Origin of the sequence: Ectopseudomonas khazarica (assembly GCF_004521985.1) — a bacterium.
Classification (GTDB): Bacteria; Pseudomonadota; Gammaproteobacteria; order Pseudomonadales; family Pseudomonadaceae; genus Aquipseudomonas; species Aquipseudomonas khazarica.
This window is the reverse complement of sequence record NZ_SBHZ01000005.1, coordinates 55,753-111,458: the sequence shown is the minus strand read 5'-3', so window position 1 is coordinate 111,458 and position 55,706 is coordinate 55,753. Positions and strand designations below refer to the sequence as shown.

Annotated in this window: 58 protein-coding genes (2 of these 58 only partly in view); 46 read left to right on the top strand and 12 right to left on the bottom strand. The window is 64.8% G+C overall.

The window, feature by feature from the left end:
- A protein-coding gene (gene mfd, locus EPK82_RS07805) for a transcription-repair coupling factor (protein WP_037048627.1) crosses the window boundary here: on the bottom strand, positions 1-1,910 show its 5' portion. 1,528 nt of this gene lie to the left of the window's left edge; the window shows 1,910 of its 3,438 coding nt (coding positions 1-1,910); it begins with the start codon at positions 1,908-1,910; its stop codon lies beyond the left edge, outside the window.
- 131 nt (positions 1,911-2,041) lie between these two features.
- On the opposite strand from mfd, the gene EPK82_RS07800 reads away from it, so the two are divergent.
- From EPK82_RS07800 to sthA, 10 genes are all read left to right on the top strand, one after another.
- Positions 2,042-3,508 carry a glyceraldehyde-3-phosphate dehydrogenase gene (locus tag EPK82_RS07800; protein WP_047589845.1) on the top strand — a complete coding sequence of 489 codons (1,467 nt, stop codon included), beginning with the start codon at positions 2,042-2,044 and terminating at the stop codon, positions 3,506-3,508.
- A gap of 381 nt (positions 3,509-3,889) precedes the next feature.
- Complete coding sequence (locus tag EPK82_RS07795; protein WP_134676237.1) at positions 3,890-5,227, top strand: Na(+)-translocating NADH-quinone reductase subunit A; 1,338 nt, start codon at positions 3,890-3,892, stop codon at positions 5,225-5,227.
- A gap of 3 nt (positions 5,228-5,230) precedes the next feature.
- On the top strand, positions 5,231-6,442 hold the full coding sequence (locus tag EPK82_RS07790) for an NADH:ubiquinone reductase (Na(+)-transporting) subunit B (protein WP_037048619.1): 1,212 nt from the start codon (positions 5,231-5,233) through the stop codon (positions 6,440-6,442).
- Positions 6,435-7,223: a Na(+)-translocating NADH-quinone reductase subunit C gene (locus tag EPK82_RS07785; RefSeq protein ID WP_047589840.1), complete on the top strand. Its 789-nt coding sequence runs from the start codon at positions 6,435-6,437 to the stop codon at positions 7,221-7,223. Before EPK82_RS07790 ends, EPK82_RS07785 begins: the two co-directional genes overlap by 8 nt.
- Positions 7,220-7,894, top strand: a complete 675-nt coding sequence (locus EPK82_RS07780; RefSeq protein WP_172979207.1) for an NADH:ubiquinone reductase (Na(+)-transporting) subunit D — start codon at positions 7,220-7,222, stop codon at positions 7,892-7,894. Before EPK82_RS07785 ends, EPK82_RS07780 begins: the two co-directional genes overlap by 4 nt.
- Positions 7,894-8,502, top strand: coding sequence for an NADH:ubiquinone reductase (Na(+)-transporting) subunit E (nqrE, locus tag EPK82_RS07775; protein WP_037048611.1), 609 nt, complete (start codon positions 7,894-7,896; stop codon positions 8,500-8,502). Before EPK82_RS07780 ends, nqrE begins: the two co-directional genes overlap by 1 nt.
- A gap of 15 nt (positions 8,503-8,517) precedes the next feature.
- On the top strand, positions 8,518-9,741 hold the full coding sequence (gene nqrF / locus EPK82_RS07770; RefSeq protein ID WP_037048607.1) for an NADH:ubiquinone reductase (Na(+)-transporting) subunit F: 1,224 nt from the start codon (positions 8,518-8,520) through the stop codon (positions 9,739-9,741).
- A gap of 104 nt (positions 9,742-9,845) precedes the next feature.
- Positions 9,846-10,769 (top strand): FAD:protein FMN transferase, encoded by a 924-nt coding sequence (locus EPK82_RS07765; RefSeq protein WP_047589838.1) that lies wholly within the window; start codon positions 9,846-9,848, stop codon positions 10,767-10,769.
- Positions 10,766-10,996, top strand: coding sequence for a (Na+)-NQR maturation NqrM (nqrM, locus tag EPK82_RS07760; RefSeq protein ID WP_037048601.1), 231 nt, complete (start codon positions 10,766-10,768; stop codon positions 10,994-10,996). Before EPK82_RS07765 ends, nqrM begins: the two co-directional genes overlap by 4 nt.
- Positions 10,997-11,093: 97 nt before the next feature.
- Positions 11,094-12,488, top strand: a complete 1,395-nt coding sequence (sthA, locus tag EPK82_RS07755) for a Si-specific NAD(P)(+) transhydrogenase (protein WP_037048600.1) — start codon at positions 11,094-11,096, stop codon at positions 12,486-12,488.
- Positions 12,489-12,657: 169 nt separating this feature from the next.
- On the opposite strand, the gene EPK82_RS07750 is transcribed toward sthA, so the two are convergent.
- Genes EPK82_RS07750 through EPK82_RS07735 form a run of 4 tightly spaced genes read right to left on the bottom strand, consistent with a single transcriptional unit; the run spans position 12,658 to position 14,781 of the window.
- Positions 12,658-13,167 (bottom strand): AAA family ATPase, encoded by a 510-nt coding sequence (locus EPK82_RS07750; protein WP_134676236.1) that lies wholly within the window; start codon positions 13,165-13,167, stop codon positions 12,658-12,660.
- A gap of 3 nt (positions 13,168-13,170) precedes the next feature.
- Positions 13,171-13,890 (bottom strand): glycerophosphodiester phosphodiesterase, encoded by a 720-nt coding sequence (locus EPK82_RS07745; RefSeq protein ID WP_134676235.1) that lies wholly within the window; start codon positions 13,888-13,890, stop codon positions 13,171-13,173.
- A complete protein-coding gene (locus tag EPK82_RS07740; protein WP_134676234.1) occupies positions 13,887-14,195 on the bottom strand; it encodes a phosphodiesterase in 309 nt (102 codons plus the stop codon). Before EPK82_RS07740 ends, EPK82_RS07745 begins: the two co-directional genes overlap by 4 nt.
- A gap of 19 nt (positions 14,196-14,214) precedes the next feature.
- Complete coding sequence (locus EPK82_RS07735; protein WP_037049118.1) at positions 14,215-14,781, bottom strand: PilZ domain-containing protein; 567 nt, start codon at positions 14,779-14,781, stop codon at positions 14,215-14,217.
- A 234-nt stretch (positions 14,782-15,015) separates the two neighbouring features.
- Here EPK82_RS07735 and EPK82_RS07730 point away from each other — a divergent pair, with 234 nt between their 5' ends.
- From EPK82_RS07730 to EPK82_RS07720, 3 genes are read left to right on the top strand one after another with little or no spacing between them, the layout of a single operon-like run.
- A complete protein-coding gene (locus EPK82_RS07730) occupies positions 15,016-16,263 on the top strand; it encodes a lipoprotein-releasing ABC transporter permease subunit (protein WP_047589830.1) in 1,248 nt (415 codons plus the stop codon).
- 19 nt (positions 16,264-16,282) lie between these two features.
- Positions 16,283-16,969, top strand: coding sequence for a lipoprotein-releasing ABC transporter ATP-binding protein LolD (gene lolD / locus EPK82_RS07725; protein ID WP_371923236.1), 687 nt, complete (start codon positions 16,283-16,285; stop codon positions 16,967-16,969).
- Entirely contained in the window at positions 16,969-18,213 is a 1,245-nt protein-coding gene (locus EPK82_RS07720) for a lipoprotein-releasing ABC transporter permease subunit (protein WP_047589828.1), read from the top strand. The genes lolD and EPK82_RS07720 overlap by 1 nt, the downstream gene beginning before the upstream one ends.
- Before the next feature lie 7 nt (positions 18,214-18,220).
- On the opposite strand, the gene EPK82_RS07715 is transcribed toward EPK82_RS07720, so the two are convergent.
- The 3 genes from EPK82_RS07715 to EPK82_RS07705 all read right to left on the bottom strand — a co-directional run bounded on the left by EPK82_RS07715 (position 18,221) and on the right by EPK82_RS07705 (position 20,335).
- Positions 18,221-18,829, bottom strand: coding sequence for a LysE family translocator (locus EPK82_RS07715; RefSeq protein WP_134676233.1), 609 nt, complete (start codon positions 18,827-18,829; stop codon positions 18,221-18,223).
- A gap of 131 nt (positions 18,830-18,960) precedes the next feature.
- Entirely contained in the window at positions 18,961-19,770 is an 810-nt protein-coding gene (locus tag EPK82_RS07710) for an AraC family transcriptional regulator (protein WP_051800541.1), read from the bottom strand.
- 40 nt (positions 19,771-19,810) lie between these two features.
- Positions 19,811-20,335, bottom strand: a complete 525-nt coding sequence (locus EPK82_RS07705) for a DUF2062 domain-containing protein (RefSeq protein ID WP_037048586.1) — start codon at positions 20,333-20,335, stop codon at positions 19,811-19,813.
- Positions 20,336-20,473: 138 nt separating this feature from the next.
- On the opposite strand from EPK82_RS07705, the gene EPK82_RS07700 reads away from it, so the two are divergent.
- The 8 genes from EPK82_RS07700 to murB all read left to right on the top strand — a co-directional run bounded on the left by EPK82_RS07700 (position 20,474) and on the right by murB (position 27,273).
- On the top strand, positions 20,474-22,687 hold the full coding sequence (locus EPK82_RS07700) for a DNA internalization-related competence protein ComEC/Rec2 (protein ID WP_134676353.1): 2,214 nt from the start codon (positions 20,474-20,476) through the stop codon (positions 22,685-22,687).
- A gap of 72 nt (positions 22,688-22,759) precedes the next feature.
- Positions 22,760-23,392 carry a MotA/TolQ/ExbB proton channel family protein gene (locus tag EPK82_RS07695; protein ID WP_037048580.1) on the top strand — a complete coding sequence of 211 codons (633 nt, stop codon included), beginning with the start codon at positions 22,760-22,762 and terminating at the stop codon, positions 23,390-23,392.
- Complete coding sequence (locus EPK82_RS07690; RefSeq protein WP_037048577.1) at positions 23,389-23,817, top strand: ExbD/TolR family protein; 429 nt, start codon at positions 23,389-23,391, stop codon at positions 23,815-23,817. The genes EPK82_RS07695 and EPK82_RS07690 overlap by 4 nt, the downstream gene beginning before the upstream one ends.
- Positions 23,818-24,822, top strand: a complete 1,005-nt coding sequence (gene lpxK, locus EPK82_RS07685; RefSeq protein ID WP_134676232.1) for a tetraacyldisaccharide 4'-kinase — start codon at positions 23,818-23,820, stop codon at positions 24,820-24,822.
- A gap of 20 nt (positions 24,823-24,842) precedes the next feature.
- Positions 24,843-25,028: a Trm112 family protein gene (locus tag EPK82_RS07680; RefSeq protein ID WP_003245207.1), complete on the top strand. Its 186-nt coding sequence runs from the start codon at positions 24,843-24,845 to the stop codon at positions 25,026-25,028.
- The gene (gene kdsB, locus EPK82_RS07675; RefSeq protein ID WP_134676231.1) at positions 25,029-25,793 is read left to right on the top strand and encodes a 3-deoxy-manno-octulosonate cytidylyltransferase; all 765 of its coding nucleotides are present in this window, start codon (positions 25,029-25,031) and stop codon (positions 25,791-25,793) included.
- Positions 25,793-26,257, top strand: coding sequence for a low molecular weight protein-tyrosine-phosphatase (locus tag EPK82_RS07670; RefSeq protein WP_134676230.1), 465 nt, complete (start codon positions 25,793-25,795; stop codon positions 26,255-26,257). The genes kdsB and EPK82_RS07670 overlap by 1 nt, the downstream gene beginning before the upstream one ends.
- The gene (gene murB / locus EPK82_RS07665) at positions 26,254-27,273 is read left to right on the top strand and encodes a UDP-N-acetylmuramate dehydrogenase (RefSeq protein ID WP_134676229.1); all 1,020 of its coding nucleotides are present in this window, start codon (positions 26,254-26,256) and stop codon (positions 27,271-27,273) included. Before EPK82_RS07670 ends, murB begins: the two co-directional genes overlap by 4 nt.
- A gap of 107 nt (positions 27,274-27,380) precedes the next feature.
- Here murB and rne read toward each other — a convergent pair whose 3' ends face one another.
- Positions 27,381-30,419 carry a ribonuclease E gene (gene rne, locus EPK82_RS07660; protein WP_134676228.1) on the bottom strand — a complete coding sequence of 1,013 codons (3,039 nt, stop codon included), beginning with the start codon at positions 30,417-30,419 and terminating at the stop codon, positions 27,381-27,383.
- A gap of 578 nt (positions 30,420-30,997) precedes the next feature.
- Here rne and rluC point away from each other — a divergent pair.
- From rluC to sppA, 3 genes are read left to right on the top strand one after another with little or no spacing between them, the layout of a single operon-like run.
- Complete coding sequence (gene rluC / locus EPK82_RS07655; protein ID WP_037048561.1) at positions 30,998-31,951, top strand: 23S rRNA pseudouridine(955/2504/2580) synthase RluC; 954 nt, start codon at positions 30,998-31,000, stop codon at positions 31,949-31,951.
- A complete protein-coding gene (locus EPK82_RS07650; RefSeq protein WP_134676227.1) occupies positions 31,944-32,639 on the top strand; it encodes an HAD-IA family hydrolase in 696 nt (231 codons plus the stop codon). Before rluC ends, EPK82_RS07650 begins: the two co-directional genes overlap by 8 nt.
- Positions 32,629-33,606, top strand: a complete 978-nt coding sequence (gene sppA / locus EPK82_RS07645) for a signal peptide peptidase SppA (protein WP_037048549.1) — start codon at positions 32,629-32,631, stop codon at positions 33,604-33,606. The genes EPK82_RS07650 and sppA overlap by 11 nt, the downstream gene beginning before the upstream one ends.
- A 59-nt stretch (positions 33,607-33,665) precedes the next feature.
- On the opposite strand, the gene EPK82_RS07640 is transcribed toward sppA, so the two are convergent.
- Positions 33,666-34,247 carry a Maf family protein gene (locus EPK82_RS07640; RefSeq protein ID WP_134676226.1) on the bottom strand — a complete coding sequence of 194 codons (582 nt, stop codon included), beginning with the start codon at positions 34,245-34,247 and terminating at the stop codon, positions 33,666-33,668.
- A 109-nt stretch (positions 34,248-34,356) separates the two neighbouring features.
- On the opposite strand from EPK82_RS07640, the gene EPK82_RS07635 reads away from it, so the two are divergent.
- The 13 genes from EPK82_RS07635 (at position 34,357) to EPK82_RS07575 (ending at position 44,566) form a co-directional block, all read left to right on the top strand.
- Positions 34,357-34,884 (top strand): YceD family protein, encoded by a 528-nt coding sequence (locus tag EPK82_RS07635; protein ID WP_037048544.1) that lies wholly within the window; start codon positions 34,357-34,359, stop codon positions 34,882-34,884.
- Positions 34,885-34,897: 13 nt separating this feature from the next.
- Positions 34,898-35,080: a 50S ribosomal protein L32 gene (gene rpmF / locus EPK82_RS07630; protein WP_037048542.1), complete on the top strand. Its 183-nt coding sequence runs from the start codon at positions 34,898-34,900 to the stop codon at positions 35,078-35,080.
- 3 nt (positions 35,081-35,083) lie between these two features.
- Complete coding sequence (plsX, locus tag EPK82_RS07625; protein WP_134676225.1) at positions 35,084-36,094, top strand: phosphate acyltransferase PlsX; 1,011 nt, start codon at positions 35,084-35,086, stop codon at positions 36,092-36,094.
- Between the two features lie 125 nt (positions 36,095-36,219).
- Positions 36,220-37,158 carry an ACP S-malonyltransferase gene (fabD, locus tag EPK82_RS07620; RefSeq protein WP_134676224.1) on the top strand — a complete coding sequence of 313 codons (939 nt, stop codon included), beginning with the start codon at positions 36,220-36,222 and terminating at the stop codon, positions 37,156-37,158.
- Between the two features lie 24 nt (positions 37,159-37,182).
- Positions 37,183-37,926, top strand: coding sequence for a 3-oxoacyl-ACP reductase FabG (fabG, locus tag EPK82_RS07615; RefSeq protein ID WP_037048534.1), 744 nt, complete (start codon positions 37,183-37,185; stop codon positions 37,924-37,926).
- A gap of 196 nt (positions 37,927-38,122) precedes the next feature.
- Positions 38,123-38,359, top strand: a complete 237-nt coding sequence (gene acpP / locus EPK82_RS07610; RefSeq protein ID WP_003245177.1) for an acyl carrier protein — start codon at positions 38,123-38,125, stop codon at positions 38,357-38,359.
- A 111-nt stretch (positions 38,360-38,470) separates the two neighbouring features.
- Positions 38,471-39,715, top strand: coding sequence for a beta-ketoacyl-ACP synthase II (fabF, locus tag EPK82_RS07605; RefSeq protein WP_037048531.1), 1,245 nt, complete (start codon positions 38,471-38,473; stop codon positions 39,713-39,715).
- Positions 39,715-40,530: an aminodeoxychorismate lyase gene (pabC, locus tag EPK82_RS07600; RefSeq protein WP_134676223.1), complete on the top strand. Its 816-nt coding sequence runs from the start codon at positions 39,715-39,717 to the stop codon at positions 40,528-40,530. Before fabF ends, pabC begins: the two co-directional genes overlap by 1 nt.
- Before the next feature lie 3 nt (positions 40,531-40,533).
- Positions 40,534-41,589, top strand: coding sequence for an endolytic transglycosylase MltG (gene mltG, locus EPK82_RS07595; RefSeq protein ID WP_134676222.1), 1,056 nt, complete (start codon positions 40,534-40,536; stop codon positions 41,587-41,589).
- Positions 41,590-41,598: 9 nt separating this feature from the next.
- A complete protein-coding gene (gene tmk, locus EPK82_RS07590; protein WP_037048525.1) occupies positions 41,599-42,231 on the top strand; it encodes a dTMP kinase in 633 nt (210 codons plus the stop codon).
- The gene (locus EPK82_RS07585) at positions 42,224-43,216 is read left to right on the top strand and encodes a DNA polymerase III subunit delta' (protein ID WP_134676221.1); all 993 of its coding nucleotides are present in this window, start codon (positions 42,224-42,226) and stop codon (positions 43,214-43,216) included. Before tmk ends, EPK82_RS07585 begins: the two co-directional genes overlap by 8 nt.
- Positions 43,217-43,341: 125 nt before the next feature.
- Positions 43,342-43,698, top strand: a complete 357-nt coding sequence (locus EPK82_RS07580; protein WP_003245164.1) for a PilZ domain-containing protein — start codon at positions 43,342-43,344, stop codon at positions 43,696-43,698.
- A gap of 85 nt (positions 43,699-43,783) precedes the next feature.
- Positions 43,784-44,566, top strand: coding sequence for a TatD family hydrolase (locus tag EPK82_RS07575; protein WP_134676220.1), 783 nt, complete (start codon positions 43,784-43,786; stop codon positions 44,564-44,566).
- Between the two features lie 256 nt (positions 44,567-44,822).
- Here EPK82_RS07575 and EPK82_RS07570 read toward each other — a convergent pair whose 3' ends face one another.
- Positions 44,823-45,956, bottom strand: coding sequence for an aminotransferase class V-fold PLP-dependent enzyme (locus tag EPK82_RS07570; RefSeq protein ID WP_134676219.1), 1,134 nt, complete (start codon positions 45,954-45,956; stop codon positions 44,823-44,825).
- Between the two features lie 75 nt (positions 45,957-46,031).
- On the opposite strand from EPK82_RS07570, the gene EPK82_RS07565 reads away from it, so the two are divergent.
- The 8 genes from EPK82_RS07565 to EPK82_RS07530 all read left to right on the top strand — a co-directional run bounded on the left by EPK82_RS07565 (position 46,032) and on the right by EPK82_RS07530 (position 52,153).
- On the top strand, positions 46,032-46,655 hold the full coding sequence (locus EPK82_RS07565) for a TetR/AcrR family transcriptional regulator (protein ID WP_037048515.1): 624 nt from the start codon (positions 46,032-46,034) through the stop codon (positions 46,653-46,655).
- Positions 46,656-46,734: 79 nt separating this feature from the next.
- Positions 46,735-47,703: a GTP 3',8-cyclase MoaA gene (locus EPK82_RS07560; protein WP_047591247.1), complete on the top strand. Its 969-nt coding sequence runs from the start codon at positions 46,735-46,737 to the stop codon at positions 47,701-47,703.
- Between the two features lie 98 nt (positions 47,704-47,801).
- A complete protein-coding gene (locus tag EPK82_RS07555) occupies positions 47,802-48,695 on the top strand; it encodes a radical SAM protein (protein WP_134676218.1) in 894 nt (297 codons plus the stop codon).
- A 73-nt stretch (positions 48,696-48,768) separates the two neighbouring features.
- Positions 48,769-49,371 carry a DUF4823 domain-containing protein gene (locus EPK82_RS07550; protein ID WP_047591245.1) on the top strand — a complete coding sequence of 201 codons (603 nt, stop codon included), beginning with the start codon at positions 48,769-48,771 and terminating at the stop codon, positions 49,369-49,371.
- A 112-nt stretch (positions 49,372-49,483) separates the two neighbouring features.
- Positions 49,484-50,053 (top strand): DUF1285 domain-containing protein, encoded by a 570-nt coding sequence (locus tag EPK82_RS07545; RefSeq protein ID WP_134676217.1) that lies wholly within the window; start codon positions 49,484-49,486, stop codon positions 50,051-50,053.
- A gap of 22 nt (positions 50,054-50,075) precedes the next feature.
- Complete coding sequence (locus EPK82_RS07540) at positions 50,076-50,606, top strand: GNAT family N-acetyltransferase (protein ID WP_134676216.1); 531 nt, start codon at positions 50,076-50,078, stop codon at positions 50,604-50,606.
- Positions 50,603-50,926 (top strand): low molecular weight protein tyrosine phosphatase family protein, encoded by a 324-nt coding sequence (locus EPK82_RS07535; protein ID WP_134676215.1) that lies wholly within the window; start codon positions 50,603-50,605, stop codon positions 50,924-50,926. Before EPK82_RS07540 ends, EPK82_RS07535 begins: the two co-directional genes overlap by 4 nt.
- A gap of 72 nt (positions 50,927-50,998) precedes the next feature.
- Positions 50,999-52,153: a DUF1624 domain-containing protein gene (locus EPK82_RS07530; protein ID WP_394346196.1), complete on the top strand. Its 1,155-nt coding sequence runs from the start codon at positions 50,999-51,001 to the stop codon at positions 52,151-52,153.
- A gap of 94 nt (positions 52,154-52,247) precedes the next feature.
- Here EPK82_RS07530 and EPK82_RS07525 read toward each other — a convergent pair whose 3' ends face one another.
- Positions 52,248-54,296 (bottom strand): TonB-dependent receptor, encoded by a 2,049-nt coding sequence (locus tag EPK82_RS07525; RefSeq protein WP_134676213.1) that lies wholly within the window; start codon positions 54,294-54,296, stop codon positions 52,248-52,250.
- Positions 54,297-54,631: 335 nt separating this feature from the next.
- Here EPK82_RS07525 and EPK82_RS07520 point away from each other — a divergent pair, with 335 nt between their 5' ends.
- Positions 54,632-55,706, top strand: partial view of a sensor domain-containing diguanylate cyclase gene (locus EPK82_RS07520; protein ID WP_134676212.1) — the 5' portion only. Its footprint extends 626 nt past the window's final position; only the first 1,075 of its 1,701 coding nucleotides appear in the window; its start codon is at positions 54,632-54,634; its stop codon lies off the right edge, out of view.

Sequence of the window (55,706 nt, the reverse complement as noted above, 5' to 3'; positions counted from 1 at the left end):
GCCACCTCGGTCTTGCCGAAGCCGACGTCGCCGCAGACCAGGCGGTCCATCGGCTTGCCGGCCAGCATGTCGCCGCGCACGGCATCGATCGCCGCCTGCTGGTCCGGGGTTTCCTCGAAGGGGAAGCCGGCGCTGAAGGTGGCGTAGTCCACCGCCGGGTCCTGGAAGGCGAAGCCTTCGCGGGCGGCGCGGCGGGCGTAGATGTCGAGCAGTTCGGCGGCGACGTCGCGTACCTGCTCGGCAGCCTTGCGCTTGGCTTTCTGCCAGGTTTCCGAACCCAGCCGGTGCAGCGGCGCCAGGGCATCGTCGCTGCCGCTGTAGCGGGCGATCAGGTGCAGGCTGGCCACCGGAACGTAGAGCTTGGCCTCGTCGGCGTACTGCAGGGCGAGGAACTCGGCGGCCTGGCCGTCGAATTCCATGGTGATCAGGCCCAGGTAGCGGCCGACGCCGTGGTCGATATGCACCACCGGCGCGCCTTCGCGCAGCTCGGTGAGGTTCTTGATCACGTTGTCGCCGCCTTCGCGGCCCTTCTCGCGGCGGCGACGCTGCATCACGCGCTGGCCGAACAGCGGGCTTTCGGCGATCAGCGCCAGGTCATCGAGCAGCAGGCCTTCGTCCAGCGGGGCAATGCAGATGTTCAGGCGTTCGCCGCTGGCGACGAAGGCCGGCCAGCCGTCGACCTCCCTGGGCTTGAGCTTGAGGCGGGCGAGCAGCTCCAGGAGCACCTCGCGACGCCCGGCCGATTCGGCGCAGAACAGCACACGGCCCTGGTACTCCTCGATGAAGCGGCGCAGCGCCGCCAGTGGCTCGCCGGCCTTGGCCTGGATCGCCAGGTCGGGCAGGGCGCGGGCGTCGAAGCGCGTGCGGCCGACACCGGGTTCGATGTCCTCGGGGTTGGCCACCACCCGTGGCCAGCTTTTCAGCTGGGCAAAGCAGTCGTCCACCGGCAGGAAGATGTCGGCGGGCGGCAGCAGCGGGCGCTCCGGATCGACGCGGCGATCCTCGTAGCGGTTGCGCGCGTCCAGCCAGAACTGCTCGGCGGCTTTCTCGATGCCCGGCAGCGAGAACACCTGGGTGTCGCCCGGCAGGTAGTCGAACAGGGTGCCGGTGGCCTCGAAGAACAGCGGCAGGTAGTACTCGATGCCTGCCGGGGTGATGCCGGAAGACAGATCCTGATAGATCGGGCAGCGGCGGAAGTCGACGTCGAAGCGTTCGCGAAAGCGCCCGCGAAAATCGCTGACGGCCTTCTTCTCCAGCGGGAACTCGCGTGCCGGCAGCAGGCGAATCGACTCGACCTTGTCCACCGAGCGCTGCGTTTCGGGGTCGAAGGTGCGCAGGGTTTCGATCTCGTCATCGAACAGGTCGATGCGGTAGGGCGTTTCGCTGCCCATCGGGTAGAGGTCGATCAGCGCACCGCGCACGGCGAACTCGCCGTGTTCGTAGACCGTGTCGACGCACCGGTAGCCGGCGGCCTCCAGGCGCGTGCGCATCTGCTCCACGTCCAGCTTCTGGCCGACATCCAGCACCAGGCTGCTGCCGAGCAGGAAGTTCTTCGGCGCCAGGCGGTGTAGGGCAGTGCTGATCGGCACTACCAGTATCCCGCGCTTCAGCTGCGGCAGCTGATACAGGGTGGCGACGCGCTGGGAGATGATGTCCTGGTGGGGCGAGAAGACGTCGTAGGGCAGGGTTTCCCAGTCGGGGAAATGCAGCACCGGCAGGCTGGGAGCGAAGAAGGCCAGTTCTTCCTGCAGGCGTTCGGCGCTCTGGCTGCCCTCGGTCAGGACCAGGGTGAAGCGCTCGGCAGTGCTGGCGGCCTCGGCAATCGCCAGGGAAAGGGCGGCGCCAGGCAGGTTGCCCCATTGCTGTTTGCCGGCACTGGCCGGCAGAGACGGAAGACGCAGTACGGACACGGGCGGCTCGCGGTCGTGACAAAAGGCCGGGAATTGTAGCGGGGCTTTGGGGTCAATGTCAGTCGCGACAGGCGCGCATTGCTCCCGCACGCGAGCGCCGTCATAATGTAGCCCCTTTTTTCAGCCCCTACATGTGGAAGGTACTGCCCGTGACTCAGAAGCCCGACCAGTGTCTCGGTGAATGGATCGATCGTGAAGCCCTCGCGGAAGCGATGATTCCGCTGATTGGTCAGCTCTATCGCAACAACAATGTGGTGACCTCGATCTATGGCCGTGGCCTGATCAACCGTTCGGTCATCGACATCCTCAAGGCTCACCGTTTCGCCCGTCACCGCCTGGCTGACGAGGCCGAACTGTCGGTACACGACACCTTCCCGATGCTCAAGGCCATGAGCGAGCTCAAGCTGGGCGCCGCTTCCGTGGACCTGGGCAAGATGGTTGCCAAGTTCAAGGCCGAAGGCGCTGGCCGCGGCGTCGAGCAGTTCGTCAAGGACGAGCTGGAAGAGGTCGTGGGCAAGCAGAACGGCGCTGCCCGTGAAGGCACCGATGTGGTGCTCTACGGCTTCGGTCGCATCGGCCGCCTGCTGGCGCGCATCCTGATCGAGAAGACCGGTGGTGGCGACGGCCTGCGTCTGCGTGCCATCGTCGTGCGCAAGGGCGCCGAGAACGACCTGGTCAAGCGCGCCAGCCTGCTGCGCCGCGACTCGGTACACGGCAAGTTCAATGGCACCATCACCATCGATGAAGCCAGCAGCACCCTGACTGCCAACGGCAACCTGATCCAGATCATCTACTCCAACGATCCGGCGTCCATCGACTACACCCAGTACGGCATCAAGAACGCCCTGCTGGTGGACAACACCGGCAAATGGCGTGATGCCGAAGGCCTCGGCCAGCACCTGAAGTGCCCGGGCGTCGACCGCGTCGTGCTGACCGCGCCGGGCAAGGGCGCGCTGAAGAACATCGTGCACGGCATCAACCACGGCGAAATCGCCGCGGACGACAAGATCATCTCCGCCGCGTCCTGCACCACCAACGCCATCGTGCCAGTGCTCAAGGCGGTCAATGACAAGTTCGGCATCGTCAACGGCCACGTCGAGACCGTTCACTCGTACACCAACGACCAGAACCTGATCGACAACTTCCACAAGGGCAGTCGTCGTGGTCGCAGTGCTGCGCTGAACATGGTGATCACCGAGACCGGCGCCGCCACCGCTGCCGCCAAGGCACTGCCGGTGCTGAAGGGCAAGCTGACCGGTAACGCCATTCGCGTACCGACGCCGAACGTGTCGATGGCCATCCTCAATCTGAACCTGGAGAAGGCCACCAGCCGCGAAGAGATCAACGAGTACCTGCGCCAGATGGCCATGCACTCGGACCTGCAGAAGCAGATCGATTTCGTCAGCTCGCAGGAAGTGGTGTCCACTGACTTCGTCGGCTCGCGTCATGCCGGTGTGGTCGATGCCGAGGCGACCATCGCCAACGATAACCGCGTCGTTCTGTACGTCTGGTACGACAACGAGTTCGGTTACAGCTGCCAGGTGGTGCGCGTGATGGAAGACATGGCCGGGGTCAACCCGCCTGCTTTCCCGCGCTAAGCGCCGGGGTGTGACAAGACGGGAGCTTCGGCTCCCGTTTTTTATGCGCGGCTGCCGCTGGCTGGTCGCTCGCGGCGCGTATTCGAGGGCGGGGCAGGTGGTGGAGCTTGGACGATGGTCGTATGTACATCGTCTGTCCGTTGCGTCTGGTTGATGCCTGGCGGCACGTGAAGTGTTGCTTGCTGTTACCGGAGGGTCAAAAAAAGCAAGCACTTGGGTGGCCAGTCCAGGGGGCCATCTTTATAATCGAGCAGATTTTTTACCCAGGACCGGCACCCTTATGCACCTCAGCGACATGCCGAGGTGGTTGATCCTATTGGGTCTGCGGGCGTTGCCCCCTGTCTTATAAAAAGCTTTCTAAATCAGTGGTTAGGCAAACCTATGATCAAACTAAAGCATGGGCTCGATTTGCCCATAACGGGTGCGCCGACACAGCGTATCGAGGCCGCAAGGCCCGTGCGCAGTGTCGCCGTCATCGGCTTCGACTATCACGGGATGAAGCCGACGATGGAAGTGCAGGTCGGTGACCGAGTCAAGCTCGGTCAGTTGCTGTTTACCGACAAGAAGACACCCGGCGTGCGTTACACCGCCCCCGCTGCTGGCGTTATCAGTGCCATTCACCGTGGCGAGAAGCGTGTCCTGCAATCGGTCGTCATCGATATCGACGGCGATGAGCAGGAAACCTTCGCCCAGTACGCTGCCGACCAGCTCGAAGCGCTGAGTGACGAGCAGGTTCGCGAGAACCTGCAGCAGTCCGGCCTGTGGACTGCGCTGCGTAGCCGTCCGTTCAGCAAGGTGCCGGCCCTGGATGCGCTGCCCAGCTCGATCTTCGTGACCGCTGTCGATACTCACCCGCTGGCCGCCGATCCTGCGGTGATCATTGGCGAATATGCCGCTGATTTCGAAAATGGCCTGAAGGTTCTCGCTAACCTGGCCAAGGTCTTCCTGTGCAAGGCCGATGGCGTCAGCCTGCCCGGCGAGAGCCTGGCCAAGGTGCAGAGCGAGGCCTTCGCCGGCCCGCACCCGGCCGGTCTGCCAGGTACCCACATTCATTTCCTCGACCCGGTCAGCGCCAGCAAGAGCGTCTGGCAGATCGGCTATCAGGACGTGATCTCCGTCGGCAAGCTGTTCACCACGGGTCAGCTGTTCGTCGAGCGCGTCGTCGCGCTGGGTGGTCCGGTCGCCGAGCAGCCGCGTCTGCTGCGTACCCGCCTGGGCGCCAGCCTGGAAGAGCTCACCGCTGGTGAACTCAAGCCCGGCTTCAACCGGGTGATTTCCGGCTCCGTGTTCGGTGGGCGTACCGCCCAGGGCGCGTTCGCCTTCCTCGGTCGCTACCACAACCAGGTGTCCTGCCTGGGCGAGGGCAATGACCGCGAGATGCTGCATTACCTGCGTGCCGGGGTGAACAAGCACTCGGTGCTGAACATCTTCGTTTCCAAGCTGGCCGGCGCCAAGCTGTTCAACTTCACCACCACCACCAATGGCAGCCCGCGCGCCATGGTACCGGTGGGCAACTACGAAGCCGTGATGCCGCTGGACATCCTGCCGACCCAGCTGCTGCGCTACCTGATCGTCGGTGATACCGAGATGGCGCAGAAGCTCGGCTGCCTCGAACTCGACGAAGAAGACCTGGCGCTGTGCACCTACGTGTGCGCCGGCAAGTATGAATATGGCCCGATCCTGCGGGACAACCTCGCCCGTATCGAGAAGGAGGGTTAATCCGTGGGTATTCGTGCATTCCTCGACAAGATCGAGCACAACTTCGAGAAGGGCGGCAAGTACGAGAAGTGGTACGCCCTCTACGAAGCCATCGACACCTTCTTCTACCGTCCTGGCAGCGTGACCAAGACCACCGCTCACGTGCGTGATGGCATCGACCTCAAGCGCATGATGATCACCGTGTGGCTGTGCACCTTCCCGGCCATGTTCTTCGGCATGTGGAACACCGGCTACCAGGCCAACCTGATCTTCGCCCAGAGCCCCGAGCTGCTGGCGGCCCAGGAAGGCTGGCGCTTCGCGCTGATCGGTTCGCTGGCCGGCTTCGATCCGGGCAGCCTGTGGGACAACTTCATCCAGGGCGCTGCCTACTTCCTGCCCGTCTACGCGGTGACCTTCATCGTCGGCGGTTTCTGGGAAGTGCTGTTCGCCTCGATCCGTCGTCACGAGGTCAACGAAGGCTTCTTCGTCACCTCCGTGCTGTTCGCCCTGATCCTGCCGCCTAGCATTCCGCTGTGGCAGGTCGCCCTGGGCATCAGCTTCGGCGTGGTGATCGGCAAGGAAGTGTTCGGCGGTACCGGCAAGAACTTCCTCAACCCGGCGCTGACCGGTCGTGCCTTCCTGTTCTTCGCCTACCCGGCGCAGATGTCGGGTGATGCGGTCTGGACCGCCGTCGACGGTTTCGCCGGCGCGACCTCGCTGAGCCTGGCGGCGTCCGGCGGCATCGAGAACGTGATCAACAACGGCATCACCTGGATGGACGCCTTCGTCGGCACCATTCACGGTTCGCTAGGCGAGACCAGCACCCTGGCCATCGCCATCGGCGGCCTGGTGCTGCTGCTGACCCGCATTGCTTCCTGGCGCATCGTCGTCGGCGTGATGCTGGGCATGATCGGTCTCAGCCTGCTGCTCAACCTGATTGGCTCGGACAGCAACCCGATGTTCGCCATGCCGTGGTACTGGCATCTGGTCGTCGGCGGCTTCGCCTTCGGCATGTTCTTCATGGCCACCGATCCGGTATCGGCGTCCATGACCAACACCGGCAAGTGGATCTTCGGTGCCCTGATCGGCGTGATGGTGGTGTTGATCCGTGTGGTCAACCCGGCCTTCCCCGAGGGCATGATGCTGGCGATCCTGTTCGCCAACCTGTTCGCACCGCTGATCGACCACTTCGTCGTTCAGGCCAATATCAAGCGGAGGCTGGCACGCAATGTCTAGTCAAAAAGAATCCACCGTCCGCACGCTGACGGTGGCCGTGCTGGTGTGCCTCGTGTGTTCGGTATTCGTTGCCGGCGCGGCCATCGCACTGAAGCCGACCCAGGTCGAGAACCGCCTGCTGGACAAGCAGCGCAGCATCCTGGCGATCGCCGGTCTGGCCCAGCCGGGCATGTCTTCGGCCCAGGTCAAGCAGGTGTTCGACGGTGCCATCACCGCCAAGCTGGTGGACCTGGAAACCGGCAAGTTCTCCGACGCCTTCGACCCGATCACCTTCGACCCGCTCAAGGCGGCCAAGGATCCCAAGCTGTCCACCGTGCTCAGCGGTAGCGAGGACATCGCCGGGATCAAGCGCCAGGAGCGTTACACCACCGTGTACATGGTGGAGAAGGATGGCCAGGTGGAAACCCTGATCCTGCCGGTGCGTGGCTACGGCCTGTGGTCGACCCTGCACGGCTTCATCGCGGTCAAGGGCGACCTCAACACCGTGGTCGGCATGGGCTTCTACCAGCACGGCGAGACGCCGGGCCTCGGTGGTGAAGTCGACAACCCGAAATGGAAAGGCCAGTGGCCGGGCAAGACCCTGTTCGACGAAGACGGCAAGCTCGCCGTGCAGGTCGTCAAGGGTGGTGTCGACCCGCAGAGCCCGCAAGCGACCCATCAGGTCGACGCGCTCGCCGGTGCCACGCTCACCAGCAACGGGGTGGATCATCTGCTGAAGTTCTGGCTCGGCCAGAACGGCTTCGGTCCGTTTATCGCTAACCTGCGCGCAGGGGAGGCCTGATCATGTCGCAGCCGACTATTAAAGAAGTCCTGCTCAACCCGATCTTCAACAACAACCCCATCGGTCTGCAGATCCTCGGGATCTGCTCGGCCCTGGCGGTCACGTCCAACCTGCAGACCGCGCTGGTGATGTCTGCCGCGCTGACCCTGGTCACGGCGTTCTCCAACCTGTTCATCTCGATGATCCGCAGCCAGATCCCCGGCTCGATCCGCATGATCGTGCAGATGGTGATCATTGCCTCCCTGGTGATCGTGGTCGATCAGGTGCTCAAGGCCTATGCCTTCAGCCTGTCCAAACAGCTGTCGGTGTTCGTCGGCCTGATCATCACCAACTGCATCGTGATGGGCCGTGCCGAAGCATTCGCCATGCAGAACCCGCCCGTGCTGTCGTTCTTCGACGGTATCGGTAACGGTCTGGGCTACAGCGCCATGCTGATCGCCCTGGGCGTGATCCGCGAGCTGTTCGGTGCCGGCAAGCTGATGGGCTACGAGATCCTTTCCGTGGTCAACGACGGTGGCTGGTATCAGCCCAACGGCATGCTGCTGCTGCCGCCTTCGGCGTTCTTCCTGATCGGCCTGTTCATCTGGGCCATTCGTAGCTGGAAGAAGGACCAGGTCGAGTCCAATGCCTACAAGATGGCGCCTCAGGTATCCAGCAAGGAGGCCTATTAATGGAACATTACATCAGCCTGTTCGTCCGTGCGGTGTTCGTCGAGAACATGGCGCTGGCGTTCTTCCTTGGCATGTGTACCTTCATCGCCATCTCCAAGAAGGTGGAAACCGCCATCGGCCTCGGCATCGCCGTGGTCGTGGTGCTGGGTATCACCATGCCGGTGAACAACCTGATCTACTCCAACATCCTCAAGGACGGTGCGCTGGCCTGGGCCGGTCTGCCTGACGTCGACCTGTCCTTCCTTGGCCTGCTGACCTTCATCGGCGTGATCGCGGCGATCGTGCAGATCCTGGAAATGACCCTGGATAAGTACGTGCCGTCGCTCTACAACGCCCTGGGGGTGTTCCTGCCGCTGATCACCGTGAACTGCGCCATCATGGGTGGCTCGCTGTTCATGGTCGAGCGTGACTACAACCTGGCCGAAAGCACCGTCTACGGTGTCGGTGCGGGCGTGTCCTGGGCGCTGGCCATCGCCGCGCTGGCGGGCATCCGCGAGAAGCTCAAGTACAGCGACGTACCGGCTGGCCTGCAGGGTCTGGGCATCACCTTCATCACCATCGGTCTGATGTCGCTGGGCTTCATGTCCTTCTCCGGCGTGCAGCTGTAAGGAAAGGATGAACAGATGAATTACGAAATCTTCCTCGCCATCGGCATGTTCACCGCCATCGTGCTCGCGCTGGTGCTGATCATCCTCGCCGCTCGCGCCAAGCTGGTGTCCAGCGGTGACGTGAGCATCGAGATCAACGGCGAAAAAACCATCGTGGTACCGGCCGGCGGCAAGCTGCTGCAGACCCTGGCCGACAACAACATCTTCCTGTCCTCCGCCTGCGGCGGCGGCGGCACCTGCGCGCAGTGCAAGTGCGTCGTCGAGTCCGGCGGCGGCGAGATGCTGTCCACCGAAGAGTCGCACTTCACCCGGCGCGAGGCCCGCGAGGGCTGGCGTCTGTCCTGCCAGACCCCGGTCAAGCAGGACATGAAGATCGAAGTCCCTGAAGAGGTCTTTGGCGTCAAGAAGTGGGAGTGCACCGTCGAGTCCAACCCCAACGTCGCCACCTTCATCAAGGAGCTGACGCTGAAACTGCCGGAAGGCGAGAACGTCGACTTCCGTGCCGGTGGTTACGTGCAGCTGGAATGCCCGCCGCACACCGTCAACTACAAGGACTTCGACATCCAGGAGGAGTACCGCGGCGACTGGGACAAGTTCAACCAGTGGAAGTACGTGTCCAAGGTCGACGAGACCGTGATCCGTGCCTATTCCATGGCCAACTACCCGGAAGAGCGCGGCCTGGTGAAGTTCAACATCCGTATCGCCTCGCCGCCCCCGGGCAAGGACGATCTGCCGCCGGGCAAGATGTCTTCCTACGTGTTCAGCCTCAAGCCGGGCGACAAGATCACCGTGTACGGACCTTTCGGTGAGTTCTTCGCCAAGGACACCGATGCCGAGATGGTCTTCATCGGTGGTGGTGCCGGCATGGCGCCGATGCGTTCGCACATCTTCGACCAGCTCAAGCGCCTGAAGTCCACGCGCAAGATCAGCTTCTGGTACGGTGCGCGCTCCATGCGCGAGTCCTTCTACAACGAAGAGTACGACCAGCTGCAGGCCGAGAACCCGAACTTCCAGTGGCACCTGGCGCTGTCCGATCCGCAGCCGGAAGACAACTGGACCGGCCTCACCGGCTTCATCCACAACGTGCTGTACGAGAACTACCTGAAGGACCACCCGGCTCCGGAAGACTGCGAGTTCTACATGTGCGGCCCACCCATGATGAACGCTGCGGTGATCAAGATGCTGACCGACCTGGGTGTCGAGCCGGAGAACATCCTCCTCGACGACTTCGGCGGCTAAGCATGAGGTCAGCTGTACTTCAGCCCGTTATCGCTGTCGCCTTGGCGGCAGCCCTAACGGGCTGCTTGCATTCTGAACGGATCGAAGAGTTCGGTGGCCCGACCATGGGCAGCACCTATTCGATCAAATACGTCCGTAGTGAAGGTGTCGCGCCACAAGCCGAACTCAAGGCCGCGACCGAGGCGATCCTCGCCGAGATCGACCTGCAGATGTCCACCTACCGTGACGACTCGCTGATCGAGCAGTTCAACCGTGCACCGGCCGGGGCCTGTCAGGCCATGCCGCAGGCTGTGCTGGACCTGGTGCGCGCTGGCGATCGCCTGCACGAAGAGAGCCAGGGCTATTTCGACCTGACCCTCGAACCGCTGCTCGACCTCTGGGGCTTCGGCCCGAGAGGGCAGGGCGAGGCCGTGCCGAGCGAGGAGAAGCTCGCCGAGGTGCGTCAGCGCGTCGGTCAGCAGCACCTGCGCATCGATGGCGAGCAGCTGTGCAAGGATGCCGACGTGCAGGTCGACTTCAACAGCATCGCCGCCGGCTATGCGGTCGAACGCATCGTCGCGCGCCTGCGCGAGCTGGGCGTCACCAGCTACCTGGTCGAAGCCACGGGTGAGCTCAAGGCGGCTGGCTTCAAGCCCGATGGCAGCCACTGGCGCATCGGCCTGGAGGCGCCGCGTGACGACAAGCGCGTGGCCCAGCGCGTGCTGCAACTCGATGGTTACGGTATCTCCACGTCGGGTGATTATCGCAACTACTTCGAGGAGAATGGGCAGCGCTACTCGCATACGCTCGATCCGCTCACCGGGCGCCCTGTCAGCCATACGCTGGCTGCGGTCACCGTGGCCGACCGATCGACCTTGCGCGCCGATGGCTTGTCTACCCTATTGATGGTGCTTGGGCCTGACGCCGGCATGGCGTTCGCCGAGCGCAACGGTATCGCGGCGTTTTTCGTGACGCGTGAGGGCGAGGGCTTCGTCACACATGGCACGGCCGCATTCGAGCAGCTATTCGCTGCAGGAGATGAGCAATGACGTTTCTGGTTGTATTTCTGACCATGGTTCTGGTCGTCGGCATGATGGCCGTCGGTGTGATCATGGGGCGCAAACCCATCGCCGGTTCCTGCGGCGGCATCGCCAACCTGGGCATCGAGAAAGAATGCTCGATCTGTGGTGGCAGCCGCGAGAAGTGCGAAGAGGTCAACCGCGACAAGGCCGATGCGCCGAACACCGACCTGGCTTACGACGCAAGCAAGCGTTGAGTCAGGCGGTATGGATTGACAGCCGGCAGCCGTTATCCACTGCCGGCCCCGCCGAGGGTGCGCCACAAGCGCTCCGGCCTGATCTGAAGGAGTAAACATGGCGGTCTACAACTACGATGTGGTGGTACTGGGCTCCGGGCCTGCGGGCGAGGGCGCGGCGATGAACGCGGCCAAGGCCGGGCGCAAGGTGGCCGTGGTGGACAACCGTCCGCTGGTCGGCGGCAACTGCACCCACCTGGGCACCATCCCGTCCAAGGCGCTGCGCCACTCGGTGCGGCAGATCATGCAGTTCAACACCAACCCGATGTTCCGCCAGATCGGTGAGCCGCGCTGGTTCTCCTTCCCTGACGTGCTGAAGAGCGCCGAGAAGGTCATCGCCAAGCAGGTCACCTCGCGCACCGGCTACTACGCACGCAACCGTATCGACACCTACTTCGGCACGGCCAGCTTCGCCGACGAGCAGACCATCGAGGTGGTATGCCTCAATGGCGTGGTGGAGAAACTGGTCGCCAAGCAGGTCGTCATCGCCACCGGGTCGCGTCCGTACCGCCCGGCGGACGTCGACTTCCGCCACCCGCGTATCTATGACAGCGACACCATCCTCAGCCTCGGGCATACCCCGCGCCGCCTGATCATCTACGGAGCCGGGGTGATCGGCTGCGAATACGCCTCGATCTTCAGTGGTCTGGGCGTGCTGGTCGACCTGATCGACAACCGCGACCAGCTGCTGAGCTTCCTCGACTCGGAAATCTCCGATGCGTTGAGCTATCACCTGCGCAACAACAACGTGCTGATTCGTCACAACGAGGAGTACGAGCGCATCGAGGGGCTGGAGAACGGCGTCATCCTGCACCTGAAGTCGGGCAAGAAGATCAAGGCCGATGCCCTGCTGTGGTGTAACGGCCGTACCGGCAATACCGATCAGCTGGGGCTGGAGAACATCGGCATCGGCGTCAACAGCCGTGGCCAGATCCAGGTCGACGAGTACTACCGCACCGAGGTGAGCAACATCTACGCCGCGGGCGACGTGATCGGCTGGCCGAGCCTGGCCAGTGCCGCCGCCGACCAGGGCCGTTCCGCCGCTGGCAGCATCGTCGACAATGGCAGCTGGCGTTTCGTCGACGACGTGCCGACCGGCATCTACACCATTCCGGAGATCAGCTCGATCGGCAAGAACGAGCGTGAACTGACCCAGGCCAAGGTGCCGTACGAAGTGGGCAAGGCCTTCTTCAAGGGCATGGCCCGTGCGCAGATCTCGGTCGAGCCGGTGGGCATGCTGAAGATTCTCTTCCACCGTGAAACCCTGGAAGTGCTGGGTGTGCACTGCTTCGGCTACCAGGCCTCGGAGATCGTCCACATCGGTCAGGCGATCATGAACCAGAAGGGTGAAGCCAACAGCATCAAGTACTTCATCAACACCACCTTCAACTACCCGACCATGGCCGAGGCCTATCGCGTCGCAGCGTTCGACGGCCTCAACCGGCTTTTTTGAGCGGCTCCGGCCGGCGGCCTGAGCCGGTCGGGGAGTCAGGCTGGGTAGTGGCTTCCGAGTGGCGCTGGCCGAATCGGGAGAGCTTCTAGCGTCTCAGGCGGCAGCAATGAAAAAACCGGCTCATGGGCCGGTTTTTTCATGTCGGTGTCGTTTGCGATACGAGCCTGCGTCACTCAGAGCAGCCGGCCAACTGTTCGACGATCAAGGCCAATGCTGCCTGAGGCGAGAGCTGGGCGGTATCGACAGTGAATGGCGAGGGTTGCCAGGGCTCATAGTCATGCTGGTCGACCGACTGCCAGGTGGGCGGCACAAGCCCCGGCACGTCGACGACTCGCGACTCTACCCGCTGGCGGTGCTGGGTTTTATCGGAGCAGACAATCTGCACGTTCAGCAAGCGGCTGCCGGCACTGGCTGCAGTTGTGCTCCAGGCCGCGCGGCTTTCCTGCACCGGATTGACGCAGTCGACGACTACCCGGCGACCACTGTTCAGATTGTCCAGGGCGATGGCATTGGCGACCGCATAGCCACTGCTGCCGATATCCGTACCCGTTGCCTGGCTGTTGCGAAGTGCCTGCTCGATACTGTCGATGCGCAGGTAAACAGCGCCCAGGCTGGCCGCCAGCGCCCTCGCGAGGGTGGTCTTGCCGGTGCCTGGAAGGCCGCTGAAAACGATCAACATCACTCAGCAGCGCAGCGTCTGTACCGCCAGTTCCGGGAAGTCGGTGATGATGCTGTCGGCGCCGAAGTCGGCGAGGCGGCGCATCAGGGCGGCTTCATTGACCGTCCACACCGACACGTGCAGGCCCTGCTTCTGCGCCTTGAGCAGGCGCTCCGGGGTGCACAGCGTCCAGTTCAGGGCCAGCAGGTGGCAGTCGTAGTGCGCCGCCACCTTGAGTGGGTCGAGCCAGGCGTACTCGGCGACAAGGCCCACCTGCAGGTGCGGAGTCAGCTCGCGAGCGGCCTTGAGCACTTCGCGCGAGCTGGAGGTGATGGTGATGCGCTCACGCAGGCCGAAGCGTTCGGCGAGTTCGGCGATGGCCAGTACGGTGCGTGCCGAGCGTACTTTCGAGGCGCTTTTCACCTCCAGCTGCCAGTGTTCGAACGGGCATTGCTCGAACAGCTCCGCCAGGCGCGGAATCGGGCAGGGGCGCACCCAGCCCGGGCCGCCCTTGCGCGCATCGTACTTCACCAGTTCGGCGGCATCGTGCTCGACCACCTTGCCGCGCAGGCCCGTGGTGCGCTTGAGGGTCGGGTCGTGGATCACCATCAGCTCGCCGTCGCGTGACAGGTGCAGATCCAGTTCGCAACGGCTGACGCCATGCTCCAGGCAGCGCTGGAAGCTGGCGAGGGTGTTTTCCGGGGCTTCGCCCTTGGCGCCGCGATGGCCGTAGATGAGAGTCACTGTTGCTCCTTGGCAGTGTCAGGGGAGCGCGGCTGGTGATGGCGCACGCTGTCGATCACGTGATCGTATTCGAAATAGACACTGAAATCGCGGTAATCCCAGCGTGTGATGGGCGGCTGGCCGACGGGCCTGTGCTCCTCGTCCGCGAGGCCGAAGCGTTCCAGTACCGAGCGCTTGGACTCGCCCAGCTTGGGCAGGTTGCGGGCGTCGATGTCGCTGCCCTGGCTGCCGACGGGAATGGCCAGGGTTTCGGCGTGAAGGGTAACGGGGGCGAGCAGGGCGATCAGCAGGGCAAAACGGTACATAGGGATTCCTTGGCGGCGTTCATTCGCGGGCCTGGCGACGTTCCAGAGCCTGTTTCTGCAGGATATGCCGAGCCAGCAACTGGCGCTGTGCGTCGGTCAACGCTTCGAACTCCGTGCCGATCTCGTACTGGCCATTGGCGCGCTGGCTGCAGTGCACGACCTGGGCCCGCAGCAACAGGCCGAGGGCCTGGGGCATCAGCACCATCTTGATCGCCAGGTGACTGCCCGGCGCGACGGCCTGGGCATGGTTGAAGCTGATGCCACCCTCGGACAACGACACCTGGCGGGGCGCGCCGATATCGCGCAGCAGGCTTTGCGCCACGGCCTGGCCGAGCAGGTCGATGCGCTTGTTGATCACCTTCAGGTAGTTGGCCAGGGTGCGGTCGCGCTCGCTGATGTGACGCAGCAGGTGCTGGGACTCGAAGTCCATCAGGTGCAGGTCGCTGAGCAGGTTGAACAGCGGCGACGGATCGTGAAGTTCGTCGCTGGCCTGGGCTTCGGCGCCTGCCAGCAGGGTGAATTCCAGTGCGATCGTATCTTCGATGCGATAGTATTCGCGGCGATCATCTACATCGTTTGTCGACATGGCGAACCCATGAAAGCAGTGGTGGTCGAAGACCCTGTTGAAAGTCTCGCGAGCTGGATGCATGCAAGGCGAGAGTCGCCGAGGTCGTGCCGTTTACCTGGGTAAACCGGCGCCCCGAGTCGACTTCAACGCAGCAGGCTCGTTGCGCAGCGGACTTTGACTTGTTTCTGAGTGTAAGGCCGCTGATCAGGCCCCGCCACAAGGACGTTTTTCTTTCTCCCGAATCTCTCCGACATGTTCAGACCTCTGTTCGTATTCATCGGTACGCGTTACACGCGGGCCAAGCGACGCAACCACTTCGTCTCCTTCATCTCCCTGACGTCCATGCTCGGCCTCACCCTCGGGGTGATGGTGATGATCCTGGTGCTGTCGGTGATGAATGGCTTCGACCACGAGATGCGCACGCGCGTACTCGGCATGATTCCTCATGCCACCATCGAGTCGGCGACGCCGGTCAGCGACTGGCAGGCCCTGGCGAGCCAGGTCAAGCAGCATCCGCGGGTCGAGGCGCTGGCGCCTTTCACCCAGATGCAGGGCCTGCTGACGCATGACGGCAAGGTGCAGAAGGTGCTGATCAATGCCATCGACCCCGAGCAGGAACGCAAGGTGTCGATCATCGACGGCTTCTTCCAGCAGGGTAGCCTGGACAGCCTGCGCCCCGGCGATTTCGCCATGGTCATCGGCGACAAGGCGGCGGCCAAGCTGGGGGTGAAGCTGGGTGACAAGATCACCTTCGTCGCGCCCGAGGTGACGGTCACGCCGGCCGGCATGTTCCCGCGCCTGAAGCGCTTCACCATCACCGGTATCTTCCATGTCGGCGCCGGCGAGATCGACGGCGCGCTGGCGCTGGCCAACATCAGTGACCTGGCCCGCCTGCACCGCTGGCAGCCCGGCCAGGTGCAGGGTCTGCGCCTGAAATTCGATGATCTGTTCCAGGCGCCACGCAGCGCCTGGGAGATCGCCCAGACCCTCGACGGCGATTTCTATGCACGCGACTGGACCCGCACCCACGGCAACCTCTACCAGGCGATCCGCATGGAGAAGACCATGATCGGCCTGTTGTTGCTGCTGATCGTCGCGGTGGCCGCGTTCAACATCATCTCCACCCTGGTGATGGTGGTGAGCGACAAGAAGGCCGACATCGCCATCCTGCGCACCCTCGGTGCCACGCCACGGCAGATCATGGCCATCTTCATGGTCCAGGGCACGGTCATCGGCGTGGTCGGCACCCTCATCGGTGCGCTGCTGGGCATCGTCGCCGCGCTGAATGTCAGCAGCCTGATCGCTGCCATCGAGAAGCTGCTGGGCATCAAGTTTCTCAATGCCGATGTCTATTTCATCGATTACCTGCCTTCGCAGCTGCAGAGCGCCGACGTGGTCATGGTCTGTGCCGCGGCGCTGCTGCTGAGTTTCTTCGCCACCCTGTATCCGGCCTGGCGCGCCGCGCGCACCCAGCCCGCCGAGGCCCTGCGTTATGAGTGAATCCATGAGTCAGAACGCCATGAAACAGCAAAATGCCGTGCTCAGCTGCCGCAACCTGAGCAAGCGCTACGACGAGGGCCCCGAGTCGGTGGTCGTGCTCGATGGTCTGGAGCTGGAACTGCTGGCCGGCGAACGCGTCGCCATCGTCGGCAGCTCCGGTTCGGGCAAGAGCACCCTGCTGAACATGCTCGGTGGCCTGGATACGCCGAGCGAGGGCAGCGTCTGGCTGGCCGGCGAGCAGCTGTCGGCATTGAGCGAGACGGCACGCGGCCTGCTGCGCAATCGCGCCCTGGGCTTTGTCTACCAGTTCCACCACCTGCTGGCGGAGTTCACCGCACTGGAGAACGCCTGCATGCCGCTGCTGATTGGCAAGACGCCGATCGCCGAGGCGCGTGAGCGTGCCACCCAGCTGCTCGAACGCGTCGGTCTGGGCCATCGCCTCAATCACAAGCCGGCCGAACTGTCCGGCGGCGAGCGCCAGCGTGTGGCGATTGCCCGCGCGCTGGTCAACCGTCCGGGCCTGGTGCTGCTCGACGAGCCCACCGGCAACCTCGACCAGCACACCGCCGAAGGTATCCAGGAGCTGATGCGCGAGCTGAGCCGCGACTCCAACACCGCGTTCCTGGTGGTGACCCACGACATGCAGCTGGCCCGGCAGATGGATCGCGTGCTGAGCCTGCAGGACGGCAAACTGGTGAGCATCTGATGTTTCGTCCGCTGAGTATCTTCATCGGCGCTCGCTACACACGGGCCAAGCGCCGCAATCATTTCATCTCCTTCATTTCGCTGACCTCGATGATCGGCCTGGGCCTGGGTGTCCTGGCGATGATCGTGGTGCTCTCGGTGATGAACGGCTTCCAGCGGGAAATGAGCTCGCGCATCCTCGGCATGGTGCCGCACGCGATGCTCTACGGTGAGCAGCCGGTGGCCGACTGGCAGGCGCTGGCGGACAAGGCCATGGCCAATCCGCAGGTGCTGGCTGCTGCGCCCTATGCCGAGCTGGAGGGCATGCTCTCGCACCGCGGGGTGATGCAGCCGATCCAGATTCACGGCATCGATCCGGCGCAGGAGGGCAAGGTGTCGATCCTGCCCGGCCACATCCGCCAGGGCAGCCTGAACAACCTGCAGCCCGGCGAGTTCGGCGTGGTGATCGGTGATATCACCGCGCGCCGTTTCGGCTTGCAGGTCGGTGACAAGCTGACGCTGATCATTCCCGAGCTGAGCAGCGCACCGGGTGGTGTCACGCCGCGCATGCAGCGTCTGAACGTGGCGGCGATCTTCAAGGTCGGCGCCGAGCTGGACAGCTCGCTGGCGCTGATCAACGTCGCCGATGCCGCCAGCATGCAGCGCCTGCCGGAGGGCACGGTGCCGGGTATCCGCCTGGCGCTGAAGGACCTCTACCAGGCGCCGCAGGTGTCCAAGGCACTGGTGGCCGAGCTGGGCAGTGGCTACCGCGCCGATGACTGGACCCACACGCAGGGCAGCCTGTTCAGCGCGATGAAGATGGAGAAGACCATGATCGGCCTGCTGTTGCTGCTGATCGTCGCCGTGGCGGCGTTCAACATCATCGCCACGCTGATCATGGTGGTCGCCGACAAGGGCGGCGATATCGCCATCCTGCGTACGCTGGGCGCCACGCCACGGCAGATCATGGCGATCTTCATGGTGCAGGGTTCGGTGATCGGCCTGGTCGGCACCCTGTTCGGCACCGTGTTCGGCGTGCTGGCCGCACTGAACGTCAGTGCGCTGGTGGCCTGGCTGGAATCCTTCGCCGGGCAGCAGGTGCTGAGTTCCGACGTGTATTTCATCAGCAGCCTGCCTTCGGAGTTGCAGTGGCTGGACGTGGCGCTGATCTGTTCCGCTGCGCTGCTGCTCAGCTTCCTTGCCACGCTCTATCCCTCCTGGCGCGCCGCCCAGGTGCAGCCGGCCGAAGCCCTGCGCTACGAGTGAGGCCGTCTCACCACCAACCAGCCAGGTGCAGCGCCAGCACGGCGAAGGCGACGGCGAACAGGTAGCGCAGCGTGCGCAGCACCGCCGGGCGCTGCAGCAGATGCTGGCGCAGCGCTGCGGCGAACAGCCCGTAGACGCTGAATACGGCGAAGGTCACTGCCATGAACAGCCCGCTGAGTGTCAGCAGGTGCTGCATGGCATGCGCCTGGCCAGGCTCGAGGAACTGCGGCAGGAAGGCCAGGAAGAAGATCGACAGCTTGGGGTTGAGCAGATTGAGCGCGACGCCCGAGCGTATCAGCGTGGTGTTCGAACGTGCGCCCTGATGCGCCTGCAGCTGCAGCGGACCCTGTTCACGCAACATGCCCCAGGCCATCCACAACAGGTAGAGCGCGCCGCCGTAGCTGAGTGCTTGCAGCGCCAGGGGGCTGGCGTAGAGCAGGGCGGCCAGCCCGCTGACGGCGGCCAAGGCATGTGGCGCGCAGCCCAGGGTGCAGCCGAAGGCCGCTACCAGGCTGGCGCGCCAGCCCTGTGCCAGGCCGGCGGCGATGGTGTAGACCACGCCGGTGCCTGGCGAGGCCACCACCAGCAGCGAGGTGAGAAGAAATTCGAGGCTCATGCCGTCGGCCCTCCCTGGTCGTTCGGGCCTGTGTTGCGATCGTGCCTGTGCATGGGGCTTTCCCTGTGACGAGTGAGCCCGCAGTCTGTCGAGTCGTGTTCCGGACGATCTTGAACGAAATTGCAGAGGGCTCAGCGTCCCGGGCGGGCGTACAGTCCTGGGGTGAAGCCGAAGCAGCGCACGAAGTGGCGGCTCATGTGGCTCTGGTCGGCAAAGCCCGCAGTGGCTGCCGCCTCGGCCAGGGGCAGGCCGGCGGCCACCAGCTGGCGCGCCTTGAGCAGGCGTCGTTGCAGCAGGTAGGCGTGGGGCGTCAGCCCAGTCAGGCGGGAGAAGGCGCGCACCAGCTGGAAGCGGCTGAGCTGCGCCTGTTCCGCCAGCAGCGCCAGCGTCAGGGGTGCCATGGGGTCGTCGTCGATCAGCGTCTTGGCTCGGCTGGCACCGTTTCCGGCGGCCAGAGGCTTGCCCGGACGCTGTTCCAGAAGGTGCGCGAGCAGCACCGGCAGGGTCTGCTCGCCGGCCAGTTGCGCCGCTGGCATGCCAGGCTGGGCGATGGCCCGGTACAGCGCCGCGAAGGCATGGCTGGCCTGGCGCTTGCGCAGCACCGGATAGGCCAGTTCGCTGGGCGTCGGGCCGCCGTCACTGGCCATGTCGGCGAAGGCCTGGGTGATCCGCTCGGGTTCGAAGTACAGCATCCGCCAGCGCCGGGCGTTGCCACCCAGTGGTGCGCCATCGTGGACTTCACCGGGGTTGAGCGAGATCAGGTCGCCGGCTTGCGCCTGTACCTGGCCCCGGCCGCTGGCCGAGCGCTGGGCGCCCTGGAGGATCTGGCCGATGCCGAACTGTTCGTGGATATGGCGTGCGAAGCTGCGGTCGGAGTCGGCCTCGACGATCTCCACGCCCAACCCGCTCAGACGTCGTATGCGAAAGCCCGGCTCGTTCATGCGTATCCGTCTCCTGGCGCCGAGGCGCGCCTGGTTGAGGTTACTGCTGCTGGCGGCGACGTTCCTGGCGCTTGCGCCAGCTGCGCTGCACCCACCAGCGCCAGTACGCCATGGTCAGCAGGTAACCGAGCACGGCGAGGATCAGGCCCGCCACGAAGGAGCCCAGCAGCAACGGTTTCCACAGCATCGACAGCTCGGCGGTGATCCACTCCAGGCTGAGGTGGCTGGGCATGCGCACGGCGGGTGAGTTGCTCAGCCAGGCGCCAAACTTGTAGGTGCAGTAGAACACCGGCGGCATGGTGATCGGGTTGGTCAGCCAGACCAGGCCGATGGAAATGGGCAGGTTCGCCCGCAGAGGAATCGCCACCGCAGCGGCGGCCAGCATCTGCATGGGCATGGGGATCATCGCCCAGAACAGGCCGATGGCCATGCCACGGGCGACCGAATGGCGGTTGAGGTGCCAGAGATTGGGGTCGTGGATGAGCTTGCCGAGAAAGCGCAGGGACTTGTTACCCTTGATACTGTCGGGGTTGGGCAAGTAGCGCTTGAATAAACGACGCGGCATGAAGAGTCTCTGGGCAGGCAAAAGCGCCGATATTATGCACGGATTCGTCATCGTCAGCGTTTCCATATTGTGACCTAAGTTGAGCGCCGGATGCGCTCGGCTGAGCTCGACGAGCAGGGAGGCTCGATGCGTACAGGGATGTTGGCGCTGGCCCTGGGTTTGCTGGCGTTGCGCTTTCTGCCGGGCCTGCCGTCCGCCGCGGTGCTGCTGCTCATGGCCGCTTGCGCGCTCGCTCTGCTGTTCTCGCGGGGCTACCCCCTGGGCTTCTTCCTGCTGGGGCTGGCCTGGGCCTGCGGCTCTGCGCAATGGGCACTGGATGATCGCCTGGACGTGGCGCTGGATGGGCGCACCCTGTGGCTGGAAGGGCAGGTGGTCGGCTTGCCGGAAGCGGCCGACGGTGTGCTTCGCTTCCAGTTGCAGGACGCCCGTTCACGGCGTGCCGAACTGTCCGCCAGGATGCGCCTGGCCTGGTACGGCGGGCCACCAGTGCTGGCCGGCGAGCGTTGGCGTCTGGCAGTCAATCTCAAGCGTCCCCATGGCCTGGTCAATCCGCAGCGTTTCGATTACGAAGCCTGGCTGCTGGCCCAGCGCATCGGCGCCACGGGGACGATCAAGGCGGGTGAGCGCCTGGCCCCGGCCACTGGCCTGGGCGGCTGGCGCGACGCCCTGCGCCAGCGCCTGCTGGCGGTGCCCGCCTGGGGACGGCAGGGCGGCATTGCCGCACTGGTGCTCGGCGATGGCTCCGGCCTGACGGCGGAGGACTGGCGTCTGTTGCAGCACACCGGCACCGTCCACCTGATGGTCATCTCCGGGCAGCACATCGCCCTGCTGTCCGGTTTCCTCTACGGACTGGCGGCGCTGCTGGCCAGGCTCGGTGCCTGGCCGCAGCGCCTGCCGTGGTTGCCTTGCGCCTGCGCGCTGGCCCTGGGCGGCGCGCTGGTCTATGGCCTGCTGGCCGGGTTCGAGGTGCCGGTGCGCAGGGCCTGCGTGATGGTTGCCCTGGTGCTGTTGTGGCGCCTGCGCTTTCGTCACCTGGGCGCTGCCTGGCCGCTGTTGGCGGCCCTGCTGGTGGTGTTGTTGCTGGAGCCGCTGGCGTCCCAGCAGCCGGGCTTCTGGCTGTCGTTCTCGGCGGTCGCCGTGCTTGCGCTGGCCTTTGCCGGGCGGCTGGGTGCCTGGGGCTGGTGGCGCGGGCTGACACGTGCGCAATGGACCACGGCGATCGGCCTGTTGCCGATGATGTTGATCCTCGGGCTGCCGGTCAGCAGCAGCGGGCCCCTGGCCAATCTGCTCGCCGTGCCCTGGGTAGGGCTGGTGGTGGTGCCGCTGGCGCTGTTCGGTACGCTGCTGTTGCCGGTGCCTCTGCTCGGCGAGGGCTTGCTGTGGCTGGCCGGCGGGGCATTGCAGTTGCTCTTCGCGCTGCTCGGCCTGATCGCCGGCTGGTTGCCCGCCTGGTTGCCCAGCGAGTTGCCGTGGTGGGTCTGGTCGTTGGCGGCGCTGGGGGCCGCGTTGCTGTTGCTGCCTGCCGGTGTGCCGCTGCGCTTGCCGGGGCTGGCGCTGCTGCTGCCCGCGCTGCTGGTACCGGCGCAAGGACCCGAGGACGGGCAGGCCGATGTCTGGGTCCTGGATGTCGGCCAGGGCTTGTCGGTTCTGGTGCGGACCCGCGAGCACAGCCTGCTGTACGACGCCGGGCCGCGCTTCGGCGACTTCGACAGCGGCGAACGTATCGTCCTGCCGTCGCTGCGCGCGCTGAACCTCCGGCGGCTCGACCTGCTGCTGGTCAGCCACGCCGACAACGATCATGCCGGTGGGGCGGCGGCCGTGGCGGCTGGCATGCCGGTGGCGCGGGTCATCAGTGGCGAGCCGGCGCGTCTCGCGCGAAGCCTGGCTGCCGAGGCCTGCGAGTCCGGGCACAGCTGGCAGTGGGATGGCGTGACCTTCAGGTTGTGGCAATGGCCGCAGGCGGCGCCAGGCAACCCGCGTTCCTGCGTCTTGCAGGTGGAGGCCGAGGGGGAGCGCTTGCTGTTGACCGGCGACATCGATGCCGCGGCCGAACAGGCGCTGGTGCAATCGGGCTTCCCGCTGGCGTCGCACTGGCTGCTGGCTCCGCATCACGGCAGCCGCAGTTCTTCCAGCCAGCCCTTCATCGACGCGGTCGGGCCGCAGCACGTGCTGATCACGCGCAGCCGGCACAATGCTTTCGGCCATCCGCACCCGCAGGTGCTGGCGCGTTACCAGGCGGCGGGCGTGGCGGTGCATGACACCGCGTATGCCGGCGCGCTGCATCTGCGCCTGGGCAAGTGGCTCGCACCGCGCGGGTTGCGAAGCGAGGCACGCTTCTGGCGGGAAAAATGAGAACGGCGGCGGTCGGCGGGTGGCCCACCCTATGCTAGAGTGGCGCCACTTTTTCGAGGGGGAATCTCTACCGTGTGGGAACTGGTCAAAGCTGGCGGCTGGATGATGCTGCCGATCATTCTCTGTTCCATCGCTGCTGCCGGTATCGTTGCCGAGCGCCTGTGGACCCTGCGGCCCGCCCGCGTCACGCCGGCCAATCTGCTGGCCCAGGTATGGCGCTGGATCAAGGACAAGAAACTGAACAACCAGAAGCTCAAGGAGCTGCGTGAGCATTCGCCGCTCGGGCAGATCCTGGCCGCTGGCCTGGCCAACTCCAAGCATGGTCGCGAGATCATGAAAGAGTGCATCGAAGAGGCCGCCGCCCGCGTCATTCATGATCTGGAGCGCTACCTCAACGCCCTCGGCACCATCGCCGGCATCGCACCGTTGCTCGGCTTGCTCGGTACCGTGCTGGGCATGATCGAAATCTTCAGCTCCTTCATGGGCGCGGGTATGGCCAATGCGCCGATGCTCGCCGGCGGTATCTCCAAGGCGCTGATCACCACTGCGGCAGGCCTGATCGTGGCGATCCCGGCGCTGTTCTTCCACCGCTACCTGCAACGTCGTGTCGACGAGCTGGTGGTGGGCATGGAGCAGGAGGCGATCAAGCTGGTGGAGATGGTGCAAGGTGACCGTGACGTCGACCTGGGCGAGGGCAAGGCGTGAAATTCCGGCGCAAACCGCGGGAGAACGTCGAGATCAACCTGGCCTCGTTGATCGACGTGGTGTTCATCCTGCTGCTGTTCTTCGTGGTCACCACCACCTTCACCCGTGAGACCCAGCTCAAGGTCGACCTGCCCGAGGCGGTCAGTGGCACGCCACCGGAGCAGACCGAGCTCAAGCAGGTCGAAGTGCTGATCGCTGCCGACGGCGCCTACTCGGTGAACGGCAAGGCCCTGCTGGAAAGCAACCTGAGCAACCTGATGGCGGCGCTGCAGAAAGAGTCCGATGGTGACAACAGCCTGCCGCTGATCATCAGCGCCGATGGCAAGACCCCGCATCAGGCGGTGATCACGGCCATGGATGCCGCAGGCAAGCTGGGCTTCGCACACCTGCGCATGACCACGGTGGAAGCACAGGAAGCGCCCTGATTGAGCGCCGCCGATCGCTTGCTCGAGGCCTGGTACCGCGGCCACCCGGCGCTGGTGCTGCTGCGCCCGCTGGAGTGGCTGTACCGCCGCGTGGTGCAGGGCAAGCGCGCGCGTTTCCTGGCGGGCGAGGGTGACATCTACCGCGCCCCCGTGCCGGTGCTGGTGGTGGGCAACGTCACCGTCGGCGGCACCGGCAAGACCCCGCTGATCCTCTTTCTCATCGAACATTGCCGGGCTCGCGGTCTCAGGGTCGGCGTGGTCAGCCGTGGCTATGGCGCCACGCCGCCGAGCCTGCCCTGGCGTGTGCGTGCCGAGCAGCCTGCGGCGCAGGCTGGTGACGAGCCGCTGTTGATCGTGCAGCGCACGGATGTGCCGCTGATGATCGACCCGGACCGCAGTCGCGCCGTGCGGGCGCTGCTGGCCGAGGAGCCGCTGGACCTGATCCTCTGCGACGACGGCCTGCAGCACTATCGCCTGGCGCGCGACCTGGAACTGGTGCTGATCGATGCCGCGCGCGGCCTGGGCAATCGCCGCTGCCTGCCGGCGGGGCCGCTGCGCGAGCCTGCCGAGCGTCTGCAGGCGGTCGATGCGGTGCTGTACAACGGCGCCGAGGCGGATCGCGCCGACGGTTACGCCTTCCAGCTGCAGCCCAGTGCGCTGGTCAACCTGGCCAGCGGCGAGCGCGTCGCTCTCGAGCATTTTTCGGCAGGGCAGGCGGTGCATGCAGTGGCCGGCATCGGTAATCCGCAGCGTTTCTTCAACACCCTCGAAGCGCTAAACTGGCGGCCGGTTCCGCACCCCTTCGCCGACCATGCCCAGTACGATCTGGCGCAGCTCAGCTTCGAGCCATCGCTGCCGCTGCTGATGACGGAGAAGGATGCGGTGAAATGCCGGGCCTTCGCCGCCGCCGACTGGTGGTATCTGGCTGTCGATGCCGTGCCCACGCAGGCCTTCGTCGACTGGCTGGATGCGGAGCTGACCCGTCTCATACCGGGGTCTTCGTAACCCCATCCAAGGACTGCGTCATGGACCTCAAACTGCTCGACATCCTCGCCTGCCCGATCTGCAAGGGCCCGCTGCAGCTCTCCGAAGACAAGACCGAACTGATCAGCAAGGGCGCCGGCGTGGCCTACCCGATTCGCGACGGCATTCCGGTGATGCTGGAGAGCGAAGCCCGTACCCTGACCACTGACGAGCGTCTGGACAAGTAAATGAGCGCTGCCTTCACTGTCGTCATTCCCGCCCGTTACGCCTCCACCCGCCTGCCAGGCAAGCCGCTGCAGGACATCGCCGGCAAGCCCATGGTCCAGCATGTCTGGGAGCAGGCGCGGAAGAGTTCGGCCAGCCGGGTGGTGATCGCCACCGACGACGCCCGCATCGTCGAGGCCTGTACCGCGTTCGGCGCCGAGGTGCTGCTGACCCGCGAGGATCACAACTCCGGCACCGACCGCCTGGCCGAGGTCGCCACCCAGCTCGGATTGTCCGCCGATGCCATCGTGGTCAACGTGCAGGGCGACGAACCGCTGATTCCGCCGCTGATCATCGATCAGGTGGCGGCCAACCTGGCGGCCAATCCGCAGGCCGGCATCGCCACGCTGGCGGAGCCGATCGAGGACGTCTTGGCGCTGTTCAACCCCAACGTGGTCAAGGTGGTGGCCGACAAGAACGGCCTGGCCCTGACCTTCAGTCGTGCGCCGCTGGCCTGGGCGCGCGATGCCTTCGCCAAGGACCGCGACGTGCTGCCGCAAGGCGTGCCGTACCGCCGCCACATCGGTATCTACGCCTACCGTGCCGGTTTCCTGCATGACTTCGTCGCCTGGGGCCCGTGCTGGCTGGAAGACACCGAGTGCCTGGAGCAGCTGCGCGCGCTCTACAACGGTGTGCGCATCCATGTCGCCGACGCCCTGGAAGCGCCGGCCGCCGGCGTGGATACCGCCGAAGACCTGGAACGGGTTCGTCACCTGCTGGGGGCCTGATGAAGGTTCTCTTCGTTTGCCTGGGCAACATCTGCCGCTCGCCCACCGCCGAAGGCGTCTTCCGTCACAAGCTGCGCGCAGCCGGTCTGGAAGGGCAGGTGCAGGTGGATTCCGCCGGCACCGGTGACTGGCACGTGGGCAAGGCGCCGGACAGCCGCACCCGCCAGGCGGCGCAGCGCCGTGGCTATGACCTGTCGGCGCAACGTGCACGCCAGGTCGAGGCCGCGGACTTCCAGCGCTTCGACCTGATCCTGGCCATGGACCAGAGCAACCTGCGCAATCTGCAGGCGCTGCGTCCGGCCGGCGCCCGTGCCGACCTCGATCTGTACCTGCGTCGTTTCGACCTGGCCCTGGACGAGGTGCCGGACCCGTACTACGGCGGTGAGGATGGCTTCGAGCAGGTGCTGGACCTGATCGAGCAGGCCAGCGATGCATTGCTGATCGAGATCAAGGGGCGCCTGTGACACTCAACCTGCAGAGCGACATGTCGCTCAAGCCGTTCAACAGTTTCGGCGTCGATGTGCGTGCGCGGCTGTTCGCCGAGGCGCATGACGATGCCGAGGTGCGCGAGGCGCTGAGCCTGGCCGAACAACGGGGCCTGCCCCTGCTGGTGGTCGGCGGTGGCAGCAACCTGCTGCTGACGGGCGATGTCGAGGCGCTGGTGCTGCGCATGGCCAGTCGTGGCCTGCGGGTTCTCGACGATGCTGGCGAGCAGGTGCTGGTCGAGGCCGAGGCCGGCGAACCCTGGCATCCGTTCGTGCAGTGGAGCCTGGCGCAGGGCTTCAGTGGCCTGGAGAACCTCAGTCTGATTCCCGGCACCGTCGGTGCTGCGCCGATGCAGAACATCGGTGCCTATGGCGTGGAGGTCAAGGACCTGTTCGCCGGGCTGACCGCGCTGGATCGCCACAGCGGCGAGCTGCGCGAGTTCGCGCTGGAGGAGTGTGCCTTTGCCTACCGCGACAGCCTGTTCAAGCGTGAGGCCGGGCGCTGGTTGATCCTGCGCGTGCGTTTTCGCCTGGCTCGCCAGGCCGCGCTGCGTCTGGACTATGGCCCGGTGCGCCAGCGCCTGGTCGAAATGGGGATCGAGGCGCCGACGGCGAGCGATGTCAGTCGGGCGATCTGCGCCATTCGCAGCGAGAAACTGCCGGACCCGGCCGAGCTGGGCAACGCCGGCAGCTTCTTCAAGAACCCGGTGGTGTCGTTCGAGCTGGCCGAGCGCATTCGTGCGCAGCACGCCGATCTGGTCAGCTATCCGGCGGGCGATGGCCTGGTCAAGCTGGCGGCCGGCTGGCTGATCGAGCGGGCAGGGTGGAAGGGCTTTCGCGACGGCGATGCCGCAGTGCATCGTCTGCAGGCGCTGGTGCTGGTCAACCATGGCCACGCCACGGGTGCGCAACTGCTGGCCCTGGCGCAGCGCATCCAGGGCGATGTGCTGGCGCGATTCGGCGTCGATCTGGAAATCGAACCCAACGTTCTCTGATGCGCTCCGGGAGCACGCGCTGCTCCAGGCACTTCACTCGCGGTGACGGAAAGCGGACATGAAAAAGGGGATGCCTAGGCATCCCCTTTTTGCGTACCGCCGGAGGATCAAACCTGAGGTTTGATCTCCTCCTTCTCGGCGGCCGCTTCTTCTTCCGGCTGTGCCTGTTCTACCGCTTCGCTCGCAACCTGCTCGCTGGCAGCAGGGGCTGCTTCAGCGCTCGGCTCGACGGCAGGGGCTGCCTCTTCGCTTTCGCTTGCAGTGGCGCTCGGCTCTTCAACCGGGGCGCTTTCCGCGACTACCGGCTCGTTCTGCTCGGCCGGTGCGGCGGCGGCAGCTTCGGCGGCTTCACGGGCCAGGCGCTCGGCTTCGCGCTGACGACGACGCACTTCGCGCGGGTCGTTCGAGGCACGGCCGGTGGCATTGGCCGGGACTGCTTCCGCTGCCGGAGCGACTTCTTCGGCTACTGCCGGAGCAGGTTCCTGGGCGGCTTCGACGACCGGCTCGGGCTGTGCAACCGGCTCGACAGCAGGTGCTTCGACGGCTGCCGGCTCTTCGGCTGCAGCAGCAGGGGCTGCCTCGACCGCCGGTTCGGCGACCACAGCGCTCTCGACCACGTCGCTCACTGGGGCTTCGGCTGGCGCCTCGACCGGCTGTGCGGCAGGCGCTTCAGCCTCGACGGCCTCGACTGCTGGCGCTTCAGTGGCCGGCGCTTCGCTGGCGATGGCTTCGCTGCTGTCGACGCTTTCTGCAACGACCGCAGCAGCAGTGGCGACTGCGACCGGGGTGGCGGCCTGGGCGTCGTTGCCAGCGGCTTCGCTGTTCTCGGCGCTCTCGATCAGGTTGCCATCGGCATCACGCTGACGCTCGCGACGGTTGCTGCGGCGACGCTGACCGCGAGAGCGACGACGCGGGCGCTCGCCTTCAGCGTTACCCTGCTCGTCGTCTTGCAGCTGCTCTTCGTTCGGCAGCGCTTCGTCCTGTACGGCCTCGGCCTGCTCGGCGCGCGGCTGACGCTCCTCGCGTGGCGGACGCTGACGCTCCTGGCGCTCGCCGCGTGGCTGGCGCTCGGCGCGCTGCTCGTCGCGTTGCTCGTTGCCAGCGTCCAGCGGCTCGCGCAGTTCGCGCACGCGCTCTTCACGCGGGGCACGCTCTTCGCGCGGCTTGCGCTCGCGACGGTTCTCCTGGCCTTCGCGCGGTGCGCGTTCTTCACGCGGAGCACGCTCTTCGCGCGGCTGGCGCTCTTCACGGGGCTCGCGGGCCTGACGCTCTTCACGCGGAGCGCGCTCTTCACGAGGCTTGCGCTCGTCGTCACCACGGCGACCGCCGCGGTTACGGCTCTGCTGGCGACCGTTGCGACGCTCTTCGCGCGGCGGACGCTCCTTGCTCTTCTTCTCGACCACCGCCGGCTGGACTTCTTCTTCCTTGCCGGCGAACAGGCTGACCAGCGACTTCACCAGGCCCTTGAACAGGCTCGGCTCCGGTGCGCTGACGGGGGCCAGCGGCGCCTGCGCCTGCGGCTCGGCGGCGACCGGCGCGTTGCTGCGCGGTGCGGCCTTGATCGCGGCTTCCTGGCGAACCAGGGTGCGGGTGGCGGCGGCGGGGTGGGCGGCTGCGTCCTCGGCCTCGGTGGTGGCGGCGATTTCGTAGCTGGTCTGGCTGCTCAGGGCTTCCGGACTGTCGTCACGCAGGCGCTGGACTTCGAAGTGCGGCGTTTCCAGGTGATCGTTCGGCAGGATCACGATGCGCGCGCGGGTGCGCAGTTCGATCTTGGTGATCGAGTTGCGCTTCTCGTTGAGCAGGAAGGCGGCGACCGGGATCGGTACCTGGGCGCGGACTTCGGCGGTGCGATCCTTCAGCGCTTCTTCTTCGATCAGGCGCAGGATGGCCAGCGACAGGGATTCGACGTCGCGGATGATGCCTTGACCGTTGCAGCGCGGGCAGACGATGCCGCTGGTCTCGCCGAGGGACGGACGCAGGCGCTGACGGGACATTTCCAGCAGGCCGAAGCGCGAGATGCGGCCAACCTGAACGCGGGCGCGGTCGGCTTCCAGGGCTTCGCGGACTTTCTCTTCCACGGCGCGCTGGTTCTTCGCCGGGGTCATGTCGATGAAGTCGATGACGATCAGGCCGCCGATGTCACGCAGGCGCAGCTGGCGGGCGATTTCCTCGGCCGCTTCCAGGTTGGTCTGCAGGGCGGTTTCTTCGATGTCGCTGCCTTTGGTGGCGCGCGCCGAGTTGATGTCGATGGACACCAGGGCTTCGGTCGGGTCGATGACGATGGAGCCACCGGACGGCAGCTTCACTTCACGCTGGAAGGCGGTTTCGATCTGGCTTTCGATCTGGAAGCGGTTGAACAGCGGCACGCTGTCTTCGTACAGCTTGATCTTGCTGGCGTACTGCGGCATCACCTGCTGGATGAAGGACAGGGCTTCTTCCTGGGCTTCGACGCTGTCGACCAGCACTTCGCCGATGTCCTGGCGCAGGTAGTCGCGGATGGCGCGGATGATGACGTTGGATTCCTGGTAGATCAGGAACGGGGCAGGGCGGCTGGTGGAGGCTTCCTTGATGGCGCTCCACAGTTGCAGCAGGTAATCGAGGTCCCACTGCATTTCTTCACTGGAGCGGCCCAGGCCGGCGGTGCGCACGATCAGGCCCATGTCGGCCGGAGCGTCGAGGCCATTGAGCGCTTCACGCAGCTCGTTGCGCTCTTCGCCTTCGATGCGGCGGCTGATGCCACCTGCGCGCGGGTTGTTCGGCATCAGGACCAGGTAGCGGCCGGCCAGGCTGATGAAGGTGGTCAGGGCCGCGCCCTTGTTGCCGCGTTCTTCCTTCTCGACCTGGACGATGACTTCCTGGCCTTCCTTGAGTACGTCCTTGATGTTGACGCGGCCGCCTTCAGGGGCCTTGGAGAAGTATTCGCGAGAGATTTCTTTGAGGGGGAGGAAGCCGTGGCGTTCGGAACCGAAATCGACGAAGGCGGCTTCAAGGCTGGGTTCGACGCGGGTGATGCGGCCTTTGTAGATGTTGGCCTTCTTCTGTTCGCGGGCGCCGGACTCGATGTCCAGATCGTAGAGTTTTTGGCCATCTACCAGGGCAACACGCAACTCTTCGGGCTGAGTCGCGTTAATGAGCATTCTTTTCATGTGGTACCAATGGGCTCCGGGCTAGCGGAAGCCACGTTAGGCACACACGACTATCAGAGTCGGTGTCAGGCGCGTCAGAAACGGTCGTAAATCGTTCCACTGTCTAGCGACGGTCGGCCATCGAAGGCCGCGGTCGCGACGGACGTCTCCTGCTTGCTGTGGTGACAGAAAGCACTCAGTCAGGAGGAGGAATCAACTGGCGGAAGCGGACGAGATGAGGCGTCTTTGATCAAGCTATGAGCTACGCAGTCCGACAGTTGTACATCTCCACCCTACACGTATCGCTGAAAATCGGGTGCCGCGCGCGGATTCCGCAGCGGTTGTCAGTTACCGCGACCGCCCCACTGGGCGAGTCGCGCATCATACTCAAGGCGTTGTTTCCGAATTCTTCACGGCCTTTTGCGGCCTTCTAACACTGAACAATCCGTCGGACGGCCTCACGTCCTGAAAGGGTTGCGCGGGCAGGGGATGGCAAGTTTGGCGATCATCCGCAAGCCAGGCCACTTTTGGCGGCGTTCGCGACTATAGCAGCAATGATTAAGTGCTTCAATTCCATAAAAAATTGTTATGATTGCGCGATGACTACTCCTGCCTCTCCAACCTCCGGCGTCCAGCTGATCGAGGTTGCACCGGAACTCGCCGGCCAACGCATCGACAATTTCCTCCGGACACAGCTCAAGGGCGTGCCCAAGACCCTGATTTACCGCATCCTGCGCAAGGGTGAAGTGCGCGTGAACAAGGGGCGCATCAAGCCCGAGTACAAGCTGCAGGCTGGTGACGTGGTACGGGTGCCGCCGTTGCGCCTGGCCGAGCGCGATGAGCCCGAGCCGCTGGCTCAGGGCCTGCTGGAACGCCTCGAAGCGGCCATCGTCTACGAGGACAAGGCGCTGATCGTGCTGAACAAGCCGGCGGGTATCGCCGTGCATGGTGGCAGCGGCCTGAACTATGGGGTGATCGAGGCGTTTCGCCAGCTGCGCCCCGATGCCAAGGATCTGGAGCTGGTGCACCGCCTGGATCGTGATACCTCGGGTCTGCTGATGATCGCCAAGAAACGCAGCATGCTGCGTCATCTGCATGAAGCGCTGCGCGGAGATGGCGTCGACAAGCGCTACATGGCGCTGGTGCGCGGGCACTGGGCGACGGCCAAGAAACAGGTCAATGCGCCGCTGCAGAAGAGCAATCTGCGTTCCGGCGAGCGCATGGTCGAGGTCGATGGTGAAGGCAAGGAGGCGCTGACGCTGTTCCGCGTGCTGCGCCGCTTCGGTGACTTCGCCACCCTGGTCGAGGCCAAGCCGGTCACCGGGCGCACCCACCAGATCCGCGTGCATGCCAAGCATGCCGGGCACTCCATCGCCGGTGACTCCAAGTACGGCGATGACGAATTCACGCGCGAGATTCGCGAGCTGGGCGGCAAGCGCCTGTTCCTGCATGCCTACGAGCTGCATGTGCCGCTGCCGGATGGCGGTGTGCTGAAGCTCGAGGCGCCGGTGGACGAGATGTGGGCCAGGACCCTGGAGCGTCTGAGTGCCTGACTATCAACTGCTGGTCTTCGATTGGGATGGCACGCTGGTCGACTCCATCGGCCGCATCGTCGAGGCCATGCATCGCGCTGCCGATATCACCGGCGTGCCGCGCTGCAGCGATGTGGCGGTGCGCGGCATCATCGGTCTGGAGCTGGGGGTGGCGATCGGCACGCTCTATCCGGAACTCGATGAACCGTTGCGCATCGAAGCCATTCGGCGTGCCTACAGCGAGCAGTACCTGGCGCTGGAAACCGAGCCGTCGCCGCTGTTCGACGGCGTGCGCGAGTCGCTCGAAGTCTTTCGCGAGCAGGGCTATCGTCTGGCGGTCGCGACCGGCAAGGGGCGCAAGGGGCTGCATCGGGTGCTGGCGGACAAGGGTTGGCTGGACTACTTCGATATCACCCGTTGCGCTGACGAGACGGCGAGCAAGCCGGATCCGCTGATGCTGCACGAGATTCTTGCGCATTGCCGGGTGCAGCCCGAGCGGGCGTTGATGGTGGGGGATTCGACCTTCGACCTGCTCATGGCGCGCAATGCCGGGATGGACGCGGTAGCGGTCGGTTTCGGTGCTCAGCCATTGTCGATTCTGCGTGAATGTGCGCCGCGTTTGGCAATCAACGAGTTCAATGAGCTGCGCGCGTGGCTGGAAGGCCGCCATGCGCAGCATCCTTCAGGAGTGAGTGAGCATGTCGGATGAGTGGAAGTCATCGTCGTCGTCGGGCGAGGATGCCAAGAGCTGGAAACTGCTTGAGAAAACCCTGCTTTCAAGTGTGCAGGAGCAGCGTCGGTCCCGGCGCTGGGGGATCTTTTTCAAGCTGCTGACCTTCATCTATCTGTTCGGTGCGTTGGCGCTGGTGTTGCCGGCGCTCGACCTGAAGTCGGCCTCGACCACGACGGCGCACACGGCACTGATCGAGATTCGCGGCATGATCGCCGACCGTGAGGAAGCCAGCGCCGACAAGGTGGTGGGCAGCCTGCGTGCGGCGTTCGAGGACAGCAACACCAAAGGTGTGATCCTGCGTATCAACAGTCCGGGCGGCAGTCCCGTGCAGTCGGGCTACATCTATGACGAGATTCGTCGCCTGCGTGGCGAGTACCCACAGACCAAGGTTTACGCGGTGATCAGTGATCTCGGTGCGTCCGGTGCCTACTACATCGCCAGTGCGGCGGACGAGATCTACGCCGACAAGGCCAGTCTGGTCGGCTCGATCGGGGTCACGGCGGCCAGCTTCGGCTTCGTCGATACCATGGAGAAGCTGGGTGTCGAGCGTCGCGTCTACACCTCCGGCGAGCACAAGGCCTTTCTCGATCCGTTCCAGCCGCAGAAGGAAGAGGAAACACGCTTCTGGAAGACCGTGCTGGAAACCACGCACCGTCAGTTCATCGACAGCGTGAAGAAGGGGCGGGGTGAGCGACTCAAGGCGGATGAGCATCCCGAGCTGTTCTCCGGCCTGATCTGGTCCGGCGAGCAGGCTCTGCAGCTGGGTCTGATCGATGCCCTGGGCAGTGCCAGCTATGTGGCGCGCGAGGTGATCGGCGAGAAGGAAATGGTCGACTACACCCAGCGTGACACGCCGTTCGATCGCTTCGCCAAGCGTCTGGGTACCAGTGTGGCGGATCGTATCGCGCTGTGGATGGGCTTCCAGGGGCCGACACTGCGCTGAGAAATGCTCCCGTAGGGCGGGTGTGGCCCGCCAGTCTCGGTCGGCGGCTTGCGCCCGCCCTACGGTATCTCGACGCCCTCGTTGAGCAGCATGTCCACCAGGCGGATCAGTGGCAGGCCGACCAGGCTGGTGGCGTCTTCGCCTTGCGTGCTGCGGAACAGGCTGATGCCCAGGCCCTCGGATTTGAAGCTGCCGGCGCAGTCGAAAGGTTGTTCGCGCTGCAGGTAGCGCAGGATCTGTCCATCATCGAGCGGACGAAAATGCACGGTGAAGGGAACGCAGTCGACCTGGCATCGACCGCTGCCGGTATCGAGCAGGGCCAGGCCGGTGAGAAAGGTGACACTGCTGCCGCTGGCGGCGCGCAGTTGCTGCTGGGCCCTCGGCAGGTCATGGGGTTTGCCGAGAATCTGGCCGTCGCTGAGGATGGCGACCTGGTCCGAGCCGATGATCAGGTGGTCGGGGTGCTGGTCGGCCAGTGCGCGGGCCTTTGCCTCGGCCAGGCGTCTGACCAGGTCGATGCCGGTTTCGTCTGTCAGACGGGTTTCGTCGATGCTCGGCGACTGCCAGGTGAAGGGCAGTTGCAGGCGGTCGAGTAGTTCGCGGCGGTAGGGCGAGCTGGAGGCGAGCAGCAGCGCGGGCATGTTCTCTTCCTTATATAGGTGGGCGAGAAATTCTACTGGTCGTGCCTGGGCGAATACAGGCTCAATTTCCTTTGACACGGGCAGGGTGCATCCCTAGAATGCTGCGCCTATGTTGAATGGGCCGATTCCACCTCACGTTGATCCGCGCAAGCTCGCCGACCGCGAAGCTACCCTCGAAGGGCAGCTCGAACTGGCCAGCCTGCCGCGTCTCTGCGACCCGCTTGCCGATACGGCGGGCGCGGTGCAGGCGAAGTTTCACTTCGGGCGTGACGAGCAGAAAACTGTGGTGATCCGCAGTGAGCTCGAGGTTGAGGTCAAAATGGTCTGCCAGCGTTGTCTGGAGCTGGTCGCGCTACCCATCCGCAGCGAATGTGAATACGCGGTGGTTCGGGTTGGAGCGAACACTCAGTCCTTGCCGAAGGGCTACGACGTGCTGGAAGTGGGTGAGGAGCCGCTGGAGCTGCTCGGTCTGGTCGAGGATGAATTGCTTCTCGCCTTGCCGATCGTTCCTGCTCACGCCCCAGGTGATTGCCAGCAGCCGGACGGTCTCGATGAGCCCGAGCCGGGCGAGGACGAGGTATCGCGGTCCAACCCGTTCAGTGTATTGGCGCAGTTAAAGCGTGACCCAAACGTTTAGGAGTTAATGAGTTATGGCTGTTCAGCAGAACAAAAAATCCCGTTCCGCCCGCGATATGCGCCGTTCGCACGACGCACTCGAGGCCAGCGCCCTGTCCGTAGAGAAGAGCACCGGTGAAGTTCACCTGCGCCACCACGTTTCTCCGGAAGGCGTATACCGCGGTCGTAAAGTGATCGACAAGGGCGCTGACGAGTAATCCTTGTCCGCCTCGATCATCGCGATTGATGCAATGGGTGGGGACTTCGGTCCCCACTGCATTGTTCCGGCCTGCATTTCCGCGCTGGCCGAGTTCCCCTCGCTACACCTGACCCTCGTCGGTCAAGCTCCCCTCATCGAAGAACAGCTCGCTCGCCAGTCCGGCGTCGATCGCGCGCGCCTGCAGGTTCATCACGCCAGTGAAGTGATCGCCATGGACGAGCGTCCGGCTCAGGCACTGCGCGGCAAGCTCGATGCTTCGATGCGCGTGGCGCTGGAGCTGGTGCAGCAGCGTCAGGCGCACGCCTGTGTCAGTGCCGGCAACACCGGTGCGCTGATGGCGTTGTCGCGCTATCTGCTCAAGACCCTGCCGGGGATCGATCGGCCGGCCATGGTCAGTCCGATACCCACCGAGCGGGGCCATTGCTACCTGCTGGACCTGGGCGCCAACGTCGACTGCAGCGCCGAGCACCTCTACCAGTTCGCCATCATGGGCGCGGTCGCGGCCGAGACGCTGGGTATCGCGCGGCCACGGGTGGCGCTGCTCAATGTCGGCACGGAAGACATCAAGGGCAATCAGCAGGTCAAGCTCGCCGCCAGCATGCTGCAGCAGGCGCATGGGCTGAACTTCGTCGGCTACATAGAAGGTGACGGTGTCTATCGCGGCGAGGCTGATGTGGTGGTGTGCGACGGTTTCGTCGGCAACATCCTGCTCAAGTCCAGCGAGGGCCTCGCACGAATGGTCACCGGGCGGGTCGAGGCGTTGTTCAGGGAGGGGCTGTTCGCCCAGGCCATCGGCGCCCTGGCGATGCCGCTGCTGCGCCGCCTCAAGGCCGATCTGGCGCCGGCACGGCACAATGGCGCGAGTTTTCTCGGGCTGCAGGGCATCGTCGTGAAGAGCCATGGCGCCGCCGGCCAGGAGAGTTTCCAGAGCGCCATTCGCTGCGCGCTGCGCGAGGTGCAGGAGAATCTGCCGCAGCGACTGCATGGTCGACTCGAGGACTTGTTGTTGTAGACTCGTCGCGTTTTCGCTGTGTGACGGGGCCGGAATGTGACCGCGGCGCGTAGCCTGTCATCCAACTGTCAGTTTGCTGCGCCAGGCTCGCCTGGCGCTGGTTTTTCGACTCAAGGGACTTATTCATGTCTGCATCCCTCGCATTCGTCTTCCCCGGTCAGGGTTCGCAAGCCCTGGCCATGCTCGCCGATCACGGTGCCCAGCAGAAGCTGGTGCTCGATGCCTTCGGCGAGGCTTCCGAAGCCCTCGGCTACGACCTCTGGGCGCTGACCCAGCAAGGTCCGGAAGAGCAACTGAACCAGACCGACAAGACCCAGCCGGCCATCCTCGCGGCCTCCATCGCCCTGTGGCGTCTGTGGCAGGCCGAGGGCGGCGCCAAGCCGGCATTCGTCGCCGGCCACAGCCTGGGTGAGTACTCCGCGCTGGTCGCCGCTGGCAGTATCGCGTTCGCCGATGCCGTGAAGCTGGTCGAGCGCCGTGGTCAGCTGATGCAGCAGGCCGTGCCGGCCGGGCAGGGCGGCATGGCGGCGATTCTCGGTCTGGAGGACGCCGACGTGCTGGCCGCTTGCGCCGAAGCGGCGCAGGGTGACGTGGTCAGCGCGGTCAACTTCAATGCCCCGGGTCAGGTGGTGATTGCCGGTAGCGCCGCTGCCGTCGAGCGCGCCATCGAGGCCTGCAAGGCACGTGGCGCCAAGCGCGCCATGGCGCTGCCGGTCAGCGTGCCGTCGCACTGCGCGCTGATGAAGCCCGCCGCCGAGCGCTTCGCCGAGTCGGTCGAGGCGCTGAGCTGGCAGGCCCCGCAGATTCCGCTGGTGCAGAACGTCAGTGCTGCCGTGGTATCCGATCTGGCCACCCTGAAGGCCGACCTCCTGGCTCAGCTGTACAGCCCGGTGCGCTGGGTCGAGTCCATCGTGCGTCTGTCCGAGCAGGGCGTGACCGATCTGGTCGAGTGCGGCCCGGGCAAGGTGCTCGGTGGTCTGAACAAGCGCTGCGTCAAGGGTATCAATACCCACAACCTGGATACCCCCGACGCCTTCGCTGCCGCTCGCGCTGCGCTGGCTTGAAACGGTTTTGGAAAGGAGAAGCACATGAGTCTGCAAGGTAAAGTCGCGCTGGTCACCGGCGCCAGCCGTGGTATCGGCCAGGCCATCGCTCTGGAGCTGGGCCGTCAGGGCGCCATCGTCATCGGTACCGCCACCAGCGCCTCGGGCGCCGAGCGTATTGCCGAAACCCTGAAGGCCAATGGTGTCGAAGGCGCCGGCCTGGTGCTCGACGTGAGCAACGACGAATCCGTTGCCAGCACCCTCGAACATATCCAGCAACATCTTGGCCAGCCGTTGATCCTGGTCAACAACGCCGGCATCACCCGTGACAACCTGATGCTGCGCATGAAGGACGACGAGTGGTTCGACGTCATCAATACCAACCTGAACAGCCTCTACCGCCTGTCCAAGGCCGTGCTGCGTGGCATGACCAAGGCGCGTTTCGGGCGCATCATCAACATCGGTTCCGTCGTTGGGGCCATGGGCAACGCCGGGCAGGTCAACTACGCTGCTGCCAAGGCCGGCCTGGAAGGTTTCAGCCGCGCACTGGCGCGTGAAGTGGGTTCCCGTGGTATCACGGTCAACTCGGTGGCTCCTGGTTTCATCGACACCGACATGACTCGCGAGCTGCCGGAAGCCCAGCGCGATGCGCTGCTGACGCAGATTCCGCTGGGTCGTCTGGGGCAGGCCGAAGAGATCGCCAAGGTGGTCGGTTTCCTGGCTTCCGATGGCGCAGGTTACGTCACCGGGGCTACTATCCCGGTGAATGGCGGTATGTACATGAGCTGAATGTGACGCGAGCCATCAGAAAACTGTCATAGTCGCTGTCTAAAATCCGTTATAAAGCTGCAACAGGTTTATAGACAGATCGTTGAAGTGTTCCTGGGGGCTCCCCGGCATTCAGCTTGAAATGCTAAAAACCCTTTCTATACACTTGGCCGCTACCAGCTGCCTGGATTTGTCCAATTAGGAGTGAAAACAAGGTATGAGCACCATCGAAGAACGCGTCAAGAAAATCGTTGCCGAGCAACTTGGCGTTAAAGAAGAGGAAGTTACCAACAGCGCTTCCTTCGTCGAAGACCTGGGTGCCGACTCTCTTGACACCGTTGAGCTGGTGATGGCTCTCGAAGAAGAATTCGAGACCGAGATCCCGGACGAGCAAGCAGAGAAGATCACCACCGTTCAGGAAGCCATCGACTACGTGACTGCCCACGCGCAATAAGTCACCGTCAGCTTTCTGACCGAGAAAAGCCGCACTGCCCTAAACAGGCGTGCGGCTTTTCTTTACGTGCAGGGCGCATGCAGCGCCTGAGTAGAACAAGAGGAGATTGCTGTGTCGCGTAGACGCGTCGTGGTTACCGGTATGGGCATGCTGTCGCCGCTGGGTAACGATGTGCCGAGCAGCTGGCAGGGCATTTTGGCCGGGCGCAGTGGCATCGGTCTGATCGAACACATGGACCTGTCCGCCTACTCCACCCGTTTTGGCGGGTCGGTCAAGGACTTCAACGTCGAGGAGTACCTCTCCGCCAAGGAGGCGCGCAAGCTCGACCTGTTCATCCAGTACGGTCTCGCTGCCTGCTTCCAGGCCGTGCGTGATTCCGGCCTGGATATCACCGACGCCAATCGCGAGCGCATCGGTGTGGCCATGGGCTCCGGCATCGGCGGCCTGACCAATATCGAGAACAACTGCAAATCGTTGCACGAGCAGGGGCCGCGGCGCATTTCGCCGTTCTTCGTGCCGGGCTCGATCATCAACATGATTTCCGGTTTCCTGTCGATCCACCTGGGTCTGCAGGGGCCGAACTACGCCATCGCCACGGCGTGCACCACGGGCACCCACTGCATTGGCATGGCGGCGCGCAACATCGCCTACGGCGAAGCCGACGTGATGGTCGCCGGTGGTGCCGAGATGGCGGCCTGCGGCCTCGGCATGGGCGGCTTCGGCGCGGCGCGTGCGCTGTCCACGCGTAACGACGAGCCGACCAGGGCCAGTCGTCCCTGGGACAAGGGCCGTGACGGCTTCGTGCTGTCCGACGGCTCCGGTGCGCTGGTGCTGGAAGAGCTCGAGCACGCCAAGGCGCGCGGTGCCACCATCCATGCCGAGCTGATCGGCTTCGGCATGAGCGGTGACGCCTTCCACATGACCTCGCCGCCCGAGGATGGCGCCGGTGCTGCCCGCTGCATGGCCAATGCCCTGCGCGATGCCGGTATCAACGCTGACCAGGTGCAGTACGTCAACGCTCACGGCACTTCCACCCCGGCCGGCGATCTCGCCGAAGCGGCTGCGTTGAAGAGCGTGTTCGGCGAGCATGCCTATCAGCTGTCGGTCAGCTCGACCAAGTCGATGACCGGCCACCTGCTGGGCGCCGCCGGTGCGGTGGAGGCGATCTTCAGCATCCTCGCGCTGCGCGATCAGGTCGCACCGCCGACCATCAACCTGGACGAGCCGGACGAAGGCTGCGACCTGGACTTCGTGGCGCACCAGGCCAAGGCCATGCCGATCGAGATCGCCCTGTCGAACTCCTTCGGCTTCGGCGGCACCAACGGCTCGCTGCTGTTCCGTCGGTTCCACGGCTGATGCTGAGCTGGGTCAACGGCGCGCCCGGCGAGCAGTTGTCGGTTCGCGACCGTGGCCTGGCTTACGGTGATGGTCTGTTCGAGACCATCGCCGTGCGTGGCGGGCAGATCGCGCTGCTGGCGCGGCACATGGCGCGTCTTGCGCAAGGCTGTCAGCGCCTGTCCATCGCGCTCGACATGACCCTGATGCAGCACGAGCTGCAGGCGTTCGCCGCGCAGCTCGGTGACGGCGTGGCCAAGCTCACCGTTACCCGTGGCCAGGGGCAGCGCGGTTATGCGCCGCCACAACCTTGCCAGCCTCTGCGTATCCTGCAGGCGGCGCCCATGCCGCACTACCCAGCCGAGCATGCCGAGCAGGGCGTGCGCCTGTTCCCCTGCGCGACCCGTCTGGCCGAGCAGCCGCTGCTGGCCGGGCTCAAGCACCTCAATCGCCTCGAACAGGTGCTGGCTCGTGCCGAATGGCAGGATGCCGACTGCGCCGAAGGCTTGATGCGTGACTGTACGGGGCGGGTGATCGAGGGCGTCTACAGCAACCTGTTCCTGGTCATCGGGGGGCGCTTGCTGACCGCCGAGCTGTCGCGCTGCGGCGTGGCGGGGGTGATGCGCGCCGAGATCCTGCATCAGGCCGAGCGCCTCGGTCTGCCCATCGAATCACGGGACATTTCCCACGACGAACTGCTGGCGGCAGACGAAGTCTTTCTCTGCAACAGCCTCTACGGCATCTGGCCGGTACGGGCGTTGCAGGAACGATACTGGCCGGTCGGGCCGCTCACCCGTAAACTGCAGGCCATCGTTCGCGACCTATTGAGTAAATAACTGGTGCTACGCAAGATCTTGGTGCTGCTCGAGTGCGGCGTGCTACTGGCTGCGCTGCTGGTAGTGGTTGCCGCCTGGCAACAGCAGAGGGCGCTCGAGCAACCCCTGCATCTGAATGACGAGCTGCTGCTGGAAGTGCCTGCGGGCGCGACACCCGGCGGCCTGCTCAATCGCCTGCAAGCCGAGGGGGTGATCGACAATGCCTTCTGGCTGCGCCTGTACTGGCGTTTCAACCTGCGTGCTCCGGCGCTGCACAGCGGCGAATACCGCCTGCTGCCCGAGCAGACGGCCCAGGATGTGCTGAACCTGTGGCGGCGCGGCGAGGTGGTGCAGTACAGCATGACCCTGGTCGAGGGCTGGAACTTCCGCCAGGTCCGCGCTGCACTGGCGCGCCAGGAGCGTCTGCAGCAGCGCCTGGCCGACCTCTCCGACGACGAGCTGATGGAGCGCCTGGACCTCGGCGGGCAGAACCCGGAAGGGCGTTTCTTCCCCGATACCTACCGTTTCGTGCGTGGCATGAGTGACGAGGACCTGCTCAGGCAGGCCAATGCCCGCCTCGAGTCCGTGCTCGCTGAGGAATGGCAGCAGCGCGCCGAGGGGCTGCCCTATCGCGAGCCTTACGATGCGTTGATCATGGCCTCGATGATCGAGAAGGAAACCGGCGTACCCGAAGAGCGTGGCGAGATCGCCGGCGTGTTCGTGCGGCGCCTGCGCATCGGCATGCGTCTGCAGACCGACCCTACCGTGATCTACGGCATGGGCGAGCGCTACAAGGGGCGGATCACCCGCGCCGATCTGCGTACCCCGACGCCTTACAACACCTACACCATCGATGGCATGCCGCCGACGCCGATCGCCATGGTCGGCCGCGAGGCCATTCATGCCGCGCTCAACCCGCGTGAAGGCAAGTCGCTGTATTTCGTCGCCAGGGGCGACGGCAGCCACGTGTTCTCCAATAGCCTGGCCGAGCACAATCGCGCCGTGCGCGAGTACCAGCTCAAGCGCCGCGCCGACTATCGCTCCAGCCCCGCGCCCAGCGCGGCGGCCGAAACTGAATAAGGGCAATCCGTGACCGGTCTGTTCATTACCCTGGAAGGCCCGGAAGGTGCCGGTAAAAGCACCAACCGCGAGTACCTCGCCGAACGTCTGCGCGAGCAGGGCGTCGACGTGCTGCTCACCCGCGAGCCGGGCGGCACACCGCTGGCCGAGCGCATTCGCGAACTGCTGCTGGCGCCGAGTGACGAGCCGATGGCGGCCGATACCGAGCTGCTGCTGGTGTTCGCCGCGCGCGCCCAGCATCTGCAGCAGGTCATTCGCCCGGCCCTGGCCAGGGGCAGCGTGGTGCTGTGCGACCGTTTCACCGACGCCACCTACGCCTACCAGGGCGGTGGGCGCGGTCTGTCCACGGCGCGCATCGCGCAGCTCGAGCAGTTCGTGCAGGGTGAGCTGCGTCCCGACCTGACGCTGATCTTCGACCTGCCCGTGGAGGTCGGCCTGGCCCGCGCCGCTGCCCGCGGTCGCCTGGATCGTTTCGAGCAGGAGCAGCGCAGCTTCTTCGAGTCGGTGCGTCATGCCTACCTGGCGCGTGCCGAACAGTCGCCACAGCGCTATCGGGTGCTCGATGCCGGGCAGAGCCTGGCGCAGGTGCAGGCCGATATAGATGCCCTGTTGCCGAGTCTGCTGGAGGCGTGCCGTGGCTGAGGTCTACCCCTGGCAGGAGAATCTCTGGCAGCAGCTGGCCGGGCGCGCACAGCATGCCCATGCCTATCTGCTGCATGGTGCGGCCGGGATCGGCAAGCGCGCCCTGGCCGAGCGGCTGATGGCGCGGCTGCTGTGCCTCAGCCCGAACGGTCTGGATGCCTGCGGCAACTGCAAGTCCTGTCACCTGCTGGCGGCGGGCACCCATCCTGACAACTTCGTCCTCGAACCCGAGGAGGCGGACAAGCCAATCAAGGTCGACCAGGTGCGCGAGCTGGTCGAGTTCGTGGTGCAGACCGCGCAGCTCGGCGGGCGCAAGGTGGTGTTGCTGGAGCCGGCCGAGGCGATGAACCTGAATGCTGCCAACGCACTGCTGAAAAGCCTGGAAGAGCCGTCCGGCAACACCGTGCTGTTGCTGATCAGCCACCAGCCCAGCCGTCTGTTGCCGACCATCAAGAGCCGCTGCGTGCAGCAGGCCTGTCCGTTGCCGAGCGAGGCCGTGAGCCTGGCCTGGCTGGCGCAGGCGTTGCCCGAGCAGGGCGACGAGGAACGTGCCGATCTGCTGACCCTCGCCGCGGGCTCGCCCCTGGCGGCGCTGCGCATGCACGCGCAGGGCGTGCGCGAACAGCGCGCCCAGGCGGTGGAGGGCGTGAAGAAGCTGCTCAAGCAGCAGGTATCGCCCAGCCAGTTGGCCGAGAGCTGGAACGCGCTGCCGCTGAATCTGCTGTTCGACTGGTTCTGCGACTGGGCGCAGCTCATGCTGCGTTACCAGCTGACCCAGGACGAGGAGGGGTTGGGCCAGGCCGACATGCGCAAGGTGGTGCAATACCTGGCGGACAAGACCGCGCAGGACAAGGTGCTGGCCATCCAGGAGTGGTTGCTGGCGCAGCGGCAGAAGGTGATGGGCAAGGCCAACCTCAATCGCGTGCTGCTGCTCGAGGCCCTGCTGGTGCAGTGGGCCGCGCTACCTGCCACGGGGCGAGGCTGACCCGGCAGCCGTCGGATTCGGCAGGGCGTCACATTCTGCTGGCTGTGGGCCATGCGCTGGTTTGCGTAGCAGCATGAACAGGCCCTAGAATCAACCATTAAGCAATAAACGCTAGGAATGCGCTGATGAGCCTGCCACCCAATCTTGGGCCCCGTAACGGAATCCTGTCCCTGACCATCAAGGACAAGTCCGTGCTGTATGCGGCCTATATGCCTTTCATCAAGAATGGCGGTCTCTTCATCCCCACCAACAAGAGCTACAAGCTCGGTGACGAAGTGTTCATGCTGCTCAACCTGATGGATGAGCCGGAAAAGATCCCGGTCGCCGGCAAGGTGGTGTGGATCACCCCGAAAGGCGCCCAGGGCAACCGCGCTGCTGGGGTCGGGGTGCAGTTCAACGATGGTGACAACACCGCACGCAACAAGATCGAGACCTACCTCGCCGGTGCGCTGAAGTCCGACCGCCCGACCCACACGATGTAACAGCAGCCGCAAGCGACAAGAATGCGGCAGCGCTCCCGCTCGCTTTTTACTTGGGCTTGAAGCTTGCTGCTCGAGGCTTTTCCTGATGCTGATCGACTCCCACTGCCACCTTGATCGTCTCGACCTCGCCGCCCATGGCGGTTCGCTGGATGCTGCCCTGGACGCGGCACGCGTCGCTGGCGTAGGGCATTTTCTGTGCATCGGCGTCAGTGCCGACAACGCCGCGACCGTGAAAGGCCTGGCCGAGCGCTACGCGGATGTCGACTGCTCGGTGGGGGTACACCCGCTGGACCTGGAGCCGGGTGCGGCGCCAGCACTCGACTGGTTGCTGGGCGAACTGGCGCATCCGAAGGTGGTGGCCATCGGTGAAACCGGGCTGGACTATCACTACGAGCCCGAGTCCGCCGGCCTGCAGCAGGCGTCGTTCCGCCTGCACCTCGAGGCGGCGCGTATCACCGGCAAGCCGGTCATCGTGCATACCCGCGAGGCCCGTGCCGATACCCTGGCGCTGCTGCGCGAAGCCGCGCTGCCGCAGGCCGGCGTGCTGCACTGCTTCACCGAAGACTGGGAAATGGCCAGGGCGGCGCTGGACATCGGCTTCTACATCTCGCTGTCCGGCATCGTCACCTTCCGCAATGCCGAAGCGCTGCGCGAGGTCGCCCGTCAGGTGCCGGCCGATCGCCTGCTGGTGGAGACCGATTCGCCTTACCTGGCGCCGGTGCCGCATCGCGGCAAGCCCAACCTGCCGCAATACGTGCGCGAGGTCGCCGAGTATCTGGCCGTGCTGCGTGGCGTGAGCTACGAGACCCTGGCCGAGCAGACCTCCAGCAACTTCAAGCGACTGTTCCCGCTGGCCGGCGTCGCCTGAGGTCGAGGCATGGCCGGAGCGCCTGCGCGGCGGCCGCACGCCAGACAAAAAAAACCCGGACTCTGGGGGATGAATCCGGGTCAAGACCATTAGGAGTAAATCAAGGTACGCGGTCCACGGTACCTCGGCTGACGGGGCACTTGGGGGGAGATGCCGCGCGTCAGTAACTTTCAGTATTGGCCAAGCTGGCCGGGCGTCCAGAGCAAATCGTGTGTTTTTTAAACAGATTTGGAATACCCCGGGCGCTGCTGAGTCCTCACCCTTTTGCCAGCTGGGCCAGCAGGTTCAGCGTCTCCTCGATGACCCGCTGCGAGGTGTAGAAATGCGGCGACAGGCGCACGCCGAGCCCGCGTTGCGCGCAGATCACCTGATCCTCGCGCAGACGCTGATACAGCGCCGCATTGTCCCAACCGGCCAGGCTGAAGTTGAGGATGCCGGCCCGGCGTTGTGCCGCGAGCGGGCTGTGCAGCGTGGCGCCCGGCAGTCTGGCAATGCCCTCGCTCAACTGCTGCACGCGTTGTTCCAGGCATTCGCCGACCCGTTGCATACCGACCGCCTCGAGCAGCGACAGGCTCGCATCGAGGGCGAAGGCGCCGAGCATGTTCGGGCTGCCGCACTCGAAGCGCCGGGCACTGCGCGCCGGCTGCCAATCCAGGCGAGTGTAGTCGCCGGCGTGTTCCAGCATGTGCCAGCCGTACTCGTGCAGCTGCAGGCGATCACGTACCGCCGTGCGGCAATAGAACACGCCCAGGCCTTCGGGGCCGAGCATCCACTTGTGTCCGTCGGCCATGGCGAAATCGCAGTCGTAGGCCTGCACGTCGAAGGGCAGGGCGCCGAGTTGCTGGATGGCATCGACGCAGAACAGCACGCCGTGCTGGCGGCAGCCCTGGCCCAGGCGTGGCAGGTCCAGGCGCAGGCCGCTGGCGAACTGCACCGCGCTGACCGAGAGCAGGCGCGTGCGCGGGCCGATGGCCGCGAGCAGGGCGCCTTCCGGGTCGCCGCCGCTCAGGCCGACCTCGATCACCTCGACGCCCCGGGAGGCCAGGGCCAGCCAGACGATGCGGTTGGAGGGAAACTCCTCGTCGCTGATGATCACCTGATCGCCTGCGCGCCAATCCAGCCCGAAGGCGACGAAGGACAGCGCCTCGGAGGTGTTCTTGACCAGGGCTATATCGCCTGTGCTCGGTGCGTTCATCAGGCGCGCCAGGCGTTCGCGCAGACTACGCTCGACTTTCAGCCAGTCGGAATAGTCACGCGCGCCGTGGGCCACGTTCGCTTCCGAGAACCGCCGAACCGCTTCAGCACTGCGTTTCGGCCAGGGTGCGACCGCCGCATGGTTGAGATAACGCAGCCCTTCTTCCTGGGGAAACTCATCATGAAACACGTACATGGTCGGATGATCCGTGCAATTTGGCTACATTTGGGCATAATAGGCCGCTTCGATTTTTGACCCCGTAGTCCCTTTATGCAGAAAGAACCCCGTAAGGTCCGCGAATTCCGTCGCCGCGAACAAGAAATTCTCGATACCGCGCTGAAACTCTTCCTCGAGCAAGGTGAAGACAGCGTTACCGTCGAGATGATCGCTGACGCGGTCGGTATCGGCAAAGGCACTATCTACAAGCACTTCAAGTCCAAGGCGGAGATCTACCTGCGCCTGATGCTCGACTACGAGCGTGATCTCAACGAGCTGCTGCATTCGGCCGATGTCGATCGCGACAAGGAAGCGTTGTCGCGTGCCTACTTCGAGTTTCGCATGCGTGATCCGCAGCGCTACCGGTTGTTCGACCGCCTGGAAGAGAAGGTGGTCAAGGGCAACCAGGTGCCGGACATGGTCGAGCAGCTGCACAAGATCCGTGCTTCCAACTTCGAGCGCCTGACCCAGCTGATCAAGGGCCGCATCGCCGAAGGCAAGCTGGAAGACGTGCCGCCGTACTTCCATTACTGCGCCGCCTGGGCGTTGGTGCACGGCGCCGTGGCGCTGTATCACTCGCCGTTCTGGAGCAACGTGCTCGAGGATCAGGAAGGCTTCTTCCAGTTCCTCATGGACATCGGCGTGCGCATGGGCAACAAGCGCAAGCGCGACGCCTGACCCCTGCATGTCGGCCATGGGAATGTCCCGTGGCCGACATGGCGATATACTCCAGCCCATTCCTCCACTGGAGTTCTCCATGATCGTCGACCGCCAGGGCAGACGCTTCCGCAACCTCCGCGTCAGCCTGACCGCCGCCTGCAACTATGCCTGCACCTACTGCGTGCCGAACGGCAAGCGCCTGGTCGCCGCACAGGACGAACTCTCTGCCGACGCCATGGCGCGCGGCGTGGCTTACCTGATCGAAGCCGCCGGCATCGAGCGCCTGCGTATCACCGGTGGTGAGCCGCTGGTCAGCACGCGCCTGGAACCCTTCCTGCGTCAGGTCAGCCAGTTCGGCCTCGACGACATCAGCCTGACCACCAATGGCCAGTTGCTGGAGCGCAAGCTGCCGCTGCTGGTCGAGTGCGGCATTCGTCGTCTCAACGTCTCGCTCGATACCCTGGATGCCGATGCGTTCCGTGGCATTGCCCGGGGCGGCGACTTGGCCACGGTGCTCGCCGGCATGGAAGCTGCGCGTGAGGCCGGGATGAAGATCAAGGTCAACATGGTGCCGCTGCGCGGACAGAATCTCGATCAGGTGCTGCCGTTGCTGGAGTACTGCCTGGAGCGAGGTTTCGAGCTGCGTTTCATCGAACTGATGCGCATGGGCCACCTGGCGCGCGACCCCAATGCCTTCAACCAGCAGTTCGTGGGCCTGCCCGAGTTGCTCGAGCTGATCGGCGGCCGCCACCAGTACGTGCAGGCCAGTGCGCCGGTGGATGCCACCGCGATGCGCTATGCCATTCCTGGCGCCGGTCATTTCGGGGTGATCGCCAACGAAAGCGTACCGTTCTGCCGGACCTGCTCGCGCCTGCGCCTGTCGTCCACCGGCTGGTTGCACGGCTGCCTGTCGTCGAGCAACCGCCACTTCGTCGGTGACCTGCTGGACAAGCCGCGTCACCAGGCCTTGCCGGCCTTGCAGCGGCTGCTGGTCAAGGCGCTGGGCGACAAGCAGGACCTGGCGTTCTCCGGTGGCGTCACGGTGATGAAGATCATCGGCGGCTGATACGCCGTAGCCGCTGAAGCGCTGCGCGCGGCGTGGCTCGGCAGTCACGCCGCAGCCATATAGACTGTGCGGGCTTTCCCTTTGCGAGTGTGCCGCGAATGTCTGCCCGTTTCCCCATCGATTACATCGAGCCGGTTTTCCGTCCGCCGAGCGAGGCGCAGTCACTGATCCTGCCGGTCACCAACGGCTGCTCCTGGAACCAGTGCACCTTCTGCGAGATGTACACCGCTCCGCAGAAGAAATTCCGCGCGCGGGACGAGGCACAGGTGCTGGAGGAGATCCGTCGCGCAGGCGAGCAGTTGATCGTCAACCGGGTGTTCCTCGCCGATGGCGACGCCCTGGTGCTGCCGACCAGGCGCCTGCTGGCCATTCTGCAGGCCATCCGCGAGCACATGCCCGAGGTGCGCCGGGTTTCCAGCTACTGCCTGCCGCGCAACCTGCGCAAGAAATCGGTCGAGGAACTCAAGGAGCTGGCCGATGCCGGCCTGAAGATGGCCTATGTCGGCTGCGAGTCCGGCGATGACGAGGTGCTGGCGCGGGTCAACAAGGGGGAAACCTTCGACTCCAGCCTCAGCGCGCTGGACAAGCTCGGCCAGGCCGGCATCACCCGCTCGGTGATGATTCTCAACGGGCTCGGCGGCCAGGCGCTCAGCGATCAGCACGCGGACAATTCGGCGCGGCTGATGAACGAGGCGCAGCCCGAATACCTGTCCACCCTGGTGGTCAGCTTTCCCATGGGCGAGGCGCGCTTTCGTGAGCAGTTCGCCGATTACCGGCCGCTGAGCCAGTTGCAGCTGTTCGGTGAGGTCGAGCGTCTGCTCGCCGGGCTCGAGCTGCAGCAAACGGTGTTTCGCAGCGATCATGCCTCCAACTACCTGGTACTCAAGGGCAACCTCGGCCGTGACAAGGCGCGCCTGCTGGCCCAGGTGCGCAGCGCCATCGAGCAACCGCAGCAGGCGAACTTGCGCCAGGAGTGGCAGCGGGGGCTTTGAGCAGCCTGGCGCAGAATCTGCATCTATGCCTTATCCGCCGGTTTTCCGTCACCGGCATGAGGAGGATCGATTCATGCGTAACCTGTTTCTACTGGTGGCGCTGCTGGGCCTGGCTGGCTGCATGAAGGTGAGTGACCTGGCCGATGGCGCCGAGTACCACCTGCGCGATGCCGGCGTTCTCGACCACGGCCGTACCGAGCGCATGGCCTCGCGGCGTCTGCAACAGGACTCCTTCATCTACATCGCCCAGGGCCATTTCGTGCCGCCGGGGCATGGCTATCCGCGTCCCAACGTGGTGGCGGAGGAGGCCTTCAAGGGCTTCGTCGAATACTTCCCGCTGGTGCGTCGCGCCAAGCAGCCGCTGGGCCTGGAAGAGGCCATGGCCGAGGCCCGTGCGGCAGGCGCCCATTACCTGCTTTACAGCCGTTTCGCCTACAGCGACGACCGCATCGGCAACGAGGATGAATGGGCGGATCAGGAGGCGCTGGATCGCCTCGGCACCGACCGCGCGTCGATCCAGCTGATGCTGATCGAGACCAACACCCGCTACCTGGTGGACACCGCGCGCATCCGCAGTCGTGGCGGTTTCCTGACGTTCTATGACGCCCAGCCCCAGGACCTGATCGGCCCGCCGCTGCACGACTATGCGCGCAGCCTGATCGGTCTCGGCCGCTGATCCGTTGCACAGGGCGCCGGGCGCGCCCTGCCGGCCAGGCGCAGGCCTTCGAGGCCAAAGCCTGCCCCAGGGTGTATCCTTGACCGTTCGCGGAAACGGACGAGGAGAGAGCATGAGCGATCCAGGCAAGGCGGGCGACCTGCTGGCGCAGATTCCCAAGGGCGAAGGCAAGGGCCTGCCGCCCGTGCACCTGTGGAACCCGGATTTCTGCGGCGACATCGACATGCGCATCGCCCGCGACGGCACCTGGTACTACCTGGGCACGCCAATCGGCCGCAAGCCGATGGTGCGGCTGTTCTCCACCATCATTCGCCGCGATGGCGACGATTATTTCCTGATCACGCCGGTGGAGAAGGTCGGCATCCAGGTCGAGGATGCGCCCTTCGTGGCCGTTACCCTGCAGGTCGAGGGGGAGGGCGAGTCGCAGCGCCTGCGCTTCACCACCAACGTCGAGGACGAGGTGGTTGGTGGCGCTGAGCATCCCATTCGTGTGGAGATCGATCCTGCGACACTCGAGCCCTCGCCCTACATTCTGGTACGGCGTAACCTCGAGGCGCTGATTCACCGCAACGTGTTCTACCAGTTGGTGGAACTGGCGGTCGAGCGCGAGGTCGACGGAGAACCCTGGCTGGGCGTGTGGAGTGATGGGCAGTTCTACCCCATCGGCCCCGTGCCGGCCTGAACAGTCCTGACGAGGTGGCAAAATGGATGAGCCGCGAATCGCAACCCAGCGCCTGCTGCTGCGCACGCCACAACCCGAGGATGCCAGCGAGGTGCAGCGCCTGGCCGGCGACTTTCGTATCGCCGACGTCACCCGCAGCATTCCCCATCCCTATCCGCCCGAGCTGGCGCAACGCTGGATCGAGCGCTGCGCAGAGGAGTGGGCCAGCGGAGCCGCGGCCAACTTCATCATCACCGAGGTCGACAGCGGCAAGCTGGTCGGCTGCATGGCGCTGAAGGACATCAGCCGTGGCGAGGCCGAGGTAGGCTACTGGATCGGCGTGCCGTACTGGAGTCGCGGCTATGCCAGCGAAGCGTGCAATGCGCTGGTGGACTTCGCCTTTCGCCACCTGCGCCTGCGCCGTCTGCATGCCAGCCACCTGGCGCGCAACCCGCAGTCCGGGCGCGTGCTGTTCAAGGCCGGCTTTCGTCACCTCGGTCTGGGCCACGCCGCCTGCGGTAGCCAGGGCAAGGTGGAACCGGTCGAACTCTACGAGCAGGTGTCCGGCGAGTGATCCGTGCCTTGTTCATCTGCAGCCGCAATCGTCTGCGCAGCCCCACGGCCGAACGGGTATTCGCTGACTGGCCGGACATCGAGACCGACTCGGCCGGGCTGGCTCCCGACGCCGAGGTGCGCGTCTCGGCGGAGCAGCTCGACTGGGCGACGGTGATCCTGGTGATGGAGAAGAACCACCGCAGCAAGCTGACGCGCCAGTACCGGCAGGCGCTGGCGGGCAAGCGGGTGATCTGCCTGGATATCCCCGACGACTATGCCTACATGCAGCCAGAGCTGATCGAGCTGTTGCAGCGCAAGGTACCGGCACTGCTGCGTTGATCGAGCAGGCCTGACGGTTTCGCTGGCACCGGGAGTGGTTGAAAAGTTACAGTATTACGTTTCATTCAGCCCCTGCCGAAGCCGTCCATGTCCTCCTCACGTCTGCACTCGATCGACGCCCTGCGCGGCCTGGTCATCCTTCTCATGCTGCTCGATCACGTTCGCGAAACCTTTTACCTGCATCAGCAGGTCGCAGACCCGATGGACGTGAGCAGCACCGATCCGGCGCTGTTCTTCAGCCGCACCCTGGCGCACCTGTGTGCGCCGGTGTTCATTCTGCTGACCGGGCTTTCGGCGTTTCTCTACGGCGAGAAGCAGATGAGCCGGGCGGCGACCAGTGCCTTCCTGTTCAAGCGCGGACTCTTTCTGCTGGTGCTGGAGTTCACCCTGGTCAATTTCGCCTGGACCTTCCAGTTTCCGCCCACGGTCATCTACCTGCAGGTCATCTGGGCCATCGGCCTGAGCATGCTGGCGCTGGCGCTGCTGTTATGGCTGCCCAGGACCTGGTTGGCGGGCCTGGGGCTGCTGCTGGTGGCGGGGCACAACCTGCTCGATGGGCTGCATGTCGACCCGCAGTCGGCGCTGCACATTCCCTGGGCGGTGTTGCATGAGCGTGGCTGGATCCAGCTTGGCGACTCCGTGCGCCTGCGCACGTCCTACCCGCTGCTGCCGTGGATCGGGGTGATCGCCCTGGGTTATGCGCTCGGCCCCTGGTTTCGCGGCACCTGCACGCCGCAGCAGCGGAGCCGCTACCTGCGCGTCGCCGGCTGCGCCGCACTGGGGCTGTTCGTGGTGCTGCGTCTGCTCAATGGCTACGGCGAGAAACCCTGGGCGGTCGAGGCGACGGGCATGCAGACCCTGATGAGCCTGTTCAACCTCACCAAGTACCCGCCGTCACTGCTGTTCCTGGCGTTGACGCTGGGGCTTGGCCTGTTGCTGCTGGCGGCCTTCGAGCGGCGCAACGACGGGCGCATGGTGGGCACGCTGGCCGTGTTCGGCAGTGCGCCGATGTTCTTCTACCTGCTGCACCTGTACGTGTTGAAGCTGCTCTACATCGCGGCCCTGGCGATCTGGGGGAGCAACCAGGGGCATTACTTCGGCTTCGCTGCGGTGCACTGGCTCTGGCTCATGACGCTGGCGCTCGCGCTGCTGCTGTTCGCCCCGACGCGCTCGTTCGCCCGGCTCAAGGCGCGGCGGCGGGACATGCGCTGGCTCAAGTATCTCTGATCGCCCACGCCGTCAGCGGGCGGCGGTGCGAGGTGGCACGTATCGCAGGCGCCGGCAAGCCGACCCTGCGGATCGGCGATTCCGGCACGCGGCGCTACAGCTTGATGTTGACCGACAGGTACGCCGAGCGACCTGGTGCCGGGGAGAACATTGCCTGATCGTCACCGCCCCAGAAGAAGTTGTCGAACCACACGTACTCGTATTCGCGGTCCGTCAGGTTCTTCAGTTGCAGGTCGAGGCTGGTGCTGTCGTCGAGCTGGTAGTGGATGCTGGCATCGAGCACCGCGAAGCCGCCGTACTTGCCCTGGGCGTTGTGTTCGTCGATGTAGTAGTCACCCTGCGCGCGGGCTTGCAGGCCGATGCGCCAGGCGTGGTCGAACTGGTAGTCGGTGCCCAGGTTGCTGATGTAGCGCGGCGTGGAGAACACCTCCTTGCCGGCCAGCGATTCACCGCCGGAGTACGCGCTGATCACCTTGGCTTCCTGATAGGAATGGGATGCCCAGACGCTCCAGCGATCCGTCAGGGTGGCATTGATCTGCAGGTCGACGCCACGCCGGCGGGTTTCCCCGAGGCCGACGTTGGTGCCGGTTGCCGGCATGTTGGCCACTTCGTCGGTGGCGTCCTGCTGCCACACGGCGATGCGCGCTTCGCTGTCCGCGAATGGCTTGAACTTGATGCCGATTTCCTTGCCGGTGTTGATCGACGGGCTGTAGCGCGGTTGTCCGGCGGTCAGGTAGGCGGGGTTGGTCGAGCCCGTGAGGATCTGGAAGGTGCGCCCCCAGTTGGCGTACAGGTTGATGTCCTCGCTCAGGCTGTAGACGACGCTCAGCTTGGGCTGGCGAATCCAGCCGTAGTCCTGCAGCTCGGCCTTCACCCCGCCGAGCATCTCGCTGTTGCCGGAGAACCGGTCCACCCGGTAGGCAGGGATGATCTGCAACTTTTCGCTGGCCTGGATGATCGCCTGCACGTAGGCACCGCTGTTGTACAGCGTGTAGCGCTCGTCATTCTGCACGCGTGCTGGCGTGGCATCGAAGTTCGTGGGCACGCCATGGTTGAATCGATAGCGCTGGTACTCGTTGTTCTGCTGCTCGTGGTTGATGCCGCCGTCGAGCGTCAGCAGGTCATTGGCGCGCCAGGTCAGGTTGCTCAGTACACCTGTCTGGCGCTCGTTCCAGAGGCGGCGCTGGCGCGGGGCGTTGCCGGGTTGGTAGTCGCTGAAGGTTACCCGGCGGTCATCGTCGTAGCTGTTGTAGTAGAGCTTGTTGCTCAGCTCGAGTGCGTCAGCGAGGCGGACGTCGGCATGCAGGCTCAGGTGCTTCATGTCGCGGTCGCTGTCGTCGTTGCCGTTCTTCTCCGGTGACTGCGTGCGGCTGGCGGCCAGTTGGCTGGCGGTGAGAAAACCTGGCTCTTCGGCCTGGTGGTGATAGAGGCGGGCGACCAGGCCGAGCCTGAAGGCCTGCGTGTCGTCGCTGAGGAACCACTTGCCTCCCAGCGAGTACTTGTTGGAGCGGCTGTGGTCACGGAAGCCTTCGCTGTCCTGTTTGGCGAGGATGTAGTTCTGCGCGAAGTTGCCTTCCTCGCGGCCCAGTGCCAGTTGCATCTCCCGGGTATCGAAGCTGCCGTAGGTGACGCGGCCGTCGGTGTAGTTGCCGCCCTGGCGCGTGGCGAAATTGATGTTGCCACCGATGTTGTGCAGGCCGTAGCGCGGATCGTTGGTGCCGCGCACCACTTCGATGTAGTCGATGTCGAGCGGGAACAGCATGTCGATGAAGCGCTGGTTGCCGCTGTTGACGTTGCTCGGGATACCGTCGATCAGCACCTTGATGCCGTTGATGTAGCCCTCGCCATTGAAGGCGCGCAAGGTCGCCTTGCCAGACTCGGCGCCCATGCGCGTTTCGGTCAGCTGGATGCCGGGCATCTGGCCGAGCAGTTCCCAGCTGTTGCTCACGTTCTGTTGTTCGATGCGCTCGCTGCCCATCACGTCCACCGAGGTGAGGATGCGTTCGGTGCCGAGGACATTCCGTTTCTCGGGGGTCACGTAGACGGCGCCGAGGGAGACGCTGGCGTCGTTGGGGCGAGCGGCGTGGAGGTCGGTCGATACCAGCGCCGACAGAACGGCGAGGGAGGCCGAGGTGGTTTTCATCGGGGATCCTAGTACTGCGTTTCTGGGAGGGAGGTGCGCATGGCCGATCACGGATGGGCCGTTCGGTGCGTTCGCTGAAGTGTGCGAATGTGGATGTTATACCATAACAAATAGTCTGCGTTCGACCATCCATGAATCTCCCGGCATCGGTGCAATAGCCGAGATAGAGCGCTTTCCTGCTCGGGGCAGGGGACCGCTCCGCGTCCATGGCCACTCGGCGAGTGCCTGGCGCGGGAATGCTCCCCGGGCCGGCGCGTGACGAACGATTAGACGCCAGCGTACTAATGGCGTATCACTATCAATGTCTTGTGCGGTCCAAGCGAAGCAGACGTCCTATGCAGCCCCTGGGGTCGATCAATACAACTGCCAGCGCCAATGACGAGCGGTTCGACGGAATGGTCCGCCTGATCTGTGCCCATTTCGCTGTACCGGCCTGTGTGCTGGTCGCGGGCGAGGGGCGCACGCGCCGTATCTGGGCCAGTGCCGGGCTGAGCGATACGCAACGACGGCAGATCGCGGATGCCCGCGAGGCCGGTCCACTCGCTGAGATCCAGCACCTGCGCATCCTGGTGGTCTGGCCGTTGCTGGCGTGTCAGGGCGGGCAGCTCGGTTGCCTCTATCTGCTCGATGAGACCCATCGGCTGCTGGACGCCAGCCAGGAACAGGCCCTGCAGGAGTTCGCCTGGCTGGTGCTCGATCTGCTGGAGCGCGAGGCGAAGGACGCCAGGCAACGGCATGAACTGGCGGCCCTGCGCGAGAGCGAGCGGCGCATGGCGCTGGCCATCGCCGGCAGCGGCACCGGCATCTGGGACCGCAACGTCAGCAGCGGTGAGATTCACTACTCCAGCAGCTGGAAGGCATTGCTGGGCTATGCCGACCATGAAATCGGCAACCGCATCGAAGAGAGCTACACGCGGGTTCATCCGTCCGAACTCGACTACGTGCGTGCGACCATCCAGGCACACCTCGAGCGACGCACCGAGGCCTATGAAGTGGAGCACCGGCTGCTCTGCCGGGATGGTCAGTACAAGTGGGTGTGCAGCCGTGGCAAGGTGGTCGAGCGTGACAGCGATGGCCAGCCGTTGCGGATGATCGGTACCACCACCGACATCACCGCCATACGCCGGTTGTCCGATCAGGTGCAGCAGACCGTCGAGCTGATGACGGACCTCACCAACGAGATACCCGGCATGGTCTTCCAGTTCCTGCGCCCGCTGCAGGGTGAGCCTGCCTTCACTTACGTCAGTGCCGGTGCGCAAGCGATCTGTGGCCTCAGCGCCACGCAGTTGATGCAGGATGCCCAGGCGCTGACGACGGTCGTCCATCCGGATGATCAGGACGCCTTCCTGGACACCTTCACGCGCTGCGCCGAACAGCTGACGCCCTGGCACCACGAATTCCGCGTGCAGG

Bases quoted from the DNA above. Each gene is read 5' to 3' on its own strand.
- EPK82_RS07800 (WP_047589845.1), top strand. From the start codon at position 2,042: ATGTGGAAGGTACTGCCCGTGACTCAGAAGCCCGACCAGTGTCTCGGT.
- EPK82_RS07795 (WP_134676237.1), top strand. From the start codon at position 3,890: ATGATCAAACTAAAGCATGGGCTCGATTTGCCCATAACGGGTGCGCCG.
- EPK82_RS07785 (WP_047589840.1), top strand. From the start codon at position 6,435: ATGTCTAGTCAAAAAGAATCCACCGTCCGCACGCTGACGGTGGCCGTG.
- nqrE (WP_037048611.1), top strand. From the start codon at position 7,894: ATGGAACATTACATCAGCCTGTTCGTCCGTGCGGTGTTCGTCGAGAAC.
- nqrF (WP_037048607.1), top strand. From the start codon at position 8,518: ATGAATTACGAAATCTTCCTCGCCATCGGCATGTTCACCGCCATCGTG.
- EPK82_RS07765 (WP_047589838.1), top strand. From the start codon at position 9,846: ATGGGCAGCACCTATTCGATCAAATACGTCCGTAGTGAAGGTGTCGCG.
- nqrM (WP_037048601.1), top strand. From the start codon at position 10,766: ATGACGTTTCTGGTTGTATTTCTGACCATGGTTCTGGTCGTCGGCATG.
- sthA (WP_037048600.1), top strand. From the start codon at position 11,094: ATGGCGGTCTACAACTACGATGTGGTGGTACTGGGCTCCGGGCCTGCG.
- EPK82_RS07750 (WP_134676236.1), bottom strand. From the start codon at position 13,167: ATGTTGATCGTTTTCAGCGGCCTTCCAGGCACCGGCAAGACCACCCTC.
- EPK82_RS07740 (WP_134676234.1), bottom strand. From the start codon at position 14,195: ATGTACCGTTTTGCCCTGCTGATCGCCCTGCTCGCCCCCGTTACCCTT.
- EPK82_RS07735 (WP_037049118.1), bottom strand. From the start codon at position 14,781: ATGTCGACAAACGATGTAGATGATCGCCGCGAATACTATCGCATCGAA.
- EPK82_RS07730 (WP_047589830.1), top strand. From the start codon at position 15,016: ATGTTCAGACCTCTGTTCGTATTCATCGGTACGCGTTACACGCGGGCC.
- lolD (WP_371923236.1), top strand. From the start codon at position 16,283: ATGAAACAGCAAAATGCCGTGCTCAGCTGCCGCAACCTGAGCAAGCGC.
- EPK82_RS07720 (WP_047589828.1), top strand. From the start codon at position 16,969: ATGTTTCGTCCGCTGAGTATCTTCATCGGCGCTCGCTACACACGGGCC.
- EPK82_RS07715 (WP_134676233.1), bottom strand. From the start codon at position 18,829: ATGAGCCTCGAATTTCTTCTCACCTCGCTGCTGGTGGTGGCCTCGCCA.
- EPK82_RS07710 (WP_051800541.1), bottom strand. From the start codon at position 19,770: ATGAACGAGCCGGGCTTTCGCATACGACGTCTGAGCGGGTTGGGCGTG.
- EPK82_RS07705 (WP_037048586.1), bottom strand. From the start codon at position 20,335: ATGCCGCGTCGTTTATTCAAGCGCTACTTGCCCAACCCCGACAGTATC.
- EPK82_RS07700 (WP_134676353.1), top strand. From the start codon at position 20,474: ATGTTGGCGCTGGCCCTGGGTTTGCTGGCGTTGCGCTTTCTGCCGGGC.
- EPK82_RS07680 (WP_003245207.1), top strand. From the start codon at position 24,843: ATGGACCTCAAACTGCTCGACATCCTCGCCTGCCCGATCTGCAAGGGC.
- kdsB (WP_134676231.1), top strand. From the start codon at position 25,029: ATGAGCGCTGCCTTCACTGTCGTCATTCCCGCCCGTTACGCCTCCACC.
- EPK82_RS07670 (WP_134676230.1), top strand. From the start codon at position 25,793: ATGAAGGTTCTCTTCGTTTGCCTGGGCAACATCTGCCGCTCGCCCACC.
- rne (WP_134676228.1), bottom strand. From the start codon at position 30,419: ATGAAAAGAATGCTCATTAACGCGACTCAGCCCGAAGAGTTGCGTGTT.
- rluC (WP_037048561.1), top strand. From the start codon at position 30,998: ATGACTACTCCTGCCTCTCCAACCTCCGGCGTCCAGCTGATCGAGGTT.
- sppA (WP_037048549.1), top strand. From the start codon at position 32,629: ATGTCGGATGAGTGGAAGTCATCGTCGTCGTCGGGCGAGGATGCCAAG.
- EPK82_RS07640 (WP_134676226.1), bottom strand. From the start codon at position 34,247: ATGCCCGCGCTGCTGCTCGCCTCCAGCTCGCCCTACCGCCGCGAACTA.
- EPK82_RS07635 (WP_037048544.1), top strand. From the start codon at position 34,357: ATGTTGAATGGGCCGATTCCACCTCACGTTGATCCGCGCAAGCTCGCC.
- rpmF (WP_037048542.1), top strand. From the start codon at position 34,898: ATGGCTGTTCAGCAGAACAAAAAATCCCGTTCCGCCCGCGATATGCGC.
- fabD (WP_134676224.1), top strand. From the start codon at position 36,220: ATGTCTGCATCCCTCGCATTCGTCTTCCCCGGTCAGGGTTCGCAAGCC.
- fabG (WP_037048534.1), top strand. From the start codon at position 37,183: ATGAGTCTGCAAGGTAAAGTCGCGCTGGTCACCGGCGCCAGCCGTGGT.
- acpP (WP_003245177.1), top strand. From the start codon at position 38,123: ATGAGCACCATCGAAGAACGCGTCAAGAAAATCGTTGCCGAGCAACTT.
- pabC (WP_134676223.1), top strand. From the start codon at position 39,715: ATGCTGAGCTGGGTCAACGGCGCGCCCGGCGAGCAGTTGTCGGTTCGC.
- EPK82_RS07580 (WP_003245164.1), top strand. From the start codon at position 43,342: ATGAGCCTGCCACCCAATCTTGGGCCCCGTAACGGAATCCTGTCCCTG.
- EPK82_RS07575 (WP_134676220.1), top strand. From the start codon at position 43,784: ATGCTGATCGACTCCCACTGCCACCTTGATCGTCTCGACCTCGCCGCC.
- EPK82_RS07570 (WP_134676219.1), bottom strand. From the start codon at position 45,956: ATGTACGTGTTTCATGATGAGTTTCCCCAGGAAGAAGGGCTGCGTTAT.
- EPK82_RS07565 (WP_037048515.1), top strand. From the start codon at position 46,032: ATGCAGAAAGAACCCCGTAAGGTCCGCGAATTCCGTCGCCGCGAACAA.
- EPK82_RS07560 (WP_047591247.1), top strand. From the start codon at position 46,735: ATGATCGTCGACCGCCAGGGCAGACGCTTCCGCAACCTCCGCGTCAGC.
- EPK82_RS07555 (WP_134676218.1), top strand. From the start codon at position 47,802: ATGTCTGCCCGTTTCCCCATCGATTACATCGAGCCGGTTTTCCGTCCG.
- EPK82_RS07550 (WP_047591245.1), top strand. From the start codon at position 48,769: ATGCGTAACCTGTTTCTACTGGTGGCGCTGCTGGGCCTGGCTGGCTGC.
- EPK82_RS07545 (WP_134676217.1), top strand. From the start codon at position 49,484: ATGAGCGATCCAGGCAAGGCGGGCGACCTGCTGGCGCAGATTCCCAAG.
- EPK82_RS07540 (WP_134676216.1), top strand. From the start codon at position 50,076: ATGGATGAGCCGCGAATCGCAACCCAGCGCCTGCTGCTGCGCACGCCA.
- EPK82_RS07525 (WP_134676213.1), bottom strand. From the start codon at position 54,296: ATGAAAACCACCTCGGCCTCCCTCGCCGTTCTGTCGGCGCTGGTATCG.